This is a genomic window from Methylobacterium sp. WL8 (genome assembly GCF_008040045.1).
In the GTDB taxonomy this organism is placed as follows: Bacteria; Pseudomonadota; Alphaproteobacteria; order Rhizobiales; family Beijerinckiaceae; genus Methylobacterium; species Methylobacterium cerastii.
In genome coordinates this window covers 109,299-166,969 of the sequence record NZ_VRVF01000001.1, presented here as the reverse complement: position 1 = coordinate 166,969, position 57,671 = coordinate 109,299, and the positions used below count along the sequence as shown (strand labels likewise).

47 protein-coding genes, 1 tRNA gene, 1 pseudogene and 1 riboswitch (1 of these 50 only partly in view) are annotated in these 57,671 nt (G+C 69.2%); of the genes and pseudogenes, 23 read left to right on the top strand and 26 right to left on the bottom strand.

The annotated features are described in order from the left end of the window. The 5 genes from hpnC to FV234_RS00780 form a co-directional block, all read left to right on the top strand. A protein-coding gene (gene hpnC, locus FV234_RS00800; RefSeq protein WP_147761301.1) for a squalene synthase HpnC crosses the window boundary here: on the top strand, window positions 1–93 show its end. 807 nt of this gene lie to the left of the window's left edge; only the last 93 of its 900 coding nucleotides appear in the window; the start codon falls outside the window, past its left edge; its stop codon occupies window positions 91–93. Continuing rightward, window positions 90–941 carry a presqualene diphosphate synthase HpnD gene (hpnD, locus tag FV234_RS00795; RefSeq protein WP_147750153.1) on the top strand — a complete coding sequence of 284 codons (852 nt, stop codon included), beginning with the start codon at window positions 90–92 and terminating at the stop codon, window positions 939–941. Before hpnC ends, hpnD begins: the two co-directional genes overlap by 4 nt. Continuing rightward, entirely contained in the window at window positions 941–2,227 is a 1,287-nt protein-coding gene (hpnE, locus tag FV234_RS00790; protein ID WP_187273542.1) for a hydroxysqualene dehydroxylase HpnE, read from the top strand. Before hpnD ends, hpnE begins: the two co-directional genes overlap by 1 nt. Before the next feature lie 142 nt (window positions 2,228–2,369). After that, window positions 2,370–4,367, top strand: a complete 1,998-nt coding sequence (gene shc, locus FV234_RS00785; protein ID WP_147750161.1) for a squalene--hopene cyclase — start codon at window positions 2,370–2,372, stop codon at window positions 4,365–4,367. A gap of 87 nt (window positions 4,368–4,454) precedes the next feature. Next, window positions 4,455–5,141, top strand: a complete 687-nt coding sequence (locus tag FV234_RS00780) for a phosphorylase (RefSeq protein ID WP_147827822.1) — start codon at window positions 4,455–4,457, stop codon at window positions 5,139–5,141. A gap of 108 nt (window positions 5,142–5,249) precedes the next feature. On the opposite strand, the gene hpnH is transcribed toward FV234_RS00780, so the two are convergent. Beyond that, window positions 5,250–6,413, bottom strand: coding sequence for an adenosyl-hopene transferase HpnH (hpnH, locus tag FV234_RS00775; RefSeq protein WP_147761303.1), 1,164 nt, complete (start codon window positions 6,411–6,413; stop codon window positions 5,250–5,252). A gap of 686 nt (window positions 6,414–7,099) precedes the next feature. Here hpnH and FV234_RS00770 point away from each other — a divergent pair. Next, entirely contained in the window at window positions 7,100–9,757 is a 2,658-nt protein-coding gene (locus FV234_RS00770) for an MMPL family transporter (protein ID WP_147827821.1), read from the top strand. Between the two features lie 272 nt (window positions 9,758–10,029). Here FV234_RS00770 and hpnK read toward each other — a convergent pair whose 3' ends face one another. From hpnK to FV234_RS00745, 5 genes are all read right to left on the bottom strand, one after another. Then, the gene (gene hpnK, locus FV234_RS00765) at window positions 10,030–10,869 is read right to left on the bottom strand and encodes a hopanoid biosynthesis-associated protein HpnK (RefSeq protein ID WP_147827820.1); all 840 of its coding nucleotides are present in this window, start codon (window positions 10,867–10,869) and stop codon (window positions 10,030–10,032) included. Window positions 10,870–10,996: 127 nt separating this feature from the next. Next, complete coding sequence (hpnJ, locus tag FV234_RS00760) at window positions 10,997–12,430, bottom strand: hopanoid biosynthesis associated radical SAM protein HpnJ (RefSeq protein ID WP_147750147.1); 1,434 nt, start codon at window positions 12,428–12,430, stop codon at window positions 10,997–10,999. Window positions 12,431–12,527: 97 nt separating this feature from the next. After that, on the bottom strand, window positions 12,528–13,712 hold the full coding sequence (hpnI, locus tag FV234_RS00755; RefSeq protein ID WP_147827819.1) for a bacteriohopanetetrol glucosamine biosynthesis glycosyltransferase HpnI: 1,185 nt from the start codon (window positions 13,710–13,712) through the stop codon (window positions 12,528–12,530). 75 nt (window positions 13,713–13,787) lie between these two features. Further along, window positions 13,788–14,384, bottom strand: a complete 597-nt coding sequence (locus FV234_RS00750; protein WP_238272923.1) for an ABC transporter substrate-binding protein — start codon at window positions 14,382–14,384, stop codon at window positions 13,788–13,790. After that, a complete protein-coding gene (locus FV234_RS00745) occupies window positions 14,384–15,514 on the bottom strand; it encodes a flippase-like domain-containing protein (RefSeq protein WP_147761308.1) in 1,131 nt (376 codons plus the stop codon). The genes FV234_RS00750 and FV234_RS00745 overlap by 1 nt, the downstream gene beginning before the upstream one ends. A 208-nt stretch (window positions 15,515–15,722) precedes the next feature. Between FV234_RS00745 and FV234_RS00740 the strand changes: the two genes are divergently transcribed. Further along, window positions 15,723–16,895 carry an amidinotransferase gene (locus FV234_RS00740; protein ID WP_147750143.1) on the top strand — a complete coding sequence of 391 codons (1,173 nt, stop codon included), beginning with the start codon at window positions 15,723–15,725 and terminating at the stop codon, window positions 16,893–16,895. A 332-nt stretch (window positions 16,896–17,227) separates the two neighbouring features. Here the strand turns inward: FV234_RS00740 and ettA are convergent, their stop codons facing one another. From ettA to FV234_RS00720, 4 genes are all read right to left on the bottom strand, one after another. Next, window positions 17,228–18,880 carry an energy-dependent translational throttle protein EttA gene (gene ettA, locus FV234_RS00735; RefSeq protein ID WP_147750142.1) on the bottom strand — a complete coding sequence of 551 codons (1,653 nt, stop codon included), beginning with the start codon at window positions 18,878–18,880 and terminating at the stop codon, window positions 17,228–17,230. 226 nt (window positions 18,881–19,106) lie between these two features. After that, window positions 19,107–19,192 (bottom strand) — tRNA-Leu (locus FV234_RS00730). Window positions 19,193–19,247: 55 nt separating this feature from the next. Beyond that, a complete protein-coding gene (locus FV234_RS00725; RefSeq protein WP_147827828.1) occupies window positions 19,248–20,447 on the bottom strand; it encodes an FAD-dependent monooxygenase in 1,200 nt (399 codons plus the stop codon). 19 nt (window positions 20,448–20,466) lie between these two features. Continuing rightward, on the bottom strand, window positions 20,467–20,721 hold the full coding sequence (locus FV234_RS00720; protein ID WP_147750140.1) for a zinc-finger domain-containing protein: 255 nt from the start codon (window positions 20,719–20,721) through the stop codon (window positions 20,467–20,469). A gap of 219 nt (window positions 20,722–20,940) precedes the next feature. Between FV234_RS00720 and map the strand changes: the two genes are divergently transcribed. From map to FV234_RS00690, 6 genes are all read left to right on the top strand, one after another. Beyond that, entirely contained in the window at window positions 20,941–21,759 is an 819-nt protein-coding gene (gene map / locus FV234_RS00715) for a type I methionyl aminopeptidase (RefSeq protein WP_147827817.1), read from the top strand. A gap of 4 nt (window positions 21,760–21,763) precedes the next feature. Continuing rightward, window positions 21,764–22,510, top strand: coding sequence for a DNA repair protein RadC (radC, locus tag FV234_RS00710; protein WP_147761311.1), 747 nt, complete (start codon window positions 21,764–21,766; stop codon window positions 22,508–22,510). 90 nt (window positions 22,511–22,600) lie between these two features. After that, entirely contained in the window at window positions 22,601–24,040 is a 1,440-nt protein-coding gene (locus FV234_RS00705; protein WP_147750137.1) for a circularly permuted type 2 ATP-grasp protein, read from the top strand. An 81-nt stretch (window positions 24,041–24,121) separates the two neighbouring features. After that, the gene (locus tag FV234_RS00700; RefSeq protein WP_147750136.1) at window positions 24,122–25,066 is read left to right on the top strand and encodes an alpha-E domain-containing protein; all 945 of its coding nucleotides are present in this window, start codon (window positions 24,122–24,124) and stop codon (window positions 25,064–25,066) included. A 207-nt stretch (window positions 25,067–25,273) separates the two neighbouring features. Next, window positions 25,274–26,101 carry a transglutaminase family protein gene (locus FV234_RS00695; RefSeq protein ID WP_147827816.1) on the top strand — a complete coding sequence of 276 codons (828 nt, stop codon included), beginning with the start codon at window positions 25,274–25,276 and terminating at the stop codon, window positions 26,099–26,101. 30 nt (window positions 26,102–26,131) lie between these two features. Next, a complete protein-coding gene (locus FV234_RS00690; RefSeq protein WP_147750134.1) occupies window positions 26,132–26,884 on the top strand; it encodes a peptidase in 753 nt (250 codons plus the stop codon). Window positions 26,885–27,111: 227 nt separating this feature from the next. On the opposite strand, the gene FV234_RS00680 is transcribed toward FV234_RS00690, so the two are convergent. Genes FV234_RS00680 through thiO form a run of 4 tightly spaced genes read right to left on the bottom strand, consistent with a single transcriptional unit; the run spans window position 27,112 to window position 29,895 of the window. Continuing rightward, window positions 27,112–27,720, bottom strand: a complete 609-nt coding sequence (locus tag FV234_RS00680; protein ID WP_246686095.1) for a thiamine phosphate synthase — start codon at window positions 27,718–27,720, stop codon at window positions 27,112–27,114. Between the two features lie 16 nt (window positions 27,721–27,736). Beyond that, window positions 27,737–28,537, bottom strand: a complete 801-nt coding sequence (locus FV234_RS00675) for a thiazole synthase (protein ID WP_147761313.1) — start codon at window positions 28,535–28,537, stop codon at window positions 27,737–27,739. 3 nt (window positions 28,538–28,540) lie between these two features. Further along, window positions 28,541–28,753, bottom strand: coding sequence for a sulfur carrier protein ThiS (gene thiS / locus FV234_RS00670; protein WP_147827814.1), 213 nt, complete (start codon window positions 28,751–28,753; stop codon window positions 28,541–28,543). Continuing rightward, window positions 28,750–29,895 carry a glycine oxidase ThiO gene (gene thiO / locus FV234_RS00665; RefSeq protein ID WP_306422440.1) on the bottom strand — a complete coding sequence of 382 codons (1,146 nt, stop codon included), beginning with the start codon at window positions 29,893–29,895 and terminating at the stop codon, window positions 28,750–28,752. Before thiO ends, thiS begins: the two co-directional genes overlap by 4 nt. A gap of 144 nt (window positions 29,896–30,039) precedes the next feature. Then, window positions 30,040–30,168, bottom strand: a riboswitch (TPP riboswitch). A gap of 213 nt (window positions 30,169–30,381) precedes the next feature. On the opposite strand from thiO, the gene FV234_RS00660 reads away from it, so the two are divergent. Then, on the top strand, window positions 30,382–30,885 hold the full coding sequence (locus tag FV234_RS00660) for a TIGR02281 family clan AA aspartic protease (RefSeq protein ID WP_246686094.1): 504 nt from the start codon (window positions 30,382–30,384) through the stop codon (window positions 30,883–30,885). A gap of 2 nt (window positions 30,886–30,887) precedes the next feature. Here FV234_RS00660 and FV234_RS00655 read toward each other — a convergent pair whose 3' ends face one another. The 4 genes from FV234_RS00655 to FV234_RS00640 all read right to left on the bottom strand — a co-directional run bounded on the left by FV234_RS00655 (window position 30,888) and on the right by FV234_RS00640 (window position 36,928). Continuing rightward, a complete protein-coding gene (locus tag FV234_RS00655) occupies window positions 30,888–32,147 on the bottom strand; it encodes an adenylate/guanylate cyclase domain-containing protein (RefSeq protein WP_147750130.1) in 1,260 nt (419 codons plus the stop codon). Window positions 32,148–32,250: 103 nt separating this feature from the next. Continuing rightward, window positions 32,251–34,245 (bottom strand): RNA polymerase sigma factor RpoD, encoded by a 1,995-nt coding sequence (gene rpoD, locus FV234_RS00650; RefSeq protein ID WP_147750129.1) that lies wholly within the window; start codon window positions 34,243–34,245, stop codon window positions 32,251–32,253. Between the two features lie 195 nt (window positions 34,246–34,440). After that, a complete protein-coding gene (gene dnaG, locus FV234_RS00645) occupies window positions 34,441–36,351 on the bottom strand; it encodes a DNA primase (protein ID WP_147827811.1) in 1,911 nt (636 codons plus the stop codon). 115 nt (window positions 36,352–36,466) lie between these two features. Beyond that, on the bottom strand, window positions 36,467–36,928 hold the full coding sequence (locus FV234_RS00640; protein ID WP_147827810.1) for a GatB/YqeY domain-containing protein: 462 nt from the start codon (window positions 36,926–36,928) through the stop codon (window positions 36,467–36,469). A 226-nt stretch (window positions 36,929–37,154) separates the two neighbouring features. On the opposite strand from FV234_RS00640, the gene carA reads away from it, so the two are divergent. From carA to FV234_RS26020, 4 genes and pseudogenes are all read left to right on the top strand, one after another. Next, a complete protein-coding gene (gene carA, locus FV234_RS00635) occupies window positions 37,155–38,390 on the top strand; it encodes a glutamine-hydrolyzing carbamoyl-phosphate synthase small subunit (protein WP_147827809.1) in 1,236 nt (411 codons plus the stop codon). A gap of 83 nt (window positions 38,391–38,473) precedes the next feature. Then, a pseudogene (locus tag FV234_RS00630) lies at window positions 38,474–38,797 on the top strand (hypothetical protein); the annotation flags it as partial. A 5-nt stretch (window positions 38,798–38,802) separates the two neighbouring features. Beyond that, window positions 38,803–39,120: a hypothetical protein gene (locus tag FV234_RS00625; protein WP_147814144.1), complete on the top strand. Its 318-nt coding sequence runs from the start codon at window positions 38,803–38,805 to the stop codon at window positions 39,118–39,120. After that, entirely contained in the window at window positions 39,117–39,293 is a 177-nt protein-coding gene (locus FV234_RS26020) for a hypothetical protein (RefSeq protein ID WP_187273541.1), read from the top strand. Before FV234_RS00625 ends, FV234_RS26020 begins: the two co-directional genes overlap by 4 nt. A gap of 99 nt (window positions 39,294–39,392) precedes the next feature. Here the strand turns inward: FV234_RS26020 and typA are convergent, their stop codons facing one another. The 4 genes from typA to FV234_RS00605 all read right to left on the bottom strand — a co-directional run bounded on the left by typA (window position 39,393) and on the right by FV234_RS00605 (window position 43,592). Further along, window positions 39,393–41,225, bottom strand: a complete 1,833-nt coding sequence (gene typA, locus FV234_RS00620) for a translational GTPase TypA (RefSeq protein WP_147750124.1) — start codon at window positions 41,223–41,225, stop codon at window positions 39,393–39,395. A 170-nt stretch (window positions 41,226–41,395) separates the two neighbouring features. Continuing rightward, the gene (locus FV234_RS00615; RefSeq protein ID WP_147827807.1) at window positions 41,396–41,743 is read right to left on the bottom strand and encodes a DUF3325 domain-containing protein; all 348 of its coding nucleotides are present in this window, start codon (window positions 41,741–41,743) and stop codon (window positions 41,396–41,398) included. After that, on the bottom strand, window positions 41,740–43,278 hold the full coding sequence (locus FV234_RS00610) for a PepSY-associated TM helix domain-containing protein (protein WP_147827806.1): 1,539 nt from the start codon (window positions 43,276–43,278) through the stop codon (window positions 41,740–41,742). The genes FV234_RS00615 and FV234_RS00610 overlap by 4 nt, the downstream gene beginning before the upstream one ends. After that, complete coding sequence (locus FV234_RS00605) at window positions 43,275–43,592, bottom strand: iron transporter (protein WP_147827805.1); 318 nt, start codon at window positions 43,590–43,592, stop codon at window positions 43,275–43,277. The genes FV234_RS00610 and FV234_RS00605 overlap by 4 nt, the downstream gene beginning before the upstream one ends. 269 nt (window positions 43,593–43,861) lie before the next feature. Here FV234_RS00605 and minC (FV234_RS00600) point away from each other — a divergent pair, with 269 nt between their 5' ends. The 5 genes from minC (FV234_RS00600) (at window position 43,862) to FV234_RS00580 (ending at window position 47,351) form a co-directional block, all read left to right on the top strand. Further along, window positions 43,862–44,605 (top strand): septum site-determining protein MinC, encoded by a 744-nt coding sequence (gene minC, locus FV234_RS00600; RefSeq protein ID WP_147827804.1) that lies wholly within the window; start codon window positions 43,862–43,864, stop codon window positions 44,603–44,605. Between the two features lie 354 nt (window positions 44,606–44,959). After that, entirely contained in the window at window positions 44,960–45,592 is a 633-nt protein-coding gene (gene minC, locus FV234_RS00595) for a septum site-determining protein MinC (protein WP_147750158.1), read from the top strand. A gap of 53 nt (window positions 45,593–45,645) precedes the next feature. After that, complete coding sequence (minD, locus tag FV234_RS00590; RefSeq protein WP_147750119.1) at window positions 45,646–46,461, top strand: septum site-determining protein MinD; 816 nt, start codon at window positions 45,646–45,648, stop codon at window positions 46,459–46,461. Continuing rightward, a complete protein-coding gene (minE, locus tag FV234_RS00585) occupies window positions 46,458–46,793 on the top strand; it encodes a cell division topological specificity factor MinE (RefSeq protein ID WP_147761326.1) in 336 nt (111 codons plus the stop codon). Before minD ends, minE begins: the two co-directional genes overlap by 4 nt. 159 nt (window positions 46,794–46,952) lie before the next feature. Further along, on the top strand, window positions 46,953–47,351 hold the full coding sequence (locus tag FV234_RS00580; protein WP_147750117.1) for a PRC-barrel domain-containing protein: 399 nt from the start codon (window positions 46,953–46,955) through the stop codon (window positions 47,349–47,351). A gap of 93 nt (window positions 47,352–47,444) precedes the next feature. Here the strand turns inward: FV234_RS00580 and FV234_RS00575 are convergent, their stop codons facing one another. The 4 genes from FV234_RS00575 to FV234_RS00560 form a co-directional block, all read right to left on the bottom strand. Beyond that, on the bottom strand, window positions 47,445–48,329 hold the full coding sequence (locus FV234_RS00575) for an alpha/beta hydrolase (protein ID WP_147827803.1): 885 nt from the start codon (window positions 48,327–48,329) through the stop codon (window positions 47,445–47,447). A 36-nt stretch (window positions 48,330–48,365) separates the two neighbouring features. Next, complete coding sequence (glgB, locus tag FV234_RS00570; RefSeq protein WP_147827802.1) at window positions 48,366–50,654, bottom strand: 1,4-alpha-glucan branching protein GlgB; 2,289 nt, start codon at window positions 50,652–50,654, stop codon at window positions 48,366–48,368. Between the two features lie 120 nt (window positions 50,655–50,774). Next, a complete protein-coding gene (gene treS / locus FV234_RS00565; RefSeq protein ID WP_147827801.1) occupies window positions 50,775–54,038 on the bottom strand; it encodes a maltose alpha-D-glucosyltransferase in 3,264 nt (1,087 codons plus the stop codon). Between the two features lie 159 nt (window positions 54,039–54,197). Continuing rightward, the gene (locus tag FV234_RS00560; protein ID WP_147827800.1) at window positions 54,198–57,596 is read right to left on the bottom strand and encodes a maltotransferase domain-containing protein; all 3,399 of its coding nucleotides are present in this window, start codon (window positions 57,594–57,596) and stop codon (window positions 54,198–54,200) included. Window positions 57,597–57,671: the final 75 nt, after the last annotated feature.

Genomic DNA, 57,671 nt, shown 5'->3' with positions numbered 1-57,671 from the left:
ACCGCGCTCGGCGGCATCGCCGCGACGCTGGCGCGCCGGCCGTTCCGCGGCCGCATCGTGCGCGCGGCGCCGCACGGCAAGGTTTTCCCATGACCGCCACAGCCACCGCGACGGCGCTGCCCGCCGACGAGGCCCCTGCCCTGCCGGCGGCCGGCTCGTCGTTCTACACCGCCATGCGGCTGCTGCCGAAGGAGCGGCGCGAGGCGATGTACGCCGTCTACGCGTTCTGCCGCGCCGTGGACGACGTCGCCGACGACGGCGGCGCGGCCGACGTACGGGCGGCCGAGCTCGACCGCTGGCGTGCCGACGTCGACGCGCTCTACGCCGGCAAGCCGCCCGCGCGGGTGCGCGATCTCGTCGTGCCGGTGCAGCGCTACGACCTGAAGCGCGCGGATTTCCATGCCGTGATCGACGGCATGGCGATGGATGCGTTCGAGGACATCGTCGCGCCGGACGAGGCGACCCTCGACCTCTATTGCGACCGGGTGGCGAGCGCCGTCGGCCGGCTGTCGGTGCGGATCTTCGGCATGCCCGAGGCGCTGGGCATCAAGCTCGCCTGGCACGAGGGCCGGGCGTTGCAGCTCACCAACATCCTGCGCGACATCGACGAGGACGCCGAGCGCGGACGCCTCTATCTGCCGCGGGAGAAGCTGGCCGCCATCGGGCTTAGCGATCCGACGCCGCAATCGGCCATCGCGCACCCGCGCATCGGCGAGGTGTGCGCGGCCGTCGCCGCCGAGGCGGAGGCGCATTACGCGGAGACCTGGGCGATCATCGCCAAGAGCCCGCGCAAGCCCACCAAGGCGGCCCGGCTGATGGCGGCGGCCTACCGGCTCTACCTCGTCGCGCTGCTGAAGCGCGGTTGGGCGATGCCGCGGGCGCGGGTGAAGCCGAAGAAGCTCGCCCTGGTCGCCGTTGCGCTTCGGCACGGCATAGTCTGATGGGGACCGTCCACGTCGTCGGCGCAGGGCTCGCGGGCCTCTCGGCCGCCGTGTCCCTGGTGGAGCGCGGGGCACGCGTCGTCGTGCACGAGGCCGCCAAGCAGGCCGGCGGCCGCTGCCGCTCCTACTACGATCCGACGCTCGGGCTGGAACTCGACAACGGCAACCACCTGCTGCTGTCGGGGAACACCGATTCCCTCGACTTCCTGAAGCGGATCGGCGCGCCGGACGACGCCCTGACCGGACCGGACGAGGCCTTGTTCCCCTTCGCCGACCTGAAGACCGGCGAACGCTGGACCCTGCGCCCGAACGCCGGCCGCGTGCCGTGGTGGGTGCTGAGCAAGGCGCGCCGCGTGCCGGGAAGCCGCGCGCGGGACTATCTCGCGCCCCTGGGCATCCTGCGTGCGGCGGCCGGCAAGGCGGACGGCGCCGGCGGCACCATCGGCGCCAGCATGGCCTGCGAAGGCCCGCTCTACGACCGGCTCTGGCATCCCATCCTCCTCGCCGCGCTGAACACCGAGGTCGCCGAGAGCGACGTCGGCCTCGCCGCCAAGATTCTGCGCGAGACGCTGGGCGTCGGCGGCGCGGCCTGTCGCCCACTGGTGGCGGTGAAGGGCCTGTCCTACGCCTTCGTCGATCCCGCCCTGCGCACCCTCGAAGCGCGCGGCGCGAGCGTCCGGTTCGGCCGGCGCCTGCGCGGGCTCGGCCTCGGCGCCAAGGGCGTCGAACGGCTCGACTTCTCGGACGGAGCGGTCGAGCTGGCCGCGGACGATTCGGTGGTGCTGGCGCTGCCCCCTTGGGTCGCCTCCGAGATGCTGCCCGGCCTGTCGGCGCCGAAGGCGTTCCGGTCGATCGTCAACGCGCATTTCAAGATGGTGCCGAAGCCCGGTTCGCCGCTGATTCTCGGCATGGTGAATTCGCTGACCGAGTGGCTGTTTGCTTATCCCGATCGCTATTCGGTGACGATCAGCGGTGCCGACAGGCTGCTCGACGTGCCGCGCGAAGATCTAGCCAAGCAGATCTGGGCCGAGATCGCCACCGTTGCCGACCTTGCACCAGAACTGCCAAGCTGGCAGATCGTCAAGGAGAAGCGTGCGACCTTCGCTGCGACACCGGCCGAGGCCGCGCGCCGTGCCGGGGCGGAGACCGCGTGGGCGAAACTCGTGCTCGCCGGGGACTGGACGGCCACCGGGCTGCCCTCGACGATCGAGGGGTCGATCCGCTCCGGAAAGACGGCTGCGCTCGCCCTGTCGTGCGATGCGGCACGCACGCGCGGCGCCGCATGAGGCACGACCGGGACGACGATTCGTCCGTGCCGGCGATGCGCCGGTACGGCACGTGCGTAGGCGAGACGAGGCGGGCGAGCCGTGACCCGATCCGGGACGATCGGGTTCGGTTCGAGAGTTGTGGCCGGTTGAGGCGAGGATGATGCGAGAGGCTGTGAACAAGGTCGAGGCGTTGCAACGCCCGAAGACCCAGGCGATTTCCCTCGACGACGTGGATCACGGTGTCGCGCGGGCGACCCGTGCGCTCACGGCCTTGTCCCACGACGACGGGCACATCTGCTTCGAGCTCGAGGCCGACGCCACGATCCCGTCCGAGTACATCCTGTTCCACCAGTTCCGCGACACCAAGCCCCCTGAGGGCCTCGAGCCGAAGATCGGCAACTACCTGCGCCGCACGCAGGAGAAGCATGGCGGCTGGGCCCTCGTCCACGAGGGGCCGTTCGACATGAGCTGCACGGTGAAGGCCTACTTCGCCCTCAAGATGATCGGCGACGACATCGAGGCGCCGCACATGCGCCGCGCCCGCGAGGCGATCCTCTCCCGCGGCGGCGCCGCGCAATCCAACGTGTTCACCCGCTTCATCCTTGCGCTCTACGGCGAGGTGCCGTGGGCGGCGGTGCCGGTGATGCCGGTCGAGGTGATGTTCCTGCCGAAGTGGTTTCCGTTCCACCTCGACAAGGTGTCGTACTGGGCGCGCTGCGTGATGGTGCCGCTCTTCGTGCTGCAGGCGACGAAGCCGCTGGCGAAGAACCCGCGCGGGATCGGCATCGGCGAGCTGTTCCTGACGCCGCCCTCCAGCGTCCGCCGCTGGCCCGGCAGCCCGCACGCGACCTGGCCGTGGACGCCGATCTTCGGCGGGATCGACCGCATCCTGCAGAAGGTCGAGGGGCACTTCCCCAAGCGCATCCGCCTGCGGGCGATGGAGAAGGCCCGCGCCTGGGTCAGCGAGCGCCTGAACGGCGAGCACGGCCTCGGGGCGATCTTCCCGGCCATGGTCAACACCGTGCTGATGTACGAGGCGATGGGCTACGGCCCGGACCATCCCCAGGTCCGCGTCGCCTGCGACGCCATCGAGAAGCTCGTGGTCGTCAAGGCGCACGAGGCCTACGTGCAGCCCTGCGTCTCGCCGGTCTGGGACACGGCGCTTGCCGGCCACGCCCTGCTGGAGGCCGGCGGCACCGACGCCGAGGGCCAGGCCCGGGCCGGGCTCGACTGGCTGCTGCCGCGCCAGGTGCTCGACATCGCCGGCGACTGGGCTGCGGCCAAGCCCAAGGTCCGCCCCGGCGGCTGGGCCTTCCAGTATGCCAACGCGCACTACCCCGACCTCGACGACACCGCCGTGGTCGTGATGGCAATGGACCGCGCCATGCGCCAGCACGGGCTCGTGGCGAACATGCCGGACTACACCGCCTCGATCGCCCGCGCCCGCGAATGGGTCGAGGGGCTGCAGTCGAAGGACGGCGGCTGGGCGGCGTTCGACGCCGACAACAACCATATGTACCTGAACCACATCCCGTTCTCGGATCACGGCGCGCTGCTCGATCCGCCGACCGCGGACGTGACGGCCCGCGTCGTCTCGATGCTGTCCCAGCTCGGCGAGACCCGCGAATCCTCAAAGGCGCTGGACCGCGGCGTGACCTACCTGCTCAACGACCAGGAGCAGGACGGCAGCTGGTACGGCCGCTGGGGCATGAACTTCATCTACGGCACCTGGTCGGTGCTCTGCGCGCTCAACGCCGCAGGCGTCGACCCGCAATCGCCGGAGATCCGCCGCTCGGTGGAATGGCTGATCCGCATCCAGAACCCGGATGGCGGCTGGGGCGAGGACGCGTCGAGCTACAAGATCGATCCGGCCTTCGAGGCCGGCTCCTCCACGGCTTCGCAGACCGCCTGGGCCCTGCTGGCCTTGATGGCGGCGGGCGAATGCGACGACCCGGCCGTGACGCGCGGTATCAACTTCCTCGCGCGAACCCAGGGGGCGGACGGCTTCTGGAACGAGGAGCGCTACACCGCTACCGGCTTCCCGCGGGTGTTCTACCTGCGCTACCATGGCTACCCGAAGTTCTTCCCGCTCTGGGCGATGGCGCGCTACCGCAACCTCAAGCGCGGCAACAGCCGCCAGGTCGCCTACGGCATGTGACGCGTCGCCGGGGCTCGCTCCCGGCGCATTCGATTCGAGTGGGAATCGTCGCCCGATCCGCGGCCCCACCGCTCCAGACCGGTGTCGATGTCCTTGCAGCCGAACGTCCTCGTGGTCGCGGGCCTCGCCCGCGAGGCCCGTATCGCCGCCGGCCGCGGTGTCGAAGCGATCCAGGCCGGCGGAAGCCCCCAGCGCCTGCGCCTCTTGCTCGACGCGCGCGCCGCACCCGGTTGCCGCGGCGTCGTCAGCTTCGGCATCGCCGGCGGCCTCGATCCGGCCCTGCGGCCCGGCGACGTCGTGGTCGCGACCGGGATCGTCGCCGACGCGCGCTGGGCCGCGGACGCCCGCTGGACCGCGATACTTCTTAAAAAGCTCGAAACGACGGGACGACGCGTGGTGACGGCCGACCTCGCGGGCGTCGACGCCGCGATACTCACGGTCGCGGACAAGGCGGTCCTGCGCCGGGAGACCGGGGCCGCGGGCGTGGACATGGAATCGCACGTGGCCGCCGCCTACGCCGCCCGGCACGGCCTACCCTTCGCTGCGATCCGCGTGGTCTGCGATCCGGCAGAGCGAGCCTTGCCCGCCTTCGCCGCCCAGGCGCTGAAGCCCAACGGCGATCCCGACATCCTTGCCGTGCTCCGGGCGCTGGCGACCGGCCGCGCGCGGCCGCGCGACCTGATCGGTCTCGCACGCGATTCGTCTGCGGCGTTCAAGGCGCTCGCCGCCGCGCGGGCAACGCTCGGCGCAGAGCTCGGCCTGTCGGAGATCTAGACTCCCTCCCGCTCGCCGCTCGACCTGCCCGAACACGAAAAAGCCCGCGGCCTTTGAGGGCCGCGGGCTTGTCTCTGGATCGTCGAGGTGATCCGACCTGCGTGCGGATCAGGCCGCGGTGCGGTTGCGGGCTTCGCGCTTGGTGTCGACGCCCGACGCTTTGATCTCGGAGAGCTTCTGGGCGACGTTGCGCGAGAACACGAACTCCGCCGGGCGCTGGTTCTCGAGGCTGACCTCGGGGGCCATCTCGCCCTCGGTCTTGATCCCGCGGAAGGCGTGGATCAGCGGCTTCCAGGGCTTGCGGACCGAATCGACCACTGAGGAGGCCTCGTAGCCCGAGTGGACCATGCAGTCGGCGCACTTCTCGTAGTTGCCGGTGCCGTAGGAATCCCAGTCGGTCTCCTCCATCAGCTCCTTGAAGGTGGCCGTGTAGCCCTCGCCGAGCAGGTAGCAGGGCTTCTGCCAGCCGAACACGGTGCGGGTCGGGTTGCCCCAGGGCGTGCAATGGTAGGTCTGGTTGCCGGCCAGGAAGTCGAGGAACAGGCCCGACTGCTGGAAGGCCCACTTCTGGCGGCCCTTCTCCTTGCCGGCCCGGAACACGCCGCGGAACAGGTCCTTCGTCGCCTTGCGGTTGAGGAAGTGCTGCTGGTCGGGCGCGCGCTCGTAGGCGTAGCCGGGCGAGACGGTGATGCCGTCGATGCCCATCTTCGTCACGCTGTCGAAGAAGTCGGCGATCTTGTCCGAGGACGAATTGTTGAAGAACGTGCAGTTGATGGTGACGCGGAAGCCCATCTCCTTGGCCTTGGCGATCGCCGAGACAGCCTTGTCGTAGACGCCGCGCTGGCACACCGAGCCGTCGTGCATCTCCTTGTCGCCGTCGAGGTGGATCGACCAGGTGAAGTACGGGCTCGGCTTGTACTCCTTGATCTTCTTCTCGAGCAGCAGCGCGTTCGTGCACACGATCGCGAACTTCTTCTGCGCGATGATGCCCTCGACGATCTGCGGCAGGTCCTTGTGCAGCAGCGGCTCGCCGCCGGCGATCACGACCATGGGTGCGCCGCACTCGCGCACGGACTCAAGCGCGTCGGCCACGGGCAGGCGCTTGTTCAGGATCTCGTCGGGGTAATCGATCTTGCCGCAGCCGGCGCAGGCGAGATTGCAGCGGAACAGGGGCTCCATCATCATCACGAGCGGATAGCGCTTCCGGCCGGTGAGATGCTGCTTGAGGATGTAGCTGCCGATCGTCGCGACATACCGGAGGGGGATTCCCAAGATACGGCTCCTGTTTGCGTAGCCCCGAACCAAGGGGCTGCTTAACGTGAAAAAATTTCGAATTCCAGCGCTCTAGCCTGGAACCGATCTGAACGGGCGGGTTCTGGACCGTTCTGTGCCGGTGTTTGCGGCGCTGACGCAAGCGGGCCACAGCCCCCGTCGCCATCGCCGGGCGCACAATTCGTTAGCGCGGACCCCATCCTGCCATTGCGTCGGCAATGCGACGGCATTCCCGGTAAACCGCATCCACGGTGATATTGCAGTGCGAAACGGCGCCTGCGCCACACATCGATGGGGAGAGCGAGGCGCGCCGGGCGTCGCTGCGTTGCAATCGAGGGGCTGCAAGATTACTGAGCGCTGCGGCCTTGGCGCAACGATCGTGCCTCGGATGCGTCCTTTCCCGACGTCGTCCGGTGCGCGAACCCGGTCGGCGTCGCGCTTGCGTCCACACGGCATCGTGAGACGTGCGGACCGCGAACGGGCCCGGTCCTGCAGCTATGCCGGGCCGTGGGCGGAAGAGAGGTCGACGCGTCGGGGTCCGGCGCTTCGTCCATTAGGGTCGGCCCGAGGGCTCGGTCCAAGGGCTCGCGCCGCCGACGGATCCTGCGGGAACCGGGGCGGCAGCATCGAAGGTTCGAGAGGGATGCGGCCTGGAAGGGCGGCAGCTCCAGGTAGGTAGGGTACTCGTGATCGAACGACTCGTCGCGTTTTCCGTCCGGCATCGGTGGGTCGTGATCGCCCTGGTGGCGCTGATTACCGCTGCGAGCACCGGGGTCGCCGCGCACCTGTTCCGCATCAACACCGATGTCGAGCGCCTGATCGACCCGAAGGAGCCGTGGCGCCAGGACGAGATCAACTACGAGAAGGCGTTCCCGCAGCGCACGAACACCGTCGTGGCGGTGATCGACGGCAAGACGCCGGAGCAGGCCGAGGAGGCCGCGAACGCCTTCGCCAAGGCGATCGCCGTCCACAAGAACCTGATCGAGACCGTCTACCGCCCCGACGGCGGCCCCTTCTTCGAGAAGAACGGCCTGCTGCTGCTTCCGCAGGCGGAGCTCGAGAAGACCACCGAGCAGCTCGTGCAGCAACAGGGCCTGCTCGGGCCGCTGGCCTCGGATCCGAGCCTGCGCGGCGTGATGCGCGTCCTCGGGCTCGGCGCGCGCGGCATCAAGAGCGGCGACGCCAAGATCGAAGACCTCGACAAGCCGATGGGCGAGATCGATCGGACGCTGCAGACGGTGCTCGACGGCAAGCCCGCGCGGATGTCCTGGCAGCTCCTTCTCTCGGGCGGCGAGAGCAAGACCACCGACCTGCGCAAGTTCGTGTTGATGCAGCCGGTGCTGGACTTCAACGCGCTGCAGCCGGGCTACACGGCGACCAAGCTGATCCGCAACGTCGCCAAGGATCTCAACATCGATGCCGAGCACGGGTTGACGATGCGGCTCACCGGCCCGGTGGCGGTCGCCGACGACGAGTTCGCGACGCTCTCGGACGACGCGCTGCTCAACAACCTCGTCACGGTCGGCGCCATCGTCTTGTTCCTGTGGCTCGCGCTCCGTTCGGCGCCGCTGGTCGTGTCGGTGCTGATCACCACCTTCTCCGGCCTGATCGTCACGGCGGCGCTCGGCTTGCTGATGGTCGGCGAGCTGAACCCGATCTCGGTCGCCTTCGCGGCTTTGTTCGTCGGCCTCGGCATCGATTTCGGCATCCAGTTCTCGGTCCGCTACCGCGCCGACCGCTACGAGCAGCCGACCCTCGAAGACGCGATTCGCGCCGCCGCGCGCGGCGTCGGCTGGTCGCTGACGCTGGCGGCGGTGTCCCTCATCGCCGGCTTCTTCGCCTTCCTGCCGACGGCCTTCCGCGGCGTCTCCGAGCTCGGCCTCATCGCCGGCGTCGGCATGGTCGTGGCCTACTTGTTCGCGATCACCTTCCTGCCCGCGCTCATCGCTGTCTTCCGGCCGAAGGGCGAGAAGGTTGCGGTGGAGACGACGTGGCTCGCCGGCGTCGATCCGTGGATCATCCGCAACCGCAAGGCCGTGCTGATCGCCGTCGGCCTGATCACGCTGGCCGGCGTGCCGCTGCTGTGGAAGCTGCCGTTCGATTCGAACCCGATGCACCTGCGCAGCCCGCACGTGGAATCGATCGCGACCTACCTCGACCTGATCAAGGACCCCGCCACGAGCCCGAACGTTGCCGACGTGCTGGCGCCGAGCGTGGACGCCGTGCCGGAGGTGACCAAGAAGCTCGCCGCGTTGCCGCTTGCGGCCGACATCATGAGCATCGACACCTTCGTGCCACGCGACCAGGACAAGAAGCTCGCGACCGTCGCCGAGACGGCGGAGTTGCTCGATCCGATCCTGAACCCGACGCGCAAGCCACCGCCGCCGACGGACGCCGACAACGTCAAGGCGTTGAAGGACACCGCGACCGCCCTGTCCGGCATCGCCGGCGGCAACGCGCCCGGCAACAAGACCGCGGGGCAGCTCTCGCGGACCCTCGAGAAGCTCGCGGCCGCACCGGTGGCGAAGCGCGAAGCCGCGTCGGTCGCCCTCACCACCGATCTCGGTCCCCTGCTCGCGCGGCTTCGCGGGATTCTGCACCCCGAGAGGATCAGCCTCGCCAACCTGCCGCCGCAGCTGAAGGCCGAGTGGGTCGCCCCAGACGGCCGCGCCCGCATCGAGGTCCACCCGAAGGGCAACTCGAACGACGACGAGGTGCTGCGCCAGTTCGCGGCCGAGATCCAGACCGTCGCGCCGCACGCCACCGGCGCGCCGATCGCTACGACCTCGTCGAGCTACACCATCCTCGGCGCCTTCGTTCAGGCGGCGGTGACGGCTCTCGTCCTGATCTTCATCATCCTCTCGGTGGCGCTGCGTAAGCCGTGGGACGTGGCGATGACGCTGGGGCCGCTGGTGCTCGCCACCCTTTGGACGCTGATGGCCCTGCACGTCGTCGGCATGCCGCTGAACTTCGCCAACATCATCGCGTTGCCGCTGATGCTCGCGGTCGGCGTGGCCTTCCACATCTACTACGTGATCGCCTGGCGCGCCGGCGTCACCGACATGCTGGCCTCCAGCCTAACGCGGGCGATCTTCTTCTCGGCGCTGACCACCGGCACCGCCTTCGGCTCGCTCGTGCTGTCGAGCCATCCCGGCACGGCGAGCATGGGCAAGCTGCTGGCGCTGTCGCTGTTCTTCACGCTGATCGCGGCCTTCTTCGTGGTGCCGGCCTTCCTCGGCCCGCCGCCGAAGCAGCCCGACGCCGACCGTCCCGAAGGCGAAGAAGCCGGACGCCTGCCGGGTGCGGGCTCCAAGGTCCACGCGGAGCCCGCCGCCGTGAAGTGACGGCGGTCGTCCCTGAAGCCTTGAACGCGGCGCCGTCCTGCCAAGGACGGCGCCGTTTTCGTTTTCGCTGGAAGACGCGATCAGTGCGCGTGCGTGGCCGTCCCAGTCGCGGCCGGGTCTTGTTGCGTGAAACCTTCGTAACGTGACGTTATCGCGCGTATATAATGCCTAATGCGATTAGTAGTGGTTATACAATGCGTATAATATAGTATCAACGACGTTGATCGGATCGTTCTCTATTCACCGAAGGCGTGGTCTATCCGCCGTGCGCCCTACGAAAAATCCGAAAACCCGCCGCGGATGATCTTTTCTTGCGCGAGAATCGTTATCGCTTCGGGGGCGACGAGCGCGTCGCGTTCGGCGGCGTAGGCGTAGCCGGGCGCCTCGCCCGGGAAACCTCCGGCGGTCGCGGGATGGGTGTAGAGCTCCGTCAGCCCGTCCGGCAGGTTGGCCAGCAGCGCGGCGACGCGGGGCGGCGTCATCGCCCCGGACCAAGCCAGCCCGAGGGTGCGGTCGGGGATCGTCAGGCTCATCCTGCGGGCGCGCACCGCGAGCAGGGCGGCCCAGGGGGCGGTGTCGAGGGCCGCACGCGGGGTCGCGCCGGGCTCGGCCAGCCGGAGCACCGCACGGGGCTCGCGCGGCACCCGAATCGCCCGCATCCCGTAACGCGGTCCGGTCGCCAGCACCGCGCCCGCGATCAGCGGATGGACGTGGAAGTGCTTGTGGGCGTTGACATGGTCCAGCAGCAAACCCGTCTCCCGGAACGCCTCGAACTGCGCCGTGATCTCGGCGCTGAGCTGGCGCCGGGCGGCGGGCTTCAGCGCCAGGTCGAGGCCGAGGCGCTCCATGTCGCGGCGCATCAGGCCGTCCGCATCGGTCAGGTCCGGCAGCTGGGCGGTCGGCAGCGTCGGCCAGGCCTCGACCAGCACCAGGTGCAGCCCCACCCGCAGCGACGGCATCCGCCTGGCGCGGGCGACCGCGTCCGCGGCGGCGGGTGCCGACACCATCAGGCTCGCCGCGGTGAGGATGCCGTCGCGATGCGCCTGCTCGACGGCCTCGTTGACCTCGCGGCTGAGGCCGAAATCGTCGGCGGTGACGACGAGACGCTTCACGGACACTCCCCAGGAACGCAGATCGCGAGCAGGGCACCTGCCCTCCACCCGCCGGGGCCTTAGGCCCAATAAACGAAAACGGCCGGGCTGCGAGGCCCGGCCGACGACATCATGAGACCGAAAGGGTTCAGGCGGCCTTGGCGGTACCCTGACGCTCCTTGAGGAAGCGGTAGAACTCCACGCCTTCGCGCAGGCGCCGCTTCATCATGTCGGGCGAGCGGACCATCTCGGAGACGATCGAGGCGATCTTCGGGGCACGGAAGTAGAACTTGCGATAGAACTCCTCGACCGCCGCGAAGATCTCGGCATGCGACAGGTGCGGGTAGTGCAGCGGTGCGATCTGCACCCCGTTCTCATCGACGAGCTCGGCGTTCTCGACGTCGAGCCAGCCGTTCTCCACCGCCTGCTTGTAGAGGAATGTGCCGGGGTAAGGCGCCGCCAGCGAGGCCTGGATGGTGTGCGGATTGATGCGCTTGGCGAAGGCGATCGTCTCCTGGATCGTCTCGCGGGTCTCGCCCGGCAGGCCGACGATGAAGGTTCCGTGGATGGCGATGCCGAGGTCGTGGCAATCCTTGGTGAACTTCTCGGCGACCTCGACGCGCATGCCCTTCTTGATGTTGTTCAGGATCTTCTGGTTGCCCGACTCGTAGCCGACCAGCAACAGGCGCAGGCCGTTGGCCTTCAGCACTTCCAGGGTCTCACGGGGAACGTTCGCCTTCGCGTTGCACGACCAGGTCACGCCGAGCTTGCCCAGCTCGCGCGCGATCTCCTCGGCGCGGGGCAGGTTGTCGGTGAAGGTGTCGTCGTCGAAGAAGAACTCCTTCGTCTGCGGGAACTCCTTCAGGCAGTACTTGATCTCTTCGATCACGTGCGCGACCGAGCGGGTGCGGTAGGTGTGCCCGCCCACCGTCTGCGGCCACAGGCAGAAGGTGCAGCGGCTCTTGCAGCCGCGGCCGGAATAGAACGAGATGTACGGGTGCTTGAGGTACCCGATGAAGTACTTCTCCATCTCGAGGTCGCGCTTGTACACGCTCGTGACGAAGGGAAGCTGATCCATGTCGGTCATGATCTCGCGGTCCTCGTTGTGGACCACGACGCCGTCGGCGTTGCGATAGGACAGACCCTTGATCTCCGACATCGGCGTGCCGTCGGCGACTTCCTTGACGGTGAAGTCGAACTCGTTGCGGGCGCAGAAGTCGATGCACGGGGCCTGGGCCATCGCGCCGGCGGCGTCCACCGCGACCTTCGCGCCGATCAGGCCGGCGATCAGCTTCGGGTTTGCGGCCTTCAGCGCCTCGACGGTCTTCACGTCCGACTTGAACGACGGCACCGAGGTGTGGAGCACGACCATGTCGAAGTCGTTGGCCTGGGCAACGATCTCCGGCAGCTTGATGTTGTGCGGCGGCGCGTCGATCAGCTTCGAGTTCGGCACAAGGGCGGCCGGCTGGGCGAGCCAGGTCGGATACCAGAACGACTTGATCTCGCGCTTGGCCTGGTAGCGGGAACCGGCGCCGCCGTCGAAGCCGTCGAAGGTGGGAGCCTGAAGGAAGAGCGTGCGCATGGGGTTCAAGGCCTCAGAGCAGGGCGATCGGGTCGGAAGGACGACGAATCGGGGACGAGAGAGTGAAACCGCAAGTCGAGACGGCGGGCTGGCAAGGTCAGACGGTGGGCGACTCAGCATCCTGGCCGAGATTGCCCTCCGGAATAAGCGTTCCATCCGCAACGACGCGATAATCGTGACCTTTCCATGTCACCGCACCCGATACGAAGCTCCATGAGAAGTTCGCGAACGAGAGGATGTCGCGGATCGGCAACAGCCAGTAGGGATGAGGGCCTATGCCGAAGGCGCGCTCCAGCCGCATCGACAGGATGATGCGGCAGGCGAGCGCCAGCGCGGCGACGCCGAGCGCGGTTGCGCCGGCCTCCGGCATGAGTGCCGCGATGAGGGCGATCGGAAAGGCGTGGGTGACGATCGAGCCGGCATAGCCAGCCGGGTCGACGTTGCGGATGGTGCGGTTCCAGCGCAGCTCGTGGCTCCAGAGGCCCGCGATCGCGGTGTCGACGCAGGTATGCCCGATCGTAAAATTCGGGATCGCCACCCGGCCGCCGAGGCCACGCAGGGCCTCGCCGATGGCGTAGTCGTCGGCGAGGTCGTCCTTGAAGGTCGCGAAGCCGCCGATTTTGGCGAGGGACGCCGCCGTGAAGGCGATGGTCGAGCCGAAGCAGGGCTTGGCGAGGCCGAGCGCGGTGCCCATCACGACGTTGGGCAGGAACTGCACGTCGATCGCCAGCGCCGAGAGCTGGGCGTAGACGCCCCGGTCGGCCGGGATGCCGTGGTAGAGGCAGGTCACGCCGGTGACGCCGGGGGCCGACAGCTCGGCCACGACCCGCGTGAGGTAGTCTGGGCGCACCACCATGTCGCTGTCGGCGAGCACGACGACCTCGTTGGCGATCGCGTCCGACATGTTGATCAGGTTCGAGACCTTGCGGTTCGAGCCGTGCTGACGCGCGTCGACGACGAGGTCGATCCGCAGGGCCGGAAAGGCCGCCTCGATCCGCCGCACGACGCCGATCGCGGGATCGCCGACGCTCTGCACGCCGAACACGATCTGCACCGGGCCGGCATAGTCCTGGGCGCAGAAGGTCGCAAGGTTGTCGAACAGGTTCGGCTCGAGGCCGCAGAGGGGCTTCAGCACGGTGACCGACGGCCGATCCGCGCCCTCAGCGAACTCGGGCGCCGGCGTCGCGGAGAACCGCCCGGCGAGGAACGCCGCGGTCAACGCGTAGAGGCAGCCCGCGAGCGCGGGGACCAGAAGGATCGGCGAGAGCCAGGTGAGGTCCATGGGAACGTCGCTCGGTCGCGGGAGGCGAGAATCGGTGGGCCGCGGCGGGCGGCGCGAAGGTTCTGTGCAGGCCGTTCAAGGCGCCGGTTTGGCGGCCAGCATGCCGTCGGTGCGTTGGCGAAGGAATTTCAGCACCCCGTCGGCCCCGCCTGCCTTCAGCGGTGGGCCGAGGGTCGTCCGCTGTCCCGCGATCTCGCTGACGTTGCCGTTGAGCAGCACGTCCTGGATGCGGTTGTCGGCGTTCACGACGAAGTCGATCTGCGAATCGTCGCCGTCCGGGGTGGTCACGTGGGTGAGCACGCGCTGGTTACTGCCGCTCGGCTCGCTTTTGCGGGTCACCTCAAACTTCGCGCCCGCCGCCCGCGCGAGGCGGTTGGCGTAGGTCACGACGAAGTTGCGTCGGAACGCCTCCGTGATCGCACCCTGCTGCTCGGGGGTGAAGTCGGCCCATTTGGCGCCGATCGCGAGGCGGACCATCGCCGGGTAGTCGAAGGATCGCTCGAGGGTCGGGCCGACCGCGTCGACCCGGTCCTTCAGGGTTCCGGCGCCGTTCTTCACGGTGGCGTCGAAGCGGGCGTAGAGCCCGTCGACGACGGCGACCGCCGGATCGTCGGCGGCCGACGCCGGGACCGCGGCGGCGGCGAGCGCCAGCGCGACGAGGAACCGGCGCATCAGGCGCACTTCTTCAATTCCGGCACCGCGGCGTCCTCGCTGTGGGCGTTCGCGCCGCGGGGGGGCGCGTAGCTGTAGAACGGTCCGAGCGTAGCCGGCACGGAGGCGCCGCCGACCCGGCGAAAGGTGGCCCGCTCCTCCTCCGGCGCGGGGGCGTCCGCCTCGGCGGCTTCGCGGCGGAGGCGGCCCTCCTGCGTGTGCCAGAGCCAGAGACCGGGGACGCCGACGAGCAGGTCGGCGAGGCGCTTCACCAGTGACAGGGCGAGCGCGACTTCCGCCGGGATGCCGAATAGGGCGCAGAGCGCGATCAGGCCGCCCTCCTGCGCGCCCAACGCCCCGGGCACCGCGAAGGCGGCGCCACGCACGGCCTGGGCGAGGCTTTCGATCACGATCGCCTCGGCGAAGCTCACCGGGTATCCCATGAAGTGCAGGCAGACGTAGACCTCGATCGTGCCGATCAGCCAGCCGACGAGGTGCACGCCGATGCCCGAGAAGATGCGCAGGGGCGCGCCGTAGAGGCGGCGCAGGTTGTCGTAGAGCACGTCGACGGCGCCGAGCGCCTGCCACTCGCGACCCGAGGCGAAGCGATCGACGATACCCTGGATCAGGCGGTGCCCAGCCCGGCGCTGGATCAGGTAGAACGCGCCGATGGCCGGCGCCGCGATGGCGAGGCCGCCGGCTACGGTGCGCACGATCGGGCCGTCGCCGGCGAGCCACACCAGCAGCCCGAGGCCGCCCAGCGTGAACAGCAGCTGCGTCAGCGCCTGTGTCATCATGTCGACGAACATGCTCGCGCCGGCGAGGCCGCCGGCGACGCCGCGCTTGGCCAGGAGGCGCGCGCCGACGAAGTCACCGCCCACCGTCGCCACCGGCAGCAGCGTGTTGATGCCCTCGCGCACGAAGCGCAGGTTGATGCAGGCAGAGAGGTTCGGCCGGCCGGAGACGGGGAAGATCACGTACCAGCCGAGGCCGGCCCATGCGACGGCCACGGCGCGCGCGGCGACGACCGCCAGGGCGCCCCAACCGGCACTCACCACCGCCGCGGCCACATCCTCGAGACCGGAGGACAGAAACAGGCCGACGACCGTGCAGAGGCCGGCGATCAGGGCCAGGGTCGTCAGACGCTTCATGATCCTCTTTCAAGCTCGGGGGTGGCTTGATGCTGGATTCTCGCCGCGATTTCGACCGAAAAAGACCGCTGCGGACGAGGAGTAAGGCTCAAGTTGCAGCAACGATCGGCAATGTCTATCACCCGATAGACACAGTGCGGACCAAAGCGGCACCAGGGGTTTTCACCCCGAGCAGACCGCCCGCACGGCGCATCACGAAGGGATCACCATGGACCGCGACGCTTCCCACTCGGCCGGAGAGGCCGTGCTCGACGACGCCCGCGCCGACGGCTTCGTCAGCAGGGAACCCGGAATCCCCGCGCCGCACTCGCCGGTGATGGCGTGGAACGAGTGGGACCCGCTCGAAGAGGTGATCGTCGGATCCCTCGACGGCGCCACGATCCCGACGCACCACCTGACCGTGATCTTCAACCTGCCGCGGGCGGCGCAGCCGTTCTACCGCTTCGCCTCGGGCTTCCGCTACCCGGGCTTCATGAAGAAGCTCGCGCAGAAAGAGCTCGACAACTTCATTCGCATCCTCGCCGGCGAGGGCGTGAAGATCCGCCGCCCGGACACCATCGACTTCTCGAAGAAGTACCGCGCGCCGCGCTGGTCGTCCCGCGGCTTTTGCGTCGCCTGCCCGCGCGACCCGTACCTCGTGATCGGCGACGAGATCATCGAGAGCCCGATGTGCTGGCGCTCGCGCTACTTCGAGGGCGACGCCTACCGCTCGCTGTTCAAGGAATACTTCCGCGCCGGCGCGCGCTGGACCTCCGCGCCGCGGCCTCAGCTCACCGACGAGCTGTACAACTACGACTACCGCGTGCCGAACCTGAAGGCCGGCGAGCCGATGCAGTTCACGGTCAACGAGTTCGAGCCGGTCTTCGACGCCGCCGACTTCGTCCGCTGCGGCCGCGACATCTTCGTCACCCGCTCCAACGTGACGAACCTGATGGGCATCGAGTGGCTGCGCCGCCACCTCGGCTCGGGCTTCCGCGTCCACGAGATCGAGAGCCGCTGCCCGCAGCCGATGCACATCGATTCGTCGTTCATGCCGCTCGCCCCGGGCAAGGTGCTGGTCAACCCGGACTACATCGACGTCGAGAAGTTGCCGGCGGTGTTGAAGAAGTGGGACGTGCTCGTCGCCCCTCGCCCCGACCCGGTCGAGGGCTTCATGAGCAAGATCTCGATGTGCTCGCCCTGGACCTCGATCAACGTGCTCGCCATCGACGAGAAGAAGATCGTCGTGGACCAGAGCCAGCCGACGTTGATCAAGGCGCTCAAGGACTGGGGCTTCGACCCGATCCCGGCGCCGTTCCTGAGCTACGGCCCGTTCGGCGGCTCGTTCCACTGCGCCACCCTCGACGTGCGCCGCCGCGGCACGCTGAAGTCGTACTTCTAGGCCTCTCGCCTCGAACGAAAACGGCCGCATCCCGGAAGGGGTGCGGCCGTTTTGGTTTGTGGTTCGGGACCCATGAACGTGTCTCCCGGCCGAGAGCCCCCTGCCCGTCATTCCGGGGCGTCGTAGTCGAGCCCGGAATCCAGAGCCGCAGATGGCGCAATCTAGAACTCAACCCAAGGTTCTGGATTTCGGGCTCTGCTGCGCAGCCCCGGAATGACGGGGAGAGGATGGAACCGGGTTCGTGGAGCATCCGAATTGAGCGAAGACGCCGCTGGCTGCAGAAAACCTGGCCTCCATCTTTTGAGAAGACGGAAGCCAAGTCGCGGTTCATTTCAACGCGAAAACTTCTTGTACTTGATCTTCTTCGGCATCAGCGAGTCGGCGCCGAGCCGGCGCATCTTGTCGGCCTCGTAATCCGAGAAGTTGCCCTCGAACCACTCGACGTGGCTGTCGCCCTCGAAGGCGAGGATGTGGGTCGCGATGCGGTTCAGGAACCAGCGATCGTGGCTGATGATGACGGCGCAGCCGGCGTAATCCTCCAGCGCGTCCTCGAGGGCGCGCAGGGTCTCCATGTCGAGGTCGTTGGTCGGCTCGTCGAGCAGCAGGACGTTGGCGCCGCCCTTCAGCGTCCGGGCGAGGTGCACGCGGTTGCGTTCGCCGCCCGACAGCGTGCCGACCTTCTTCTGCTGGTCGCCGCCCTTGAAGGCGAAGGCCGCGCAGTAGGCCCGCGAATTGATCTCGCGCTTGTTGAAATAGATGATGTCGTTGCCGCCTGAGACCTCCTGCCAGACCGTGGCGTTGGGGTCGAGCGCGTCGCGCGACTGGTCGACGTAGCCGAGCTTCACCGTCGTACCGACGGAGATGTCGCCGCCGTCCGGCTTCTCCTGGCCGGTGATCATCTTGAACAGCGTCGTCTTGCCGGCGCCGTTCGGGCCGATCACGCCGACGATGCCGCCCGGCGGCAGCTTGAACGACAGGTCCTCGATCAGCAGGCGGTCGCCGAAGGCCTTGTTGAGGTGATCGAACTCGATGACGTTGTTGCCCAGCCGCTCGTCGATCGGGATCACGATCTGCGCCGCCGCGTCGACCTTGTTGTTCTGCTTGGCGACCAGCTCCTCGTAGCGCGTGATACGCGCCTTCGACTTGGATTGGCGCGCCTTCGGCGAGGCGGAGATCCATTCCTGCTCGCGGGCGATCGAGCGCTGGCGGGCCATGTCCTCGCGGCCCTCCTGCTGCAGGCGCTTCTGCTTCTGCACCAGCCAGGCCGAATAGTTGCCCTCGTAGGGGATGCCCTTGGTGCGATCGAGCTCGAGGATCCAGCTGGTGACGTTGTCGAGGAAGTAGCGATCGTGGGTCACGATCAGGATCGCGCCCGGGTAGTTCTTGAGGTGGCCTTCGAGCCAGTTCACCGTCTCGGCGTCGAGGTGGTTGGTCGGCTCATCGAGAAGCAGCAGCTCAGGCTCCCACAGCAGCAGCCGGCAGAGCGCGACGCGGCGGCGCTCGCCGCCCGACAGGGTGGCGACCGGCTGCTCGTCGCTCGGGCAGCCCAGGGCCTCCATGGCTTGGTCGACCTTGGATTCGAGTTCCCAGAGGTTCTGCGATTCGATCTCGTCCTGGAGGCGGGTCATCTCGTCCGCCGTCTCGTCGGAATAGTTCATCGCGAGCTCGTTGTAGCGGTCGAGCAGCGCCTGCTTTTCGGCAACGCCCTCCATCACGTTCTCGCGGACCGATTTAGTCGTATCGAGCTGCGGCTCCTGCGGCAGGTAGCCGACCCGTGCGCCCTGCGCGACGAAGCCCTCCCCGGTCCACTCCGTGTCGATACCGGCCATGATCTTCAGGAGCGTCGACTTGCCCGAGCCGTTGATACCGAGCACACCGATCTTGGCATCGGGGTAGAAGGACAGGTTGACGTTGTCCAACACCTTCTTCCCGCCGGTGTAGGTCTTGGTCAGGCCTTTCATGTGGTAGATGAATTCGCGGGCCATCGCAGGCATCCTATCAGGTTCGGCGGGGCCGGCGCGGGAGGTCGCGCGGCCCGATGGCGGGTGCAGGGTCGTCCAGGCAGGCACGCGCCATGCCCGCGGCGAACCCTGCGGGGTACGGTTCTGCGGATCGGGCGCGGCGCGCCCTCACCCGCAATCCCTGGAGATGATCCCGCTCGCGTATCAGGACGGCCGGTGCCGGGCAAGGATCGGGGGATGGATCGGGGCGTGGTGGCCGCTGTGGGACTCGAACCCACACGGGCGAAGCCCGAGGCATTTTAAGTGCCTTCCGTCTACCAATTTCGGCAAGCGGCCCTGCGATGCGCCGAAGCGGTAACCGTCGGCGCGGACGAGATCAAGTTTCTCGAGATCAAGCGTCCGGCGTCCAACCGTAGAGCCAGGCGTAGCGTTCGCGCATGCCGTCTGGGCCGAGACGACGCATCACCGCGTCGCGCACGAAGGCGGTGATGCCGCCGGTATGGTAGGTCCGGCCGTTGGCGCGGGCGGCGCGCTGCACCCGGCGGACCCGGCGCCGACGGGCCCTGGCGTAGGCGTCGAGCGCTTCGACGACGGGCTGCGCGGCGAGGCACTGCGCAAGAATCGCGCAATCTTCGATCGCCAGTGCCGCACCCTGCGCCAGGAACGGCAGAACCGGGTGGGCGGCGTCGCCCAGCAGCGCGACCCGGCCGCGGGCGATCGGGCGCGCCACCGGCCGGTCGGCGAGCGACCAGACCAGCCAGGAATCGGGCACGGTCAGGAGTTCGGCCAGATCCGGCGCGCAGTCGCGGAACTGCGCGCGCAGCACCGCCGGCTCGCCGAGCCGCCCCCAATCTTCGTCGCCCTGCCGCTCCGGCACGACCGCGACAACGTTGAGGTCGCGCCCGGCATGGATCGGGTAGTGGACGACATGGCGGCCGCGCCCGAGCCAGAGCCCGGTCGCCTCGCCCGCAAGCGCCTCCGGCACCGCCTCACGCGGCACGATCGCCCGCCAGGCGGCCATCCCGGCTTGGCTGAGCCCACGCGGATCGAGGTGGCCGCGGATGCGCGAGCGCAGGCCGTCCGCGCCGACGACCAAGTCGGCCGACAAACTTTCGCTGCGCGCGCCGTTCCCGCTCTCAAGGGCTAGGGTGACGCAGTCCTCGGTCTCGGTGAGGCCGGTGACTTCGCGGCCCATCAGCAGGCGGATGCCGGGGCGGGAGCGCACCGCGTCGAGGAGCAGGGTCTGAAGGTCGGCTCGGTGGATGACGTAGTAGGGCGCACCGAAGGCGTCGCGCGCCGCCGCGCCGAGCGTCACGCCGCCAATCTTGCGGCCCGAATCGAGCGCGCGGACGACGACGCCCGGCGGCTCCGATCCGGCGCGCCGGAGGGCCGCCGCGAGGCCGAGGTCGGCGAGCACGCGGCTCGCGTTCGGGGAGAGCTGAAGACCGGCGCCGACCTCGCTGAACCCGGTTCGGCGCTCGACGATCGTGACGGCGTGGCCGGCGGCGTTGAGCGCCAGGGCCGCGGTCAGCCCGCCGATCCCACCGCCGACCACGGCGACGCTCAGCGCCGGCCCGGGGTCTCGCGGCATCAGGCTTCGCGGCATGGCCCTATTCGGCCGCCGCCTTCTGGTCGTGCCAGACGCTCGCCGCCGGATCGGCGTGGCCGGCCTTCAGGTCGGCGCGGTGGCGATAGAGCGTCGAGCAGTACTGGCAGATGATCTCGTTGTCGGCACCCATGTCGAGGAACACGTGCGGGTGGTCGAACGGCGGCAGCGCGCCGATGCACATGAACTCGCGCGAGCCGACATGGATGACCGCGACGCCGAGCTCGTTGTGGAAGTGCGGTACCGCCCTGTCAGCCATCGCGCCGTCCTGTGCCTTGGGACCCGTCGCACCGGGTCGCCCGAGCCCCGCTTATGCCGCCGTGCCTCCGTCCGGCGCAAGCCTCGGAGCGAACGCAGGCGCCCTCAGGTCACGCGGCGCCGGGTCGGTCGCCCGGCGTAGAGTTCCGTGACTTGGCGCTGCGGCGGCCACGCCGTACATAAGCTGTCGAAGACCGGCCCGGCGCGGACAAGCCCCTCGATGACCCAGCAAGACCAAGCGACGCGGCGGGTGCCCCAAGCACCGATCCACGGGCCGGAGGGCTTCGAAGGCATGCGCCGCGCCGGACGCCTGACGGCGGAAGGCCTCGACGTGCTGATGGAGGCGACCCAGCCCGGCGTGACCACCGAGGCGCTCGATAAGCTCGCCTACGAGTTCGCCATGGATCACGGCGCCTACCCGGCCTCGCTGCTCTATCGCGGCTACCCGAAATCGATCTGCACCTCGATCAACCACGTGGTCTGCCACGGCATCCCCAACGACAAGCCTTTGCGCGAGGGCGACATCGTCAACCTCGACATGTGCCTGATCCTCGACGGGTGGCACGGCGATTCGAGCCGGATGGCCTTTGTCGGCGAGGTGCCGCGCAAGGCCGCCCGCCTATGCGAGATCACCTACGAGGCGCTGATGCGCGGCGTCGCCGCTGTGAAGCCCGGCGGCTCGACCAACGACATCGGCCGCGCGATCCAGACCTACGCCGAGGGCGAGCGCTGCTCGGTGGTGCGCGACTTCTGCGGCCACGGCCTCGGCCGGAGCTACCACGACGCGCCGACCATCCTGCATTACGTCGAGGCGAGCTACGACGTGTCGCTGAGGCCGGGCCAGTTCTTCACGATCGAGCCGATGATCAACCTCGGCCGCCCGGCGGTGAAGGTGCTCTCCGACGGCTGGACCGCGGTGACCCGCGACCGCTCGCTCTCGGCCCAGTTCGAGCACACGGTGGCGGTGACCGAGACCGGCGTGGAGATCTTCACGGTGTCGCCGAAGGGGCTGCACCAGCCCGCCAACCCGGGAGCCTGAGGCCGTGCCGGGCCCCGGCGACGAGGCCGAGCACGGGCTCTTCGCCGAACGGCCGGCCGTCGCCCCGAAGCCGGAGGCGCCGCCACACTATCTCGGCCATCGCGACCGCCTGCGCGAGCGCTTCACCAAGCACGGCGCCGACGCGCTGCCCGACTACGAGCTGCTCGAGCTCGCCCTGTTCCGCGCCATCCCGCGCCGGGACGTGAAGCCGCTGGCCAAGGCGCTGATCCGCCGCTTCGGCAGCTTCGCGGAGGTGCTGAGCGCCGAGCCGGCGCGCCTCGCCGAGGTCGAGGGCGTCAGCGCCGGGGTCGTCGCCGACCTCAAGCTGATGGAGGCGGCCGGGCGGCGGCTGGCGCGGGGCGCCATCGCACAGCGCGCGCTGCTCTCCTCCTGGGCCGAACTGATCGAGTACCTGCGCGCCACCATGGCCTTCGCCACCCGCGAGGAGTTCCGGGTGCTGTTCCTCGACAAGCGCAACCACCTCATCGCCGACGAGATCCAGGGGCGCGGCACGGTCGATCACACGCCGGTCTACCCGCGGGAGGTGGCGCGGCGGTCGCTCGAACTGTCGGCGACCGCGATCATCCTGGCGCACAACCACCCGTCGGGCGATCCGGCGCCCTCGGCCGCCGACGTGGCGATGACCCGCGAGGTCGTCGCCGTGTTGAGCCCGCTGAAGATCGTGGTGCACGACCACGTCATCCTCGGCCGATCGGGTCATGCCAGCTTAAAGGGCCTGCGCCTGATCTGAGACGTGTTTGGAACGAGCCTCGGACAAGCTCGTAATCCCTTTGCGTGGCGCGCCTCTTGCCTCTAGCGTGCCGTATCGGGGAGAGACTGTATGGCGGGCGTAGCCTTCGACGAGATGACCGCCTTCGCAGGCAGCGCGACGAGCCAAGCCGACGTCCGCGAGGCCTACGGCCAGCTCAAGGCGTGGCTCGACGCGACGCCTGTCGATCACTTCAACACCCGCCGCAGCCAGGCCGAGCTACTGTTCCGGCGTATCGGCATCACCTTCGCCGTCTACGGCGACAACGAATCGACCGAGCGGCTGATCCCGTTCGACATCATCCCGCGGGTGATCACCAAGCCGGAATGGGGCTTCCTCGAGCGCGGGCTGAAGCAGCGCGTCACCGCGATCAACATGTTCCTGAAGGACATCTACGGCGCCCAGGAATGCATTAAGGCCGGCATCATCCCGGCCGACCTCGTCTACAAGAACGCACACTACCGGATGGAGATGCGCTCGTTCCGGGTGCCGCACGACCTCTACGTGCACATCGCCGGCATCGACATCGTCCGGACCGGCGAGAACGACTTCTTCGTGCTGGAGGACAACGCCCGCATCCCCTCCGGCGTGTCGTACATGCTCGAGAACCGCGAGGTGATGCTGCGGCTGTTCCCGGACCTGTTCTCCCGCCACCGCGTGGCGCCGGTGGAGAACTATCCGGACGCCCTGCTCGCGACGCTGCGCAGCCTCGCGCCGGTGACGGCGACCCGCGACCCCACCGTCGTGCTGCTGACGCCCGGCCGCTACAACTCGGCGTTCTACGAGCACTCTTTCCTGGCAGACAAGCTCGGCGTCGAGCTGGTGGAGGCCGGCGACCTCTTCACCAAGGACGACGTGGTCTACATGCGGACCACCGAGGGGCCGCGCCGGGTCGACGTGATCTACCGCCGCCTCGACGACGACTTCCTCGACCCGTTGGTGTTCCGCCCCGATTCGATGCTCGGCGTGCCGGGCCTGATGAACGCCTACGAGCGCGGCAGCGTCACGCTGGCCAACGCGGTGGGCACCGGCATCGCCGACGACAAGGCGGTCTACAGCTACATGCCGGAGATCGTGAAGTTCTTCACCGGCGAGGAGCCGATCCTGCACAACGTGCCGACCTATCGCTGCCGCGAGAAGGAGGCCTTCTCCTACGTGATGGACAACCTGTCCGAGCTCGTCGTGAAGGAGGTCAACGGCTCGGGCGGCTACGGCATGCTCGTCGGGCCGCACGCGACCAAGCGCGAGATCGAGGAGTTCGCCAAGCGCCTGCGCCACGCGCCGGACGGCTTCATCGCCCAGCCGACGCTCTCGCTCTCCACCTGCCCGACCTTCGTCGCCTCAGGCGTGGCCCCGCGCCACGTCGACCTGCGCCCGTTCGTGCTGTGCGGCGCCGACGAAATCCGCATCGTGCCGGGCGGGCTCACCCGCGTGGCGTTGAAGGAGGGATCTTTGGTGGTGAATTCGAGCCAGGGCGGCGGTACGAAGGACACCTGGGTCCTGGACGCGTGACGGCCTGACGCCTGCCCTCACCGAGAACCGCGGAGCGGCGCACGCCTCCGGGCCGAGCCGAAGAGACCCAGCGAAACAGCCATGCTCTCCAGGACTGCCGACAACCTCTACTGGCTCTCGCGCTACGTCGAACGGGCGGAATTCGTCGCCCGCATCCTCGACGCCGCGCATCGGCTGGCCTCGCTGCCGACGAGCTACGGCGGAGGCGAGACCAACGAATGGGCCTCGGCGCTGGCCTCTGCCGGCGACCCGGAGGTGTTCAAGCCGCATTACGACGGCGTGAACGCCGCCACCGTGTGCGACTTCCTCGCCTTCAGCCCGCACAACCCGTCCTCGATCCGCTCCTGCATCGAGAGCGCGCGCGAGAACGCCCGGAGCGTCCGCACCGCGCTCACCACGGAGATGTGGGACACCATCAACGGGGCGTGGCTCGAATTGCGGTCCTACGAGAAGAAGGATCTCGACCGCGACGCGTTCTCGCGCTTCCTCGACTGGGTGAAGGGCATCTCGCTGACCTTCGACGGCTCGGCCTACCGGACGATGCTGCGCAACGACACCTACTGGTTCACGCGGCTCGGTACCGCGATCGAGCGGGCCGACAACACCGCCCGCATCCTCGACGTGAAGTACAAGATCCTCCTGCCGGCATCCGAGACCGTCGGCGGCAGTCTCGACTACTTCCAGTGGACCACGATCCTACGCGAAGTCTCCGCCTTCAACGCCTATCACTGGGTGTATCGCGAGAGCGTCAAGCCGCTGCTGGTGGCCGACCTGCTGATCCTCAACCGGCAGATGCCGCGTTCCTTCGCCAACTGCTACGGCGTGCTCGTCGAGCATCTCGACCTGATCGCCGACGCCTACGGGCGGCGCGGCGCGAGCCAGCGCCTCGCGAGCAACTTGCTCGCGCGCCTGGAAAGCGAGGAGATCGACCGGGTCTTCGCCTCGGGGCTGCATGAGTTCGTGATCGCGTTCATCGGCGAGAACAACAAGGTCGGCGCCGCGATCGCGGACCAGTATCTCGGCTGAAGCGCCGAGGTCCGCGGAAGACGTGGCGATTCGGCTTCCAAGGACGCGGGCTCGGTTGCGCGCGACCGCGGAACGTCGTGTAGAACGTGGCACCGGGGCCGCGCGTGGCTCCGACCGTCGGCGCCGCCGAGATGGGCGGAGGCGGGACGGCGAAGGCAAAGCCGGCACGAACGAAGCCGGCAGAGGCAAGACGGGCAGAATCGACGCATGCGCATCCGCGTGGTCCACGAGACCATCTACAGCTACGAGCAACCGGCACGCGGGCTGATCCAGGTCCTGCGCATGACGCCGCGCGACCACGACGGCCAGTACGTCCGGCGCTGGCGCATCGAGCCGTCGGTCGACGGCCGGCTCACCGAGCGCGAGGACGGCTACGGCAACGTCGTGCACTGGTTCACGCCGGACCAGGCCTCCGAGGCCCTGGTGATCCGGGTGACCGGCGAGGTCGACACCCACGAGACCCACGGCATCGTCCGCGGCGCCGTCGAGCGGCTGCCCGAGACGTTCTACCTGCGCGACACCGACCTCGTCCTGCCGAGCCCGGAGATCCAGGCGCTGTCCGACGCGGCCGCCACCGCCGGCGATCCGGCCGCCCTCCCCTTCCTGCACCGCCTGATGGCCGCGGTGCACGCGCACATGAGCTACACGCCGGGCCCTGCCAGCGCCGCCGTGCCCGCGCCGAAGGCGTTCGCGGCGGAGGCCGGCGTGTGCCAGGACTTCGCCCACGTCTTCATCGCCGCCGCCCGGCACCGGGCGATTCCCGCCCGCTACGTCTCCGGATACCACCGTCCGGAGGGAAGCGACGTCGAGCAGCAGACGCCGCACGGCTGGGCCGAAGCGCTGGTGCCCGATCTCGGCTGGGTCGGCTTCGACCCGACCACCGGCGACGCGACGACGGAGGCCTACATCCGCGTCGCCTCCGGCCTCGACTACCTCGGCGCCGCCCCGATCCGCGGCAGCCGCACCGGCGGCGGCACCGAAACGCTGGACGTGAAGCTCCGGGTGGAGCAAGCCCAGGCGGCACCGCAATCCTGACGCGCGCACCTCTTCGAAAAGCCTGATCCCATGACTTACTGCGTCGGCGTCCTCGTCGAGGACGGCCTGGTGATGATCGCCGACACCCGCACCAATGCGGGGCTCGACGACATCTCGACCTATCGCAAGCTCCACCACTTCAACGTGCCGGGCGAGCGGGTGATGATGCTGGCCTCGGCCGGCAACCTCTCGGTGACGCAATCGGTGCTGAGCCTGCTCTCCGAGGGCGTGACCGGCGACGACGGCGAGCCGAAGCTGAAGCTCGTCGAGACGACCACGATGTTCGAGGCGGCCCAGCTCGTCGGCCGTGCCATCCGCCGCGTCCGCGCGATCGAGAAGACCGGATTCGAGGCGGCGGGGCTTCGGTTCTCCGTGTCGCTGCTGTTCGGGGGCCAGATCGGCAGCGAGCCGATGCGGCTGTTCCTGATCTACTCGGCCGGCAACTTCATCGAGTGCAGCACCGACGCGCCCTTCCTGCAGATCGGCGAGCACAAGTACGGCAAGCCGATCCTCGACCGCGCCGTGAAGTTCGAGACCGAGCTCTACGACGCGCTCAAGGTCGGCCTCGTCTCGATGGATTCGACGATGCGCTCGAACCTCGGCGTCGGCCTGCCGATCGACATCGCCCTCGCCCGCCGCAACGCCCTCGACCTCGAGGTCAACCACCGGATCGAAGCCGGCGAGGGCTACTTCCACGACCTGCGCGAACGCTGGTCGGCAGCTTTGCGCGCCGCCCACCGTGCGATCCCGCGCCCGCCCTACGGGCCTGCGCCGACGAAGTAGCGTTCACCGCCAGCGGTATTCCCACCCCCACCCTCATCCTGAAGTACCGCAGCGAAGCGGAGGCCTCGAAGGAGGCCTCCAGGTATCGCGCGCGAGCTGGATGGCTCCTTCGAGGCGGCTGATGCCGCACCTCAGGATGAGGGGGTGGGTGGGCGAAACCGATCGAGAGCGGTTTTCGGCGAAACGCCGAGTGGGTAGCCAGGATCCTGCGATCCTTTGATCCTGCCTCAGCGCTCGTCCGAGCGGGTTGCCCAGGCGCTCAAAAGCGCGCGGGTCTCGGCAGCCGGGTCGGCGGCGCGCATCAGGCCGCCCATCACGGCCATACCCGCCGCGCCGTGCCGACGGCATTCGGCGGCGGTGATGATATCGATCCCTCCGAGCGCGATCACCGGAATTCCGATCCGCACAGCTTCGGCGAGCGCATCGAGCCCGAGGGCGGGGCCGTAGCCGGGCTTGCTCGCGGTGGCGAAGATCGGGCTCAGCGTCACGTAGTCCGCGCCGCCCTCGGCCGCCTCCGCGACTTCTCGGAGCGTGTGGGCCGAGATGCCGACGAGGGCTGCGCCGACCCGTTGCCGGGCCGCGGCGATGGCGGAACGATCCGTCCCGCCGCCGAGATGGAGCCCGGCGCCGAGGTCGGCCGCGAGGTCGGCGTCGCCGCCGACGGTGAGCACGCCGCCGGCCTGGCCGACGCGTTCGGCGATCCGCGCCGCCAGCTCCCGCCGCTCGGATGGTGGCAGGTCCTTGTCGCGGAACCAGACCCAGCGACCGCCGCCGTGGAGCACGGCGGCGACGGCCTCCACCAGGGGGCGCGGCCCGTGCCGGTCGGTGACCGCCAACAGGGGCGACGGCAGGCTACGAGCCGACAAGGCCGAGCTGCGGGCTCGACGGCTCGGCCCGGCCGCGTCGGGGAATGCGGCCGGCAAGATACGCGTCGCGTCCCGCTTGGACCGCGCCGCGCATGGCGTAGGCCATGCGGACGGGGTCGTCGGCCTTGGCGACGGCGGTGTTGATCAGGCAGGCGTCGGCCCCAAGCTCCATCGCGATCACCGCGTCGGAGGCCGTGCCGATGCCGGCGTCGACGATCACCGGCACGCTCATGCGGCGGCAGATCAGCTCCAGGTTGGCCGGGTTGGCGATGCCCATGCCCGACCCGATGAGCGAGCCCATCGGCATCACTGCGGCGCAGCCGAGGTCGGCGAGCCGTTGGCAGACGATCGGGTCGTCGTTGCAGTATGGCAGCACGACGAAGCCGTCGTCGACGAGGTGGCGGCAGGCCTCGATCAGCTCGGTCACGTCCGGGTACAGCGTCTCGCGGTCGCCGATGACCTCGACCTTGATCCAGTTCGTGTCGAGGGCCTCGCGCGCCAGCTCCGCGGTCATGATCGCGTCGCGCGCGGTCTCGCAGCCGGCGGTGTTGGGCAGGAAGCGACGCCCCTTCAGGATCTTGACCGTGTCCGAGCCGTGGCCCTGGAGCGAAACCCGGCGGATCGAGGCGGTGGCGACTTCGGCCCCCGAGGCCGCGACCGCATCGCGCATGATCACCTGCGTCGGATAGCCGGCCGTGCCGATGAACAGGCGCGAACTCAGCGTGACGCCGGCGACGACGAAGGGGTCGTCGGCCTCCGGACGGAGGGGTGTGAGCGTCTCGAGCATCCTCTAGCCTCCCTGCATGGCGCGTACGATCTCGATGCGGTCGCCGTCCGCGATCGGGGTGCGCTCCCAATCGCGACGGCGGACGACGTGGCCGTTGACCGCGATGGCGACCCCCTGCGGATCGGGGCTGCCGGTCTCCTCCGCCGCGTGCGCGAACAACGCGGCGAGGTCGGCGGCCTCGATCTCGCGGGCTTGCCCGTTCACCGTCAGCCTCATGCCGAAGCCCTCACGTCCTGGCTTGCGGTAAACCGTGCGAGGGAGAAATCCCGGGCCACCGCCGGCATCGCGCCCGTGGTGACGAGGGCTGCGATCGCGTCGGCGGTCACCGGGGCGAGCAGGTAGCCGTTGCGATGATGGCCGGTGGCGACGACCAGCCCGGGGGCGATCTCGCCCAGGATCGGCGCGTCGTCGTCCGAGGTCGGGCGGAACCCGCTCCACACCGCCTCGACCTCCATCTCCTCGATGCCGGGCAGCACGCGCCGCGCGCCCTCCAGAAGGGCGTAGAGCCCGCCGGCGGTGACGCCGGGGCGGAAGCCGCAGTCCTCCACCGTCGCGCCGACGACGATGCGGCCGTCGCCCTTCGGTGCCATGTGGACCTGCTCGGTCCACACCATGTGCGACAGCGTGCCGGTGTGCGCGGTCGTCTTCAGCGCCAGCGACTGGCCCTTGAGCGGGCGGACCGGCAGGGCGAGGTTTTGGGGCAGCAGGCCGCCCTCCCCACTCCAGGCGCCGGCCGCAAGGATCACGGTGTCGGCCTGCAGAACGCCATTGGCGGTGCGGAGGCCGGTGACGCGCCCGGATGTCCGTTCGAGGGCGACGACCGGGCTGTTCTCGACGAGCGCCACGCTGGCGCCACGGCAGGCCTGCACGAGCGCCGCCATCACCCGGCTCGGATCGACCTGGTGGTCGAGCGGGCAGAACACGCCGGCGGTGACCGAGGGGCGCAAGGCCGGCTCGCGGCGGCGGACCTCGGTGCCCGCGACCCATTCGGCGGCGACGCCCGAGCGGCGCTGCAAGTCGTAGCGGAAGCGCAGGCGCTCGACCTCGTCGCGGCCGATGGCCAGCACCAGCGTCCCGTCCTCGCGGTAGTCGATGTCGTGGCCGGCGGCCGCTTCGAGCTCGTCGCGGAACCCGGGCCAGCGCCGCAGCGAATCGAGGGCGAGCGGGAGCAGCGGGTCCGAGCCGGGCTCGTGCTCGGCCGCGGGCGCCAGCATGCCGGTGGCGGCGAGGCTCGCGCCGGACCCGATGGTCTCGCGCTCGACGACCGCGACGGACCGACCGGACTGCGCGATGCGCCAGGCGATCGACAGCCCGATCAAGCCGCCGCCGACGATGGCGACGTCGGCGCGGGCTGGCAACGTGACGGACGGGTTCGTGCCGCCGTTCGTCCGGCGAACCCCGATCGGTGATGCTGGGTGACGACCCAAAAGATCCTCCGCGTGGTGTCGCAGAGACCGGGCCTGACGCTTCCTTCGAGAAGCTGGTGCGATCCGTCCACGAGGACGACGCCCACGGTCCAATCCCTACGCCGGTGTGAACCGGATCAGGTTCGAAGGATTTCCGCGCCGCGAGCCCTTGCGAGCCTGCCAGCGGTTTCTCAGCCCCTTGCCGGGGATCTCCCTGGAACACCGCAGATGTGGTCCCACTGGCCGGCCCGGTCAACCCCGTCAAAGGGGCGAACGCGCAGGATGGTCGCCGTCTGTCGTCGTCACGCCGAGACGGTTCGGAAACCCTGTCGGCACGAAAGGCAGCGAGTTTCCGCCGGGTACGCGCGAGGCGCCACGTATCGTTCACCGGTTCCGTGGTGGTCTCCGCCGGTCCCCCTCGGGGCGCGGAGGTTGGCGTTGCGGACGATCCTGTTGCTCTGCGTAGGGGCCGGCCTCGCCGCAGGCGTGCTCGGCGGGGTCGGCGACCGCCTGACCCACCGCAAGGCCGACGCGCGGCCGGCGCCCGCGGCGCCGCCATCATCCTCGGCACCGAGTGCGATCGCCCTCAATGCGGACCGCAACGGTCACTTCCTCGCCGACGCCCTGGTGGACGGCCGCTCGCTCCGGATGATGGTCGACACCGGCGCCACCGCGTGCAGCTTCACCGAGGAGGCGGCCGCGCGTCTCGGCCTCGTCCTCACGCCGCGCGACTTCACCCAACCGGTGATGACGGCCAACGGCGTGGTGCGGGTCGCCCCGGTGCGCATCGGCATGATCCGGATCGGGCCGGTCACCGTGCGCGACGTCGAAGCGGTGGTCGTGCCCGGCGGCGGCCTCGGCACGAACCTGCTCGGGATGTCGTTCCTCAAGCGGGTGCGCGACTTCAGCATCGCCGGCGGCACGCTGACGCTGCGGGGCTGAGATCAGCCCTGGCGGCGATGCGGCTTCGGACGCGGCCGGTAGACCATCATCGGCTCGGAAAAGCCGTCGAGGACGTGCTCGCCGAGCGGCACCGGATCGCCCCACAGGAAGTCGACGAAGGGCTTCGACATCAGCAGCGGCTCGCCCAGCGTCTTGTTGAGCCGGGCGATGCGGCTCGCCATGTTCACGTCGCGGCCGATGACGGTGAAATCGAGCCGCGTGCCCGAGCCGACGTTGCCGTAGGCGGCCTCGCCGTGGTGGAGCGCGATGCCGGCCATCATCGGCACCGCGAACTGGTGAAGGGTGTTGGCCTCCTCGAGCGCTTGGAGTGCGCCCTGCGCCGCCGTCAGCGCGCCCTTGGCGGCGCCGCCGAGGTCGTCGCCCGGCTCGCGGAAGATCGCGAGCAAACCGTCGCCGAGGTACTTCAACACCTCGCCGCCCTCACGCTCGATCGGCGGGACCAGGCAGTCGAAGAAGATGTTGAGCAGGTCCACCGCCTCTTCCGGCGTCATGTCCGCCGAGATGCGGGTGTAGTCGCGCATGTCGGCGAACAGGATCGCCGAGCGGATGCGCTTCACCTGGCCGCGACGGATGTCCCCCGACAGGATCGCCCGGTGCGGCTCGTCGCCGACGTAGATGCGCAGCACCGTGTCGAGCTGCTTGGTGACGAGGCGCATCTCCATCACGGCCGCGAGCGCCGGCATGACGAAGCGCAGGATCGCGACGTCCTCGTCGCGGAACCCGTCCGGGTCGCGGGTCGCGAAGGTGATGCCGTTATGGGTGCCGTTGGTGAAGAACAGCGGCACGACGATGTAGTGGGTGTAGCCGGCGGCCTTCAGGTCGGGGATCACCGAGTAGGCGTCGTCCGGCGTGTCGGCGAGGTCGAGGATCAGCCATGCGGCGTCCTCGTGCACCTTCCGGAACGGGCTCGCCGCGTAGGCGCGCTCGGAAGCCTCGCCGTGCGGAAACAACCGCACGGTGGTGCCGGCCTCGCGCGTCCAGATGCGCCCGATTCCGGAATACTCGGAATGCAGCGTGTCGATCGCCGTCGAGGTCCGGTCCACCGGCACGCCGACCTGGTTCAGGCGCTCGGCGAAGCCCGCGATCAGGTCGTCGGGCTCGGGCAGGCGCGCTCCTTCGCTCAGCAACCAGTCGCGGATCGCGACGCATTCCTGCAGCGCGCCGAACGGCACGTCGTCCGCCTCCGAGCCGTCGGCTGCGGCGGTCGGCGGCACGGGTGGATGCTGGCGACGCTCAAGCATACGGCCAAGGTGGGTTCGCGGACCGCCAAAGCAAGGCTTCGGGCCGCCGACGACGTGGTCCGCCGACACGAGTCGGCGAAACACGTCATGGCGGATCGGCCGCTCAGTTGTCCAGGAAGCTCCGCAGCTTCCGGCTCCGGCTCGGGTGCTTCAGCTTGCGCAGGGCCTTCGCCTCGATCTGGCGGATGCGCTCGCGGGTCACCGAGAACTGCTGGCCGACCTCTTCGAGGGTGTGGTCGGTGTTCATGCCGATGCCGAAGCGCATGCGCAGCACGCGCTCCTCGCGCGGGGTGAGCGAGGCGAGCACGCGCGTCGTGGTCTCGCGCAGGTTCGACTGGATCGCCGCGTCGATCGGCAGGACGACGTTCTTGTCCTCGATGAAGTCGCCGAGGTGCGAATCCTCCTCGTCGCCGATCGGCGTCTCGAGCGAGATCGGCTCCTTGGCGATCTTGAGGACCTTGCGCACCTTCTCCAGCGGCATGGCCAGCTTCTCGGCCAACTCCTCCGGGGTCGGCTCGCGGCCGATCTCGTGCAGCATCTGGCGCGAGGTGCGGACGATCTTGTTGATCGTCTCGATCATGTGCACCGGGATGCGGATGGTTCTCGCTTGATCCGCGATGCTGCGGGTGATCGCCTGGCGGATCCACCAGGTGGCGTAGGTCGAGAACTTGTAGCCGCGGCGGTACTCGAACTTGTCGACGGCCTTCATCAGGCCGATGTTGCCCTCCTGGATCAGGTCCAAGAACTGCAGCCCGCGGTTGGTGTACTTCTTGGCGATCGAGATCACGAGGCGGAGGTTGGCCTCGATCATCTCCTTCTTGGCCTGGCGGGCTTCGCGCTCGCCTTTCTGGACCATGTTGACGATCTTGCGGTACTCGCCGATCTCCAGGCCCGTCTCGGAGGCGAGCGTAAGAATCTGCTCGCGCAGGTCCGAGACCTGCTTCGAGCCCTTCTCGACGAGGTTCTTCCAGCCCTTGCCGCCCAGCGTGCCGACGCGGGTCATCCAGTTCGGGTCGAGCTCCCAACCCTGGTAGTGGCGCAGGAACTCGTCGCGGGCGACACCGTGGCTCTCGGCGTAGCGCATCAGGCGGCCCTCATGCGAGATGAGACGCTTGTTGATGTCGTAGAGCTGCTCGACCAGGGCCTCGATGCGGTTGTTGTTCAGGGACAGCGACTTCACGTCGGCGACGACGGTGTCCTTGAACTCGGCCTGCTTCTTCTCCTGGGCGGGCGTCGTCTTCTCGTTGCCGGCCTTGCGCGCGGTCTCCTCGTTCTGGAGCTTGCGCAGCTTGCGGTAGTTGTTGGCGATCGCGTCGAACGTCTCGAGCACGCGCGGCTTGATCTCGGCTTCCATCGCCGCGAGCGAGACGTTGTTCTCCATGTCGTCGTCGTCGTCGCCGCCCTCGGGCGCCGGCGTCTCGGCCTCGGCTTCCTCTCCCTCGGTCGCGCCCTCGGCGATCTGCGGGTTCTTGCCGTCGGGGCCGGCATAGGTGGCTTCGAGGTCGATGATGTCGCGCAGCAGCACCTTGCCGTCGACGAGCTCGTCGCGCCAGATGATGATCGCCTGGAAGGTCAGCGGGCTCTCGCACAGGCCCGCGATCATCGCCTCGCGGCCGGCCTCGATCCGCTTCGCGATGGCGATCTCGCCCTCGCGCGACAGCAGCTCGACCGAGCCCATCTCGCGCAGGTACATGCGCACCGGGTCGTCGGTGCGGTCGGTCGGCTCCTTGGTGGCGGTGACGACCGCGACGGCGCGCGTCGGGGCGACCTCGGCCACCTCCGTGCCCTCGGCGCCCTCCTCGTCCTCCGACGCCTCGCCGTTGGCGGGCTTGTCGGCGGCGGCCTCGTCGGTCTCCTCGGCCTCGACGACGTTGATGCCCATCTCGGAGAGCTGGGACAGCACGTCCTCGAGCTGGTCGGGGTCGGACTGCCCCTCGGGGAGGACCTCGTTGACCTCCTCGTAGGTGATGTACCCGCGCTTCTTGGCGAGCTTCACCATCCGCTTGACCGAAGCATCCGTCAGGTCGAGGAGCGGCCCATCGGTCTGCTCTGCCGGAGCGGTGTCCGTCTCGTCCCGTTCCGTTGCCTTCGTCGCCATGATCAGCCTATTGTTTCGGCGCGGCACGATGCGGGGGCCTCTCGGCCACGCCGCGCCGTCGGCGCCGCAATGCGTGTGGAACCCGGACGAATCACTTCGACCGCGTCGTAGCTCGGACTCGGTATGCAAGCGAGACGCTTGACCGATTGTTAACCATGCCGCGAAGGCGCTTCGTATTCCGCCATCGCACAGGCCCTACGACACAGTCGAGTCGTTCGTGTCCTGCAGGTCCGCCTCGGTCTCCGCTCCCGCGATCACCGCCAAGCGCTCCTTGACGTCGCACAGCCAAGCGAAGTTCGCCTCTGTTTCTTCTTCGACGAGCGCACGTTCCGCCTGTCGGAGTTCGCTATTTAGCGCGCCGGCCTTGCGGTGCAAGATCACGGCCTGACGCAATGCGTCTTCCAGCTTGACCAGGTCGGCATGCGGATCGAGCGCCCAACGGTCGCCGGGGCGCACCCGCGCGGCGAGCCGCGCGCTCGCCGCCTCGAGCCCCGCCCGGGCCAAGCGGTTCTCCACCACCGCCACGTCCGGGTCGGCGGCGTCGGCCGCGCGGTCCAGGAGCAGCGAGCGCAGGGCCACCGCATCCGGATCCTCGAGATCGAGGGCGGCGAGGTCCTCCGCTTCGAGACCGAGCAGCTCGGGGTGGACGAGGAGGCTCGCCACGATCATCGCCTCGCGGGAGCTGCCGCTGCCGGAAAACCCGTTGGAGCGGGCAAGCCCGGCGCTCGGCCCAGCGGTGAGCCGCGGCGACGGCGGTGGATCGCCGGGGCGAGGCTTCCTTAGGTAAGTATTCTGCCGTCCGCCCGGCTGGTAGGCGCCGCGCTGCTGAGGCGCGCTGCGGGGCGAGAGACCGCGCAGGCGCTCCTCGATCTCGTCGCGATAATAGCTCCGCACCGTCTCGTCGCGGATGCCGGAGATCAGTCCGCGCAGGGTCTTGGCGAGGCCGGCGCGGCGCTCCGGGGTGTCGGTCGAGCCGGTCTCGACGGCGCGGCTCCACAGCACCTCCACCAGGGGCTTGGCCGCCTCGACCACCTTGTCGATCGCCGCCGCGCCGCCCGAGCGCAGCAGGTCGTCGGGGTCCTGGCCCTCCGGCAGCATCGCGAAGCGCAGCGACCGGCCCGGCTCCAGCATCGGCAGGGCGACGTCGAGAGTCCGATTGGCGGCGCGCTGCCCGGCGCCGTCGCCGTCGAAGCAGAGGATCGGCTCGTCGGCATGACGCCACATCAGCGCCAGCTGCTCCTCCGTGAGCGCCGTGCCGAGCTGTGCCACGGTGTTGGGGTAGCCTGCGAGCGTCATCGCGATGGCATCGATGTAGCCTTCGACGCTGATGAGCGTGCCGCGATCGTGGGCGGCCTTGCGCGCCTGGTTCAGGTTGTAGAGCACCTGCCCCTTGTGGAAGAGCGGCGTCTCGGGCGAGTTCAGGTACTTGGCCTTCGCGTCCGCTTGCATCGCGCGGCCGCCGAAGGCGATCACCCGGCCGCGCACGTCCGCGATCGGGAAGATGATGCGGTCGCGGAAGCGGTCGTAGGGCACGGCGATGTCCTCGCCCGTCACCAGCAGGCCGAGCTCGCCCATCAGCGCCTTGTCGACGTCCTTGGCCGCGAGGTGGTCGCGCAGGCCGTAGCGGTCGGCCGGCGCGTAGCCGAGGCGGAAACGGCTGCGGATCTCGGGGCCGAGTTCGCGCCGGTCGAGGTAGGCGCGGCCGGCCGCGCCGGCGGGGGACGCCAACCGCTCCTCGAACCAGGCGGTCGCCAGCTCCATCACCTCGATCGCGCCGCGGCGCTTGGTCTCCATCTCGCGGGTGTCGGCGCTGGGCGCCGGCAGCGACACGCCGGCCTCACCGGCCAGCCGCTCGACGGCCTCGGGGAAGCTCAGGCCCTCGGTCTCGATCAAGAAGCTGAAGATGTCGCCATGCTTGCCCGAAGAGAAGCAGTGATAGAACTGCTTCTGGTCGTTGACGTAGAAGGACGGCGTCTTCTCGGCGTTGAACGGCGACAGCCCGCGCCACTCGCGCCCGGCCTTCTTCAGCTTCACACGCCGGCCGACCACGTCGGAGGCGGGAAGCCGATTGCGGATCTCTTCGAGGATGTGGGGCGGGTAGCGCACAGGTATGCGGCGGGTCCGGTGTCCGGTGTTCGGACCGGGATGTATACCGCAGGCACCCGCACCGAGTCCCTTCCCCGGGACGACGGTGGATAGCGGGCAGAACCGCGGTGTCGCGTCACGCCTTCGCGTTCAGCGCCGCCTTCACCAATCCGCTCGCCTTGGCGAAGTCCATGCGGCCGGCATAGGTGCCCTTCAAGATCGCGATGACTTTACCCATGTCCTTCGGGCCGGCGGCGCCCGCCTCAGCGATGGCGGCATCGATCGCGGTCTGCGTCTCGGCCTCGTCCATCTGCTTGGGCAGGTAGGTCTCGATCACCGCGATCTCGGCGCGCTCGTTCTCGGCCAGCTCCGGCCGGCCGCCCTGCTCGTAGACCGCAGCCGATTCGTTGCGCTGCTTGATCATCTTCTGCAGCAGCGCCAGGATCTCGTCGTCGCTCGCCGGCTCCTTGCCGAGCCCCCGCGCCTCGATGTCCTTGTCCTTGAGCGCCGCCTGAATCATCCGGATCGTCGCGAGCTTGGCCTTCTCGCCGGCCTTCATGGCCTCCTTCATCTCGGTGGTGAGGCGGGCGCGGAGCATCGGGCTTGTCCTTGAGGTGGTGCGGAACGGAGGTGGCGCGAAAGCGAAGGTCGTGCAGAAACGGGTGGCTGGCCTGCGGTTTGCAGCGATTGAGCCGCGTTCGATGCGGCACCACATTGACCCCGTCGCCGCGGGCTCGATAAGACCGCCGCACACGATCACCCGCCGCCCGCTCGCGCCGTCTCGACGGCGCCGGTCGAGGCCGGACATAAGCGAGATCACCGTGATGCTGCAAGACAGCGCTTCCGCGCCGAGAGACGCCGCCTTGCCCGAGCCCTGGGCCGAGCCCGTCGCCACCGCGTTGCTGGTGCTGGCCGACGGCACCATCCTCGAAGGCTTCGGCATCGGCCAGACCGGCGTCGCCGACGGCGAGGTCTGCTTCAACACGGCGATGACCGGCTACCAGGAGATCCTGACGGACCCGTCCTATGCCGGGCAGATCGTCACCTTCACCTTCCCGCATATCGGGAACACCGGCACCAACGACGAGGATCTCGAAAGCCTCGACGCCGCCCCGGCGTCGGGCGTGCGCGGCACGGTGATCGCCTCGGCCGTGACCCAGCCGTCGAGCTGGCGCTCGTCCTCGCACCTCGACGCGTGGCTGAAGGCCCGCGGCATCCTCGGCATCACCGGGATCGACACCCGCGCGCTCACCGCCCGCATCCGCGACCACGGCATGCCGAACGCGGTGATCGCCAACGACCCGCAGGGCAACTTCGACCGCGAGGCCCTGAAAGCGCGCGCCGCGGCCCTCGCGCCGATGGAAGGCCTCGATCTCGTGCCCCCGGTGACCAGCCGCGAGCGCTCCGACTGGAGTGAATCGACCTGGACGGTGAAGGCGGGCTACGGCCGCGGCGTACCGGGCGAGGGCCTGCGCGTCGTCGCGATCGATTACGGCGTGAAGCGCAACATCCTGCGGCTGCTGACCGAGGCCGGCTGCACGGTCACCGTCGTGCCGGCGACCACCAGCGCGGCCGACATCCTGGCGCTGAAGCCGGACGGCGTGTTCCTGTCGAACGGTCCTGGCGACCCGGCTGCGACCGGCGAATACGCGGTGCCGGTGATTCGCGAGCTGCTCGCCTCGAAGGTTCCGACCTTCGGCATCTGCCTCGGGCACCAGCTTATGGGCCTCGCGCTCGGTGGGCGCACGGTGAAGATGGGCCAGGGCCACCACGGCGCGAACCATCCCGTGAAGGACAAGACCACCGGCAAGGTCGAGATCGTCTCGATGAACCACGGCTTCGCCGTCGACCCGGCGAGCCTGCCCGAGACCGCGGTCGAGACCCACGTCTCGTTGTTCGACGGCTCGAATTGCGGACTCACCCTCACCGACCGGCCAGCCTTCTCGGTGCAGCACCACCCGGAAGCCTCGCCGGGTCCGCGCGACAGCCACTACCTGTTCGACCGGTTCGTGACCCTGATGCGGTCCGGCAAGCCCGAGCCGGCGTCCGGCGCGGCCTGATCGCGCGGGGCGTCGGAGGCAACCGTCGCCCGCCATCGGTGTTGTCGATCCACATGACGGATCGACAGCCCGAAAGGCGCATCATGGCCGAGCACGACGCAGACCGCTCCTCGCTGAAGGGTTCTTCCGCGAACACGGACCACAACGGCCAGGATCTCGGACAGGATTCGCCCCTCGACGTCGGCACCCCATCCCGGACCCAGGCCGGCCTCAAGGGCAACCCGGCTGGCGAGGCCGAGACCGCGCGGATCGCCTCGGGCATGAAGAGCGAGGACGCCACCGACCAGACCGAGGCCGAGACACCGCCGGAAAACCTGCGGGCGATCCGCGGCGAGGGCCAGCCGGGCGCAACCGCCTCTGAGGCGATCGATCGCGCTACCGCCGCCGTCGGGCAGGACGACGGGAAGCGCTGATGGCCCGCGACACGGACGAAGCCTCGGAGACCGTCACCCGCAAGCCGGACGACAAAGTCGGCAGCAGCGGCAAGCCCGCGGCCGGCGGCGGCGGGCACACCGCCGAGCAGTCGGCGATCACCGACATGGGAACGGGCGGCAAGTCCGACCCCGAGCGGAAGGCCGATTGGAAGCAGGGCGGCGAGCCTGGCCGCGCTCCGCCGACGCCCGGCGGCTCGTCGGGCGGGCATTCCGACCAGAAGGCGTCCCGCGGCCCACAGGCCGACCAGACGGTCGCCGACGGGCACTACAAGGCCGAGCGCGAGGAGGGAAAATGAGCAAGCACGACAAGCCTTCGGGCAACTCTTCGGACGAGCCCCCGAAGGGCAAGCCCGCCAACGTCGCGCCGGACGCGGTGATGGACCCGAACGAGAAGACCGACGGGCATCCGGGCAAGGGACCGCAGGGCGGCGCTTCGAAGGACGAGGACGCCGACCCGGGCGCCGGCTGAAAACGCTTTGCTGTCGTGCTTTCGCGGCGGCGGACGCCAGGAACGAAAAAAGGCCCGGGTAGCGATGCCCGGGCCTTCTTGCTGGTGCGGTCGAGAACCTTACACGGCGCCGGTGACGGCTTCTTTCGAGCGCTCGAAGCGCTTGCGGTCGTTCGGGTCGAGATGGGTCTTGCGCAAACGGATCGACTTCGGCGTGACTTCCATCAGCTCGTCGTCCTGAATCCAGGCGAGCGACTTCTCCAGCGTCATCCGGATCGGCGGCGTCAGGCGCACGGCCTCGTCCTTCGAGGTGGTGCGGATGTTGGTAAGCTTCTTGCCCTTGAGCACGTTCACCTCGAGGTCGTTCTCGCGGTTGTGCTCGCCGATGATCATGCCCTGGTAGACCTTGGCGCCGGGCTCGATCATCATCGGGCCGCGGTCTTCCAGGTTCCACATGGCGTAGGCAACGGCCTCGCCCTTGTCGTTCGAGATCAGCACGCCGTTGCGGCGGCCGGCGATCTCGCCCTTGAAGGGCTCGTAGGCCTTGAACAGGCGGTTCATGATCGCCGTGCCGCGCGTGTCGGTCATCAGCTCGCTCTGGTAGCCGATGAGGCCGCGGGTGGGCGCGTGGAAGACGAGGCGCAGGCGGTCACCGCCCGACGGCCGCATCTCGATCATCTCGGCCTTGCGCTCCGACATCTTCTGCACGACGACGCCCGAATACTCCTCGTCGACGTCGACCACGACCTCCTCGACCGGCTCCAGGATGCCTCCATCCTCGTCCTTCGAGAGCACGACGCGGGGACGCGACACGGCGATCTCGAAGCCTTCGCGACGCATGGTCTCGATCAGGATCGCCAGCTGCAACTCGCCGCGACCGGAGACGAAGAAGCTGTCCTTGTCGGCGGCCTCCTCGATCTTCAGCGTGACGTTGCCCTCGCCCTCCTTGAACAGACGGTCGCGGATCATGCGGCTGGTGACCTTGTCGCCCTCGGTGCCGGCGAGCGGCGAATCGTTGACGATGAAGGACATGGTCACGGTCGGCGGATCGATCGGCTGGGCCTGGATCGGGGTCTCGACCTGCGGGTCGCAGAACGTGTCGGCGACGGTGCCCTTCACGAGGCCGGCGATGGAGACGATGTCGCCCGCCTCGCCGACATCGATCGGCGCGCGCTCCAGGCCGCGGAACGCGAGGATCTTCGAGACGCGGCCGGTCTCCACGAGCTTGCCCTCGCGGTCCATCACCTTGATCGCCTGGTTCGGCTTCACGGTGCCGGACGCGATGCGGCCGGTGATGATGCGGCCGAGGAACGGGTTGGCCTCGAGCAGGGTGCCGAGCATCCGGAACGGACCCTCCTCCACCTTTGCCGGGGGCACGTGCTCGAGCACGAGGTCGAACAGCGGCGCGAGGCCGTCCTCCTGCGAGCCGTCCGGCGCGGTCGCCATCCAGCCGGCGCGGCCCGAACCGTAGAGGATCGGGAAGTCGAGCTGGTCGTCGGTGGCGTCGAGCGCCGCGAACAGGTCGAACACCTCGTTCACCACCTCGGTGATGCGGGCGTCCGGACGGTCGACCTTGTTGATGGCCACGATCGGGCGCAAGCCGATCTTGAGCGCCTTGCCGACCACGAACTTGGTCTGCGGCATCGGACCCTCGGCCGCGTCCACCAGCACGATCACGCCGTCGACCATCGACAGGATGCGCTCGACCTCGCCGCCGAAGTCGGCGTGGCCGGGGGTGTCGACGATGTTGACGCGGGTGTCCTTCCAGACGACCGAGGTCGCCTTGGCCAGGATGGTGATGCCGCGCTCCTTCTCGAGGTCGTTCGAGTCCATCGCCCGTTCCTCGACCCGCTGGTTGTCGCGGAAGGAGCCGGACTGCGACAGCAGCTTGTCGACGAGCGTCGTCTTGCCGTGGTCGACGTGGGCGATGATGGCGATGTTGCGCAGCTTCATGGTGTTTCCGAAGCGAGTAGAACCCGCCACGGGACGGACCGCTGTTACGGTCGGCCACGCCGGGTCGAGAACGGGTTCGAGCTATTGCGCCGCAATATAAGGAGTCGGCCTCTGCGGCAAGGGGGCAGTGGTTCTGGGCAGTGGTTCTGGGCAGCGATCCGAGACAGTGGTCAGCCGTACAGCGCCAGCGGCAGCGCCACTAGGGCGATGGGCAGCGCCAGCAGCGCAGCCGGCCTGAGCCAGCCCGGCCTGTAGGACAGGAACGCGACCACGAGGAGCGCCGCGCCGGTCAAGGTGCCGACCCATTGCACCGACCCGAAGTTCCAGCCCTCCAGCGTCACCGCTGCGGCGAAGGACAGCCCGATGCCGGCCCAGCCGGCGATTCGGAGAGTCCGCGCGCGCGCCGCGCCGGCCCGCACCAGGAAGGCGTCGCGGTGGTGGCGGTCGAGGCTGAGTGCCAGCGCCGAGAGGCCGGCAAAGCAGAGCGCCAGGTTGAGGGCGACGACGATGGCGGTCATGCGCGCAGGGCCTCCCGTCCGGCGATGGCGGCGTCCGCGCGTTGCGCCTGCGGAGGCCGCGGTCGCCCGGCCTTGCGCGCGGCGAGCACGAACAGCACGCCGAGGACGATCATCGCGGCGTCGAAGCCGAGGAAGCGCAACTCGCCGGCGAGCGGATGCAGGCCGGTGGCGATGGCGCCGACGAACGGGACCGCGAGGAACAAGGCGCCGACGAGCGCCAGGCCCTCGCGCCAGACCGTCCCGGCCGGGCGCACGGCGCCCAGCACCGCCACGAGCGCCCAGGCTCCGAAAAACACGCCGACCTCCCAGTCGGCGCGGGCCGCGAGGTCGAGGGGCAGCAGGCGGTTGGCGAGGAAGTAGGCGGCGATCCCCGCCGGAAGGCCGGCGATGGTGCCGAGGTTCAGCACGCGCACCAGCCTTACGCCGAAGCCGTCCGCCTTCGCCCCCTTCGGCGCACGGGCCACGGCCCACAGCACGAGGCCGGTGGCGACGGTGGCCGCACCCATGATTCCGCAGAGGAAGAACAGCGCCCGCAGGGCCGCGCCGGCGAAGTGGCCCTCGTGGAGGCCGAGCATCACCGTAGAGGTCTTGGCCGCGGCGCGGGTCGCGTCGTTGCGTCCGAGGACGGCGCCGGTGGTGCCGTCGAACGCGATCTGCGGGTGCTCGTGGGCGAGGCCGGGCGGTTCTTCGAAGATCGCGACCACCGAAGCCGCGGCGTCGGCGGGGTTGTAGACCGAGACGCCCTCCGGCGCCTCGCCGCGTTCCGCGATCGCCTGCGCGATCATGCTTGAGAGCGGCGCCAGCGTGCCGGGCTTGCCCGCCGGGCCGCGCAGGTCCGGCATCAGCCCGCTGTCGACGTAGAAGCGCATCTCGTCGCCCTTGTAGGCGGCGGCGACGCCCCAGGGCATGTACATCGGCGCGAGGGTGACGAGGCCGGTGTAGGTGATCATCAGGTGGAACGGCAGCGCGAGCACGCCGAACACGTTGTGCGCGTCGAGCCAGCCGCGCTGCGAGCGCCGCCGCCGGAAGGTGAAGAAGTCGGCGAAGATCCGCCGGTGGGTGACGATTCCGGAGACCAACGCCACCAGCATCACCAGCGCGCAGGTGCCGACGATCCAGCGGCCCCAGAGTGGCGGCATGCCGAGCTCGAAGTGGAAGCGGTAGAGGAAGTCGCCCCCTCGCGTGTCGCGCGCCCCGACCGGCGCACCACTCGTGGAGTCGAGCAGCGCCTGGTGGAACGGGCCGTCCAGGCTCTTCCACCACATGACGCCGACCGCCGGCTTCTCGGGCTTCGGCAGCTCGACGTACCAGCCCACGGCGTCGGGCATCGCCTTCTGCAGGTAGGCGGCAGCGAGGTCGGCCGAGCTGGCCGGGTCGGTCGCGCCGGCCACCAGCTCCGGCCGCATCCATTGCGAGATTTCGGCGCGATAGTAGCTCGCCGTGCCGGTGACGAAGACTGAAAACAGCACCCAGCCGACCACGAGGCCGGACCACGCGTGCAGCCACGCCATCGACTGGCGGAAGCCCTGCCTCATGCGGCACCGGCGGCGGAGAACCCGCCCGCGAGCCACAGCCCACCGCCGAGGACGGCTGCGAGGCCGGCGACCGCGAGCGCGGCGCGCCCGAGGGTGCGGGCGGCGAAGACGTAGACCACCACCGCCACCATCACCGCGAAGCTCACGAGCGTTGCGCTCGCGACCGCCTCCGAGCGGACGAGGGGCAGCGTCAGCGACAGGAGCGCGGTCAGTAGCGCTGCGACCGCGTAGCCCCCGAGCACCGCGAGCACGATCCGCCCTGCCACCGCGAGGCGGTAGGCCGGACCGCGCCGTGCGTCCTTCTGCTGAGTCATCGCGGCGCATCCCTCGGGCTTCGCCCCGCAAGGGGGCGCGATCGATGCCGGGGGTAGCAAGGCCGCGGGCGCTGTTGCAACCGCTATGTTTCAGAACCATTCCAGTTAGCGCGCAACGGCTTAGCGGGGTTTCGAGCAGGGATTGCGGCGTGGTGCTCGCACGTGTCCGGCCGACCTCGGATCACCATCGGGGTGGGCAAGCCGATCGGGAGGATTGCTCCGCGGGCGCGCACGCCGCATGCAGGCGAGGTCCAGGCCCGACACGCGAGATGCCCGCCCCCGTGACCCAGCCCAAGCCCGACGCGCCCCGTCCGCCGATCCGCTTCCGCGGCCGCTCGTTCATGGCGACCGTGCTCGCGCCGCTGCCTCCGGTGGAGGATTGGCTCGCCGACCTCGACGCCCTGCGCCAGCGCGCGCCGGCCTTCTTCTCCGGGCGGCCGGTGATCCTCGACCTGACCGGGCTGACCCTCGACCGCGACGACCTGACCGGGCTTGTGGCCGAGCTGTCGTCCCGCGCCATCGCGATCTACGGGATCGAGGGGGCGGCTCCGGCCCTGCTCGGACCCGGCCTGCCGCCCGCCCTGGCGGGGGGGCGCCCCGCCGGCGAGATCGAGATGCCGGAGCCCGACGCTCCCTCCCCCGAGGCCGCCGCGCCGGCTCCAGCACCGCAGGCGGCGGCCGTCTCGCTGATCCTCGACGCGCCGGTCCGCTCCGGCCAGGCGGTGCTCCACCTCGAAGGCGACGTCACGGTGATGGGGGCCGTGGCCTCGGGCGCCGAGGTGATCGCCGGCGGGTCGATCCACGTCTACGGCCCGCTGCGCGGGCGCGCGATCGCGGGCGCCGCCGGCAACCCGAACGCGCGGATCTGGTGCCGGAAGTTCGAGCCGGAGCTGATCGCGATCGACGGCCTCTACAAGGCAGCCGACGACCTCGATCCGAGCTTCACAGGCCAAGCCGTGGAAGTCCGCCTCGTCGAGGACACGATCCGGTTGGCACCGTTGGAGCGGACCTGAGGCCGCGATCACAGGATACCGGCATGAGATGGCGACAGGATCACCATCCTTAACCGTTCGGTAACCATATCCGCCGTCAATGATCCGGTAAGGAATCGTTGACCCGTGAAAACACAGATCTTTCCGGACCCCGACCGTCCCGTTTCGGCACAGCCCGAGAAAGCCGTTTCCCCGGAAGCGGTTGGCCTGCCGGCCGGCACCGAATCGCCCGCGCCCGAGACCGCTGCGGCGGCCTCGGACCCGGCAAAGCCTGCCGACCCCGCCCCGGCGACCGAGCCTGCCGAGCCGGCCAAGCCCGCCGCCAAGCCTTCCACCCCGCGCGCCCTCGCCTTCCGGGGCCGTGCGTTCAAGGCGATGGCGCTGAAGCCCGAAGCGCCGCTCGCCGATTGGCTGGCAGACCTCGACGCGGCGCTGAAGCGCTCGCCGACCCTGTTCGACGGACGCGCGATCATCCTCGATCTCGGCGCCCTTCGCCCGGACCACGAAGCGCTTCAGGCGCTCGTCGCCGACCTCATCGGCCGCCGCGTCCGCATCCTCGGCTTCGAGGGCGTGGAGAGCATCGCGGCCGGCCTGCCGCCGCTGCTGATCGGCGGACGCCCGGCCAGCAACCTGGACCTGCCCGACCTCGCGTTGCCGAAGGTCCCGGAGGAGCCGGTCTCGACCTCGATCACGATCGAGGGCTCGGTCCGCTCCGGGCAGACGGTGGTTCATCCCACCGGGGACGTCACGGTGATGGGCTCGGTCTCTTCCGGCGCCGAGATCCTGGCCGGCGGCTCGATCCACATCTACGGCGCGCTCCGCGGCCGGGCGATCGCGGGCGCCGCCCGCAACCCGCGCGCGCGCATCTACTGCCGCAAGTTCCAGCCCGAGCTGCTCGGGATCGATCGCCTCGTCCGCACGGCCGAGGACATCGGAACGCAGCTCCAGGGCAAACCCGCACAGATCTGGCTCGACGGCGGCGCGATCCGCATGGCGGGTTTGGACTGACCTACGAAATCTCAGAACTCGATCCGATCACCGCAGATCAAGGAGCGACACGCGTGGCAAAGGTTTTGGTCGTCACATCGGGCAAGGGCGGCGTCGGCAAGACGACGACCACGGCGGCACTCGGTGCCGCGATCGCGCAGGGAGGACAGAGCGTCTGCGTCGTCGACTTCGACGTCGGCCTGCGCAACCTCGACCTCGTCATGGGGGCCGAGCGCCGGGTCGTCTACGACCTGATCAACGTCGTCAACGGCGACGCCAAGCTCAACCAGGCGGTGATCCGCGACAAGCGGCTCGAGACCCTGCACCTGCTGCCGGCCTCGCAGACCCGCGACAAGGACGCGCTGACCGACGAGGGCGTCGCCCGCGTCATGGAAGAGTTGCGCGAGAAGTTCGACTGGGTGATCTGCGATTCGCCCGCCGGCATCGAGCGCGGCGCCCAGCTCGCCATGCGCCACGCCGACGTCGCGGTGGTGGTGACCAACCCGGAAGTCTCGTCGGTGCGCGATTCCGACCGGATCATCGGCCTGCTCGACTCGAAGACGGTCAAGGCCGAGCGCGGCGAGAACATGGACAAGCACCTGATCCTCACCCGCTACGACCCCAGCCGGGCCGACCGCGGCGACATGCTCAAGGTCGAAGACGTCCTCGAAATCCTGTCGATCCCGCTGCTGGCGATCATCCCCGAGAGCCAGGAGGTGCTTCGCGCCTCGAACGTCGGCTGCCCGGTCACGCTGAACAACCCGCTCTGCGCGCCCGCCCGCGCCTACACCGACGCCGTGCGCCGGCTCAAGGGCGAGACGCTGCCGATGACGATGCCGACGGACCGCAAGTCCTTCCTCGACAAGCTTTTCCTGCGGAGGGCGGCATGACCCTCCTCGGCCTCTTCAACAAGCGCGCCTCCGGCTCCGTCGCCCGCGAGCGCCTCCAACTGATCCTCGCCCACGAGCGGTCCGAGACCGGCCAGCCCGACCTCGTTATCACGCTCCGCGAGGAGATCCTGGCCGTCATCGCCAAGCACGTCTCGGTCGAGCGCGACAAGGTGAAGATCACGCTGGAGCGCGGCGAGGGCGTCTCGACGCTGGGCCTCGACATCGAGCTCCCGCTCACGGCCGCCAAAGGACGCAACGAGGTGCGCACCGAAACGCGCGCCGACGCGAAGTCCGAGAAGGCGATGCCGGAGAAGCGCAAGCAGGCTGCCTGACGCCGAACCCCAACACAAAGCCCGCGGATCGAAAGGTTCGCGGGCTTTTTCGCGCATGCAAGACCATGGGCGACGCTCGCGATGCGTCGCGAATCGGTGACGGAACGATCGAGGCCGCAGGGCATTCTTAGGCACCCCTTTCGGGTCTTGGAGATTGCAATGCGTCGTCTGATCCTGGCATCCATGGTCGCCCTCACCGTCTCCGGCGCGGCGTTCGCCGCCGAGCAGACCACCCCGACCACGGCCGCGAAGTTCGTGCCGGTGCCGCAGGATGCGGTGCTGAGCTACAACCTGATCGGCCTCAACGTGATGGACGGCTCGAACAACAACGTCGGCGAGATCAAGGATCTCGCGATGGAGCACGGCAAGCTCACCAGCTACATCATCTCCGTCGGCGGCTTCCTCGGCATGGGCGAGCGCTACGTCTCGGTCGAGCCGGCCTCCGTTGCGCTCGGCTACGACGAGGGCGCGAAGAAGTGGAAGGCGATCATCGGCGCCACCAAGGATCAGCTCAAGGCTGCGCCCGAGTTCAAGTACGACGGCAAGTTCAAGCGCTGAGGCTCGCGCCTCTTAACTGGATATCTTGTGATGAAGCCCGCGGATCGTAGGATCCGCGGGCTTCGTCTTTTCAGGTCTCGGAACGGCGTCTTCTCAGGCGCGCAGGAACGCGACGAGGGATGCGTTCACCGCGTCGGCCGCATCGTGCTGCACCCAGTGCGTCGCCTCCGGGTACCATTCGATACGTCCGTCGTCGCAAAGCTCGAGGCTCGCCTCGGCGAGGCCGCTCCCCAAAGCGTGGTCGCGGCGGCCCCACAGGATCAGCGTCGGCGCCGTCACCCGCGGCGCGGCGCTCGCCCGCGGCAGGCGCAGCGCGCGGTACCAGTTCAGCATGCCGGTCATCGCGCCGGGCTTCGCCCAGGCAGCGGCGTAAAGATCGAGGTCGGCGTCGGTGAAGCTGCCCTTTCGGCTGGTCGTCGCCAGCGCCTGCCGCAGCACGGCGCAGTCGTTCGCAGTCAGACGCTTCTCGGGCAGGTGCGGGATCTGGAAGAATGCGACATAGGCGCTGCGCAGCATCTGCGTCGGATGCCGCCGGATGTAGGGGCCGAAGATCGCGGGATGCGGCGCGTTGAGGATCGCCAGACGCTCGATCCGCTCGGGGTAGAACGAGGCAGTCCACCACGCGACCAGCCCACCCCAATCGTGCGCGACGAGGCGGAATTTCGCGAAACGGTAATGGTCGGCGAGCTCGATCACGTCGGCGGCGAGCCGGTCGAGGTGGTAGGCGGCGATGCCCCCGGGCTTGTCGCTGAGATTGTAACCGCGCTGGTCCGGTAGGACGAGGCGCAGGCCCGCCTCCGAGAGGGGGCCGATCTGGCGGCGCCAGCCGTACCAGAACTCCGGGAAGCCGTGCAGCACGATGGTGGGGAGGCCGGCGGCCGGTCCGGCCTCCGCCACGTGCAGGCGGATGCTCGGGAGGGAGACCGACGAAGTCCGAACCGAATCGAGCAACGCGACCTCCTCCGCATCAAACAGCATGGGCGGCCGCAGCTTGCGGCGCGGCCGCCCTTGTCGTCAGCCCTCGCGAACGAAGATCATGGTCGAGAGCGGCGGCAGGGTCAGGCTCAGGGAATGCGCCTGGCCATGGCTCTGCGTCGCGTCGGCCTCACGGCCGCCCATGTTGCCCACGTTCGAGCCGCCGTAGATGCCGGCATCCGAGTTGAACGCCTCACGGTAGTAACCCGCCGCCGGCACGCCGACGCGGTAGTTCTCGCGCGGCACCGGGGTGAAGTTCGAGACGACGAGGGCGATCTGGCCGGCCTCGCGGCCCTTGCGCGCCCAGGCGATGACGCTGTTGTCCTGGTCGTCCGCCACCAGCCATTGGAAGCCCGCAGCCTCGGTGTCGCGGCTGTGGAGCGCTGGCGTCGAGACGTAGAGGTGGTTGAGGTCGCGGATCACGTCCTTCACGCCGGCGTGGGCCGGGTCGTCGAGCAGGTGCCAGTCGAGCGACTGGTTGTGGTTCCACTCACGCTCCTGGCCGAACTCGCCGCCCATGAAGAGCAGCTTCTTGCCCGGGTGTCCCCACATGAAGCCGAAATACGCGCGCAGGTTCGCGAACTTCTGCCACCGATCGCCGGGCATCTTACCGAGCAGCGAGCCCTTCCCGTGCACGACCTCGTCGTGGGACAGCGGCAGGATGAAGTTCTCGGAGAAGGCGTAGAGCAGCCCAAAGGTCAAGTCGTGGTGGTGGTAGCGCCGGTGGATCGGATCGGTCGAGACGAAGTTCAGGGTGTCGTGCATCCACCCCATGTTCCACTTGAAGCCGAAGCCGAGCCCCCCGGTATAGGTCGGGTGCGAGACGCCGGGCCAGGAGGTGGATTCCTCGGCGACCGTGATGGTGCCGGGGGCGTGGCTGTAGGTCGCCTCGTTGGTCTTGCGCAGGAACTCGATCGCATCGAGGTTCTCGTTGCCGCCGTACTGGTTCGGAATCCACTCGCCCTGGCGGCGCGAGTAGTCGAGGTAGAGCATCGAGGCGACGGCATCCACGCGCAGGCCGTCGAGGTGGTAGTGCTCGAGCCAGAACCGGGCGTTGGCGGCGAGGAACGTCGCCACCTCGGCGCGGCCGAAATTGTAGATGTAGGTGCCCCAATCCTGGTGGAAGCCCTGGCGCGGGTCGGCGTGCTCGTAGAGGTGCGTACCGTCGAACTGGCCGAGCCCATGCGCGTCGAGCGGGAAGTGGCCGGGCACCCAGTCGAGCATCACGCCGATGCCGGCCGCGTGCGCCGCGTTCACGAACGCCGCGAAGTCGTCCGGGGTGCCGTGGCGGCTCGTCGGCGCGAACAGCGACACCGGCTGATAGCCCCACGATCCGTCGAACGGGAACTCCGTGATCGGCAGCATCTCGATATGGGTGAAGCCCATCTCCTTGACGTAGGGGATCAGCCGCTCGCCCAACTCCTTGTAGGTGAGGTAGCGGTTGCCCTCGCCGGGCACCCGCGCCCACGAGCCGAGGTGGACCTCGTAGATCGAGATCGGCGCGTGCCGCGGGTCCTTCTCGCCGCGCCTCTCCATCCAGGCCTTGTCGTGCCAGGCGGGCTCGCTCGTGCCCTGCAGCACGGAGGCGGTCTGTGGCGGGTGCTGGGCGGCGAAGGCGACCGGGTCGGCCTTCAGCGGCAGCAGCGACCCGTCGGGGCCGCGGATCTCGAACTTGTAGTTCTGGCCGGCCTTGAGCCCTGGTACGAACAGCTCCCAGAGGCCGCCGTTCTGCCAGAGGCGCATCGGATGGCGGCGCCCGTCCCACTCGTTGAAATCGCCGACGACGCTCACGCGCTTGGCGTTCGGGGCCCAGACCGCGAAGCGGAAGCCGTCGATGCCGTCGAGGCAGCCGAGCTGTGCGCCGAGGATCTTGTAGACGAGGTTGGTGCCGACCTCGCGCAGGGTGTCGACGTCGTGCTGCTCCAGCGACGAACCGAAGCCGTAGGGGTCGTGCCGGCGGCGCTTGGCCCCATCCCAGGTCTCGACCTCGATCTCGTAGAGCGGCCGGCCCTGGCTCTCGACCTTCGCGACCCAGAACCCTTCCGGGTGGCGCCGCTCGAACGGCACCGCGTCGCCGCCGACGATCAACGCAGCGGACTTGGCCTCCGGCAGGACGGCACGAACCTCCCAGGTGCCGGGTCCGACCTGGTGCGGACCGAGCACGCTGAAGGCGTCGCCATGGTTGGCGGCCATCACCGCCGCGATCGCATCGGGATGGACGCCGTGCGCCGCCCCCGCCGGCGCGGAGCCGGACGAGGGGACATTCGAGACCTGGTTCGTGTCCGACGGGTCGGAGCGGGTCGCGAAGGTCTGGTCGATGGCCGTCATTCAGGTGCCTCTCTCGGGTGACCGGGGCCGCGCCCGAATGGGTCGGGCGAGGGCCTCAAGTCCGTCAGTCTCCGCGCGGGCCGGGGAGGCCGTTTTCGCCCCGTCGGCCCGCGCCTTGGATCAGGACGCCTTGGCGTCCTCCAGAATGGTCAGAACCCCACGGGCGGGGATTTCGATCCAGTCCGGGCGGTTGTTCGCCTCGTAATCGACCTCGTAGAGCGCCTTCGTCAGGAGGCAGAGGCGCAACAGACGGTCCTGCGTCGCCGGGTCGGTCACGGCGGCGCGGCTCTCGGAGACGGCGCTTCCGTAGCCTTCGAGGAACGCCGCATCGATCATGCCACGCCAGGCGAGGGCCGCGTTGCGCGCGCGGTCCTCGGAATCGGCGAAGCGGCCGGCGATCTCGCGGGTCACCGTCTCGGCGCCGTAGGCGAACGAGCGCAGCATCCCGGCGACGTCCCGCAGCGGCGTCGACTTCGCCCGGCGCTCGTCGGCCGGTCGCGAGGGCTCGCCCTCGAAGTCGACCAGCACGAGGTCGCCGCTCGACACCAGAACCTGTCCGAGGTGGTAGTCGCCGTGGATGCGGGTCTTGAACGCACCCTTCGGCGGATCGCGCGTCAGCGACGCGATCAGCGCGTCGACCTCGGCCCGGCGCTCGGCCAAGGCCGCGCTCGCCGGGCGTCCGACGTCGAGCCCGCGCTCGGCGATGCCCTTGAGCCCGCGGAAGGCGCGGTCGGCCTGATGCTTCGCGTCGGCGCCGAGCACCGCCAGGTCGTCGGCCATGAACGGCTCGGCGGCGAAGGCCGCGTCCGCCGTCTCGATCGCGAAGGCGTTGTGCATCTCAGCGGTGCGGCGCCCGAGGAGTTCGGCCCAGCGCAGGTGGTCGTGGAACGCGTCCTCCGGCGTCGGCGCCTCGCTCTCGGGAGCCAGCACCACGGTCTCGAAGTCGCGGCGCAGGCCCTCAAGCATCACCGTCCAGGCGTCGCCCTGGTTCAGGACGAAGCTCTGCAGCACGGCGAGCGCCGTGCGGGTGCCGTCCTCGGCGACGTGCTCCAGGGTGCCGAGCAGCGCCGGCGTGTTCGGAAACTTCGCCTCCTCGGTGAGGAAGCGCCCGACCTCGACCTCGGGATGGGTCCCCGGCTGCAGGCGGCGCAGCAGCTTGAGCATCATCTTCGCGCCGATGGCGATCGAGGTGTTGCTTTGCTCGGCCGACAGCCGGCGCACGTCGGCGGCCTCGAACGGCACGCTGTGGTCGAACGCCGAAGTCGAGGAGAAGACGAGCTTGCCGCCCTCGGTCGGGATCTCGCGGCCGTCGCGCATGCCTTCGGCGAGGCAGATCGCGAAGTCGGGCGAGGCCGCAGCCCCGTAAAGCAAGCCGGTGCGTGGACCGCGGCGCACGCGCGCCACGGCGAATTCGAGCAGCGTCTCGTCCTCGCGGCCCTCGTCGACGCCGACGGGCACGAAGTATTGCTGCCGCTCGCCGTTGGAGAGCTGCACGTCGATGCGCGGCAGCAGGAAGCGGGCTTCGCCGCCGGCCTCCTTCACGGTGGCGCAGTCGACGACCTTCACGCTCTTGATCCGCGAGCCCTTGGCGCCGAACCAGCGACGGCTGGCGATGAAGGGCGGGATCACGGTGCGCTCGAAGGCGACGCGCTCGCGGCCGGCCATCAGGCTCTCGATGCCGCCGGTGAGCACGAGCGTGAACAGCTCGGGCGCCTCCTTCATCGGCCCCACCGTGCCGGTGTTCGCAGACGACAGCGAGAACCAGTAGAAACCGTAGGACGGCAGGGTGAGCAGGTAGGGCAGCTCGCCGATCGGCGGGAATTCGCTGCCGCCGGTGAGCTCGATCGGCACCGCGCTGCGCAGCTCCGACAGGTCGAGCTGCACCGCCTGCGGCGCGCGCGACAGGTTGGCGACGCAGAGCACGCGTTCGCCCTCGAACTCGCGGATCCAGGCCAGCACCTTGCGGTTGCTAGGATATAGGAACTGCATCGAGCCGCGGCCCAACGCCGTGCTGTTGTTGCGGATGGCGATCATCCGCCGCGTCCAGTTCAGCAAGCTGGTCTGCGACTGCGTCTGCGCCTCGACGTTCAGGGCGTCGAAGCCGTAGATCGGGTCCTGGATCGCCGGCAGGAACAGGCGCTGCGGGTTGGCCCGCGAGAAGCCGCCGTTGCGGTCGGGCGACCATTGCATCGGCGTGCGCACGCCGTCGCGGTCGCCGAGATAGATGTTGTCGCCCATGCCGATCTCGTCGCCGTAGTACAGCACCGGCGTTCCGGGCATGGACAGGACGAGGGACTTCATCAGCTCGATCTTGCGCCGGTCGTTCTCGAGCAGCGGCGCGAGGCGGCGGCGGATGCCGAGGTTGATGCGGGCGCGGCGCTCGGCGGCGTAGAACGACCAGAGGTAGTCACGCTCCTCCGCGGTCACCATCTCGAGCGTCAGCTCGTCGTGGTTGCGCAGGAAGATCGCCCACTGGCACCCTTCCGGGATCTCGGGCGTCTGGCGCATGATGTCGGTGATCGGGTGCCGGTCCTCCCGGGCGATCGCCATGTACATCCGCGGCATCAGCGGGAAGTGGAACGCCATGTGGCATTCGTCGCCGTCGCCGAAATACTGCGCGGTCTCCTCCGGCCACTGGTTGGCCTCGGCCAGCAGCATCCGGTCGGGATAGCTCGCGTCAAGCGCCGCGCGGATCGCCTTGATGACCGTGTGGGTCTCGGGAAGGTTCTCGCAGTTCGTGCCGTCGCGCTCGATCAGGTAGGGGATCGCGTCGAGGCGCAGGCCGTCGACGCCCATGTCGAGCCAGTAGCGCATCGTCTCGATGACGGCTTCCAGCACCTTCGGGTTGTCGAAGTTCAGGTCCGGCTGGTGACTGTAGAACCGGTGCCAGAAGTACTGCTTGGCGACCGGGTCCCAGGTCCAGTTCGAGGTCTCGGTGTCGAGGAAGATGATCCGCGTGTCGGAATACGGCGTGTCGGTGTCCGACCAGACGTAGAAGTCGCGCTCCGGCGACCCGGCCGGCGCCTCGCGGGCGCGCTGGAACCACGGGTGCTGGTCCGAGGTGTGGTTGATGACGAGCTCGGTGATCACCCGCAGGCCGCGCTCGTGCGCGGCTTCCACGAAGCGGCGGAAGTCCGCCATCGTCCCGTAGGACGGGTTGACCTCCTCGTAGTCGGCGATGTCGTAGCCGTCGTCCCGCAACGGGGACGGGTAGAACGGCATCAGCCAGATGGCGGTGACGCCGAGGTCTCGGACATAGTCCAGCCGCTGGGTGAGGCCCTCGAAATCACCGATCCCGTCATTGTTCGAGTCGAAGAACGACTTGACGTGGATCTGGTAGATGATGGCGTCACGGTACCATTGCGGATCGCTGCGATCGATCATCGCGTCGTTGCCTCGCACGTCGGATTCAGGGGCTTGTCGGGCCGGTCCCGCACGACGAGGTCGTCACGTGATCGGTGTGCGGCTGTCTAACCGCAGGATGGTGGCGACAGCGCGACCGACAGGGCCGATCGCGCGCCGTTTCTGGTTACACGGGCGGCTTCAGCCCGCAACCCGCTTCGGACGGCTTAGGCGCCAGATCACGCAGGACCGCTCGACCGGATCGAGGGCGATGCGGTGGGACTTGCCGCGCAACTCGAACGTGTATCCGTCGAGCAGGTCCTCGACCGCCACCGCCCCGCCGTCATCCTCGCCGAGCAGCCAGAGCGGCACCTCGTAGGTGCATTCCTGGCGGTTCTTCGGGTCGAGGTTGACCATCACGAACACGCAGTTGTCGCGATTGGGCGTGGTCTTGGCGTAGGCGATGATCTCGTCGTTGTAGGCGCCGGTGAAGACGACGTTGCGGAAGTCCCAGAGCGCGGGGTTCTCGCGACGGATCTGGTTGAGCTTGACGATGTGCTCGCGGATGTTGCCGGGGCGGTCGTAGTCCCAGGCCTTCAGCTCGTACTTCTCGGAGTTGAGGTATTCCTCCTTGCCGGGATACGGCGCGGCCTCGCACAGCTCGAAGCCGTTGTAGATGCCGTAGACCGACGACAGCGTCGCAGCCAGCGTCGCGCGCACGACGAAGCCCGCCCGCCCGCTGGTCTGGAGGTAGTGCGGGTTGATGTCCGGCGTGTTGGCGAAGAAGTTCGGGCGGTAGTACTCGCCCATCTTGCCGGCGAGCTCCATCGCGTAGGACGTCAGCTCGGCCTTGGTGTTGCGCCAAGTGAAGTAGGTGTAGCTCTGCTGGTAGCCGGCCTTGGCGAGCTTCTTCATCATCTTCGGCCGGGTGAAGGCCTCCGCGAGGAAGAGCGCGTCGGGGTAGCGGCCGTTCACCTCGGCGATCACCCACTCCCAGAACGGGATCGGCTTGGTGTGCGGGTTGTCGACGCGGAAGATGCGCACGCCGCGCGAGCACCAGCCGAGCAGGATGTCGCGCAGCTCGATCCACAGCGACGGCAGCGCGCCGCCGTAGAAGTGGACGTTCGAGATGTCCTCGTACTTTTTCGGCGGGTTCTCGGCGAACTTCAGCGTCCCGTCCGGGCGCCACTCGAACCATTCGGGATGGTTCTTGATCCAGGGGTGGTCGGGCGAGCACTGGATCGCGAAGTCGAGGGCGACCTCCATGCCGTGGGCGTGACTCGCCGCGACGAGGCGCTCGAAGTCGGCGAGCGTGCCGAGATCGGGGTGGACCGCTTCGTGGCCTCCCTCCTCGGTGCCGACCGCGTAGACCGAGCCGACGTCCCCCGGCAGCGCCTTCAGGGTGTTGTTCTTGCCCTTGCGGTTGGTGCGCCCGACCGGATGGATCGGGGTGAAGTACAGCACGTCGAAGCCGAGCTCGCGGATCTCCGGCAGGCGGCCGATCACGTCGTCGAAGGTGCCGTGGCGGTTCGCGTCCATCGATTGCGAGCGCGGAAAGATCTCGTACCAGGCCGAGAACCGGGCCGCGAGACGGTCGGCGATCACCTGCGCGACGACGGGATAGCGCGAGGCGTTCACCCGCTCGGCGTTGCGGCGCACGAGGCTGGCAGAATCCGGGACGAGGATGCGGTCGAGCTGGGCGGCGGAGCCGGTCTCCTCGGCGCCGAGCGCCGCGACGAGCGCGTGCAGCCGCTCCTTGTCGCGTCCCTCGGCGAGGTCGGCGGCAGTCTGGACCAGGGTAACGCCCTCGATGGTCTCGAGGCGCACGTCCACTCCGGCGTCACGCTTCTTCAGGGTGTCGCGCATCCACGAGGAGAAGCCGTCGCGCCAGCCCTCGATGGTGAACTCGTAGCGGGCGTTCTTCTCCAGCGGGAAATGCCCGGCCCAGCGGTCGTTGTCGACGAACGCCATGGGGTCGCGCCGCCACTCGGTCGCGCCGACGACGCGGGAGAGGATCGCGGCGTTCAGGATCTCGTGCCCGTCCGAGAAGATGTCGGCCTCTACCGCAAAGCTCTCGCCGACGACGCGCTTGACCGGGGACCGGCCGCCGTCGAGTTCCGGCGCCACCGCCTCGATCACGACGCGGCCCGTGCCGTCCGGCGTGCCGCGGCTCGGCAGCTTCGTCACCACTGCGGCCTCGGCGCTGATGATCCGCAGCTCGCCGGGCGCCAGGTCGATGGCGCTGCCGGGATGGAAGGCGATCGGCTCGGCCTCGGGGGTGCGATCGACGAACGGCCCGAGCATGCCGCCGGTGCGGGTGATCAGCGCGCCGGCATCGACCGGCACGGGCTTGTCGGTCGGGTTGAAGATCAGGATCACGGCGTGCCGCGCGGAGGCCGGGTGCCCGGTGTCGTAGCGGGCGAGCGCGACGAAGTCCGCGTCCGGCGACGAAATCCGCGCCTGCGCGCCCTCGACGTTGGCGGCGGGAAGCTCGGCGCGGAGCGCGTTGATCGCGGTGACGTAGGCCGAGATGTCGATTCCGGTGTCCGACTCGCGGTCGGCCGGCGTTGTGTCGACGACGTGGACCGGGCGGCGATAGCCCCATTCGTAGCCGATCGGCATCAGCACGCCGGCCGAGTAGAACGCGGCCAGCGCGTAGCGGCTGCGCAGCTGCGCGGCGACGGCGTCTGCCGCGCCCGTCACCTTGGCCGCCAGACGCGGCATGTCGTGGTTCTCGGGGAACGCGATCGAGGGGGCGATGACGCGCAGGCGCTCGTACTGCTCCAGCGCCCAGGGCTTCTTCAGGTCCCACCACGCGAACGAGTTGAACAGGTAGTCGAAGCCCGCCCCGGCCGTGGCCCTCGCCTCCTCGAAGGTGCAGCCCAGCGTCTCGGCGGCAAAGAGGCAGCCGGCCTCGCGTGCCTTGGACTGGCCGATCAGGGCGCGCCAGGTCTCCGGCGGTACCTTGTAGGCGGCGTCGCAGCGGAAGCCGGCGACGCCGAGGCCCTGGAGGTGGGCGATGTAGGCGTCCCAGATCCGGGTCAGCTCGTTGCGCGGACCTTCGGAATGGTAGTCGAGCTCGGCCAAGTCGCCCCAGACGGTGCGGATCGTCGGGTCGTCGGGATCGACCGCCGCCGGGCTCGCGATCGAGCCGTCGGCCTCCTTGACGAACAAGTCCGGCCGCTCACGGGCGAGGCGTCCGTCGTTGGCGGTGTGGTTGATAACGAGATCGGTCATCACCGACAGGCCGGCCGCCTCGGCCGCGGCGCAGAAGCGCCGGATCTGCGCGTCGTCGTCGGTGCCGTCGTCGTCGCGGAAGCGGTCGTCGAGGCGCTCCGGGTCGGCGACCGCGTAGAGGCTGCCCGACCCGCCGGTGGCGTGGAACGGGTTGAGGTAGACCCAATCGAAGCCGAGCTCCGCGATCCGCGGCAGCTCCGCCGTCCAATCCGACACCCGCCCGACGAGGAGCGGGAACAGGTTGTAGATCCGCGGCCCCAGGACGCGCGCTCCCGAGCCCCCCGTCGCGAGGCCGGCCGGCGGCGAGACGGGGGCCGCCCCGTCCGCTGCGGCTTTCCTCGATGCGGTTGTCGGTCCGTTCATGCTGGCCTCGAAAATATGGGATGGCGTCATCGGCTAACGCCCGAATGCCGGGTGCGTGCCGTGCCCGATGATCCG

Coding starts and splice junctions, on each gene's coding strand:
- FV234_RS00640 (WP_147827810.1), bottom strand. CDS start 36,928: ATGCTCCGCGCCCGCCTCACCACCGAGATGAAGGAGGCCATGAAGGCC.
- FV234_RS00705 (WP_147750137.1), top strand. CDS start 22,601: ATGGCGGGCGTAGCCTTCGACGAGATGACCGCCTTCGCAGGCAGCGCG.
- minC (WP_147827804.1), top strand. CDS start 43,862: ATGCCCGCCCCCGTGACCCAGCCCAAGCCCGACGCGCCCCGTCCGCCG.
- FV234_RS00580 (WP_147750117.1), top strand. CDS start 46,953: ATGCGTCGTCTGATCCTGGCATCCATGGTCGCCCTCACCGTCTCCGGC.
- minE (WP_147761326.1), top strand. CDS start 46,458: ATGACCCTCCTCGGCCTCTTCAACAAGCGCGCCTCCGGCTCCGTCGCC.
- FV234_RS00560 (WP_147827800.1), bottom strand. CDS start 57,596: ATGAACGGACCGACAACCGCATCGAGGAAAGCCGCAGCGGACGGGGCG.
- glgB (WP_147827802.1), bottom strand. CDS start 50,654: ATGACGGCCATCGACCAGACCTTCGCGACCCGCTCCGACCCGTCGGAC.
- FV234_RS00605 (WP_147827805.1), bottom strand. CDS start 43,592: ATGACTCAGCAGAAGGACGCACGGCGCGGTCCGGCCTACCGCCTCGCG.
- FV234_RS00745 (WP_147761308.1), bottom strand. CDS start 15,514: ATGAAGCGTCTGACGACCCTGGCCCTGATCGCCGGCCTCTGCACGGTC.
- map (WP_147827817.1), top strand. CDS start 20,941: ATGACCCAGCAAGACCAAGCGACGCGGCGGGTGCCCCAAGCACCGATC.
- carA (WP_147827809.1), top strand. CDS start 37,155: ATGCTGCAAGACAGCGCTTCCGCGCCGAGAGACGCCGCCTTGCCCGAG.
- FV234_RS00695 (WP_147827816.1), top strand. CDS start 25,274: ATGCGCATCCGCGTGGTCCACGAGACCATCTACAGCTACGAGCAACCG.
- hpnJ (WP_147750147.1), bottom strand. CDS start 12,430: ATGCGCACGCTCTTCCTTCAGGCTCCCACCTTCGACGGCTTCGACGGC.
- typA (WP_147750124.1), bottom strand. CDS start 41,225: ATGAAGCTGCGCAACATCGCCATCATCGCCCACGTCGACCACGGCAAG.
- FV234_RS00625 (WP_147814144.1), top strand. CDS start 38,803: ATGGCCCGCGACACGGACGAAGCCTCGGAGACCGTCACCCGCAAGCCG.
- FV234_RS00740 (WP_147750143.1), top strand. CDS start 15,723: ATGGACCGCGACGCTTCCCACTCGGCCGGAGAGGCCGTGCTCGACGAC.
- FV234_RS26020 (WP_187273541.1), top strand. CDS start 39,117: ATGAGCAAGCACGACAAGCCTTCGGGCAACTCTTCGGACGAGCCCCCG.
- thiS (WP_147827814.1), bottom strand. CDS start 28,753: ATGAGGCTGACGGTGAACGGGCAAGCCCGCGAGATCGAGGCCGCCGAC.
- FV234_RS00655 (WP_147750130.1), bottom strand. CDS start 32,147: ATGCTTGAGCGTCGCCAGCATCCACCCGTGCCGCCGACCGCCGCAGCC.
- FV234_RS00610 (WP_147827806.1), bottom strand. CDS start 43,278: ATGAGGCAGGGCTTCCGCCAGTCGATGGCGTGGCTGCACGCGTGGTCC.
- minC (WP_147750158.1), top strand. CDS start 44,960: ATGGCGCTGAAGCCCGAAGCGCCGCTCGCCGATTGGCTGGCAGACCTC.
- FV234_RS00615 (WP_147827807.1), bottom strand. CDS start 41,743: ATGACCGCCATCGTCGTCGCCCTCAACCTGGCGCTCTGCTTTGCCGGC.
- FV234_RS00725 (WP_147827828.1), bottom strand. CDS start 20,447: ATGCCGCGAGACCCCGGGCCGGCGCTGAGCGTCGCCGTGGTCGGCGGT.
- hpnD (WP_147750153.1), top strand. CDS start 90: ATGACCGCCACAGCCACCGCGACGGCGCTGCCCGCCGACGAGGCCCCT.
- hpnE (WP_187273542.1), top strand. CDS start 941: ATGGGGACCGTCCACGTCGTCGGCGCAGGGCTCGCGGGCCTCTCGGCC.
- FV234_RS00750 (WP_238272923.1), bottom strand. CDS start 14,384: ATGCGCCGGTTCCTCGTCGCGCTGGCGCTCGCCGCCGCCGCGGTCCCG.
- FV234_RS00700 (WP_147750136.1), top strand. CDS start 24,122: ATGCTCTCCAGGACTGCCGACAACCTCTACTGGCTCTCGCGCTACGTC.
- FV234_RS00575 (WP_147827803.1), bottom strand. CDS start 48,329: ATGCTGTTTGATGCGGAGGAGGTCGCGTTGCTCGATTCGGTTCGGACT.
- FV234_RS00690 (WP_147750134.1), top strand. CDS start 26,132: ATGACTTACTGCGTCGGCGTCCTCGTCGAGGACGGCCTGGTGATGATC.
- shc (WP_147750161.1), top strand. CDS start 2,370: ATGCGAGAGGCTGTGAACAAGGTCGAGGCGTTGCAACGCCCGAAGACC.
- FV234_RS00780 (WP_147827822.1), top strand. CDS start 4,455: ATGTCCTTGCAGCCGAACGTCCTCGTGGTCGCGGGCCTCGCCCGCGAG.
- FV234_RS00675 (WP_147761313.1), bottom strand. CDS start 28,537: ATGCTCGAGACGCTCACACCCCTCCGTCCGGAGGCCGACGACCCCTTC.
- ettA (WP_147750142.1), bottom strand. CDS start 18,880: ATGGCCCGCGAATTCATCTACCACATGAAAGGCCTGACCAAGACCTAC.
- FV234_RS00720 (WP_147750140.1), bottom strand. CDS start 20,721: ATGGCTGACAGGGCGGTACCGCACTTCCACAACGAGCTCGGCGTCGCG.
- treS (WP_147827801.1), bottom strand. CDS start 54,038: ATGATCGATCGCAGCGATCCGCAATGGTACCGTGACGCCATCATCTAC.
- rpoD (WP_147750129.1), bottom strand. CDS start 34,245: ATGGCGACGAAGGCAACGGAACGGGACGAGACGGACACCGCTCCGGCA.
- hpnI (WP_147827819.1), bottom strand. CDS start 13,712: ATGGACCTCACCTGGCTCTCGCCGATCCTTCTGGTCCCCGCGCTCGCG.